This is a genomic window from Dinoroseobacter sp. S375 (assembly GCF_049800775.1).
Classification (GTDB): domain Bacteria; phylum Pseudomonadota; class Alphaproteobacteria; order Rhodobacterales; family Rhodobacteraceae; genus Dinoroseobacter.
In genome coordinates this window covers 1-55106 of sequence record NZ_JBNAFR010000019.1, presented here as the reverse complement: position 1 = coordinate 55106, position 55106 = coordinate 1, and the positions used below count along the sequence as shown (strand labels likewise).

Annotated in this window: 49 protein-coding genes; 22 read left to right on the top strand and 27 right to left on the bottom strand. The window is 62.9% G+C overall.

Translation table 11 applies throughout. The features are described 5' to 3' along the window. Positions 1-39: 39 nt before the first annotated feature. The 3 genes from ACP150_RS22140 to ACP150_RS22130 all read right to left on the bottom strand — a co-directional run bounded on the left by ACP150_RS22140 (position 40) and on the right by ACP150_RS22130 (position 3208). A protein-coding gene (locus ACP150_RS22140; protein WP_424964469.1) for an IS3 family transposase occupies positions 40-1193 on the bottom strand; the annotation gives its coding sequence in 2 pieces (ribosomal slippage) (positions 40-932 and positions 932-1193; 1155 coding nt in all). 498 nt (positions 1194-1691) lie between these two features. Next, positions 1692-2762, bottom strand: a complete 1071-nt coding sequence (locus ACP150_RS22135) for an alpha/beta hydrolase family esterase (protein ID WP_424968905.1) — start codon at positions 2760-2762, stop codon at positions 1692-1694. Positions 2763-2791: 29 nt separating this feature from the next. Then, the gene (locus tag ACP150_RS22130; protein WP_424968904.1) at positions 2792-3208 is read right to left on the bottom strand and encodes a CopG family transcriptional regulator; all 417 of its coding nucleotides are present in this window, start codon (positions 3206-3208) and stop codon (positions 2792-2794) included. Between the two features lie 192 nt (positions 3209-3400). On the opposite strand from ACP150_RS22130, the gene ACP150_RS22125 reads away from it, so the two are divergent. Then, positions 3401-4927, top strand: coding sequence for a deoxyribodipyrimidine photo-lyase/cryptochrome family protein (locus ACP150_RS22125; RefSeq protein WP_424968903.1), 1527 nt, complete (start codon positions 3401-3403; stop codon positions 4925-4927). Then, on the top strand, positions 4920-6377 hold the full coding sequence (locus tag ACP150_RS22120; protein WP_424968902.1) for a deoxyribodipyrimidine photo-lyase: 1458 nt from the start codon (positions 4920-4922) through the stop codon (positions 6375-6377). Before ACP150_RS22125 ends, ACP150_RS22120 begins: the two co-directional genes overlap by 8 nt. Before the next feature lie 105 nt (positions 6378-6482). On the opposite strand, the gene ACP150_RS22115 is transcribed toward ACP150_RS22120, so the two are convergent. Further along, positions 6483-6839: a response regulator gene (locus tag ACP150_RS22115; RefSeq protein WP_424968901.1), complete on the bottom strand. Its 357-nt coding sequence runs from the start codon at positions 6837-6839 to the stop codon at positions 6483-6485. A 13-nt stretch (positions 6840-6852) separates the two neighbouring features. Continuing rightward, positions 6853-8178 (bottom strand): sensor histidine kinase, encoded by a 1326-nt coding sequence (locus ACP150_RS22110; RefSeq protein ID WP_424968900.1) that lies wholly within the window; start codon positions 8176-8178, stop codon positions 6853-6855. A 108-nt stretch (positions 8179-8286) separates the two neighbouring features. Between ACP150_RS22110 and ACP150_RS22105 the strand changes: the two genes are divergently transcribed. Further along, positions 8287-8625 carry a hypothetical protein gene (locus ACP150_RS22105; protein WP_424968899.1) on the top strand — a complete coding sequence of 113 codons (339 nt, stop codon included), beginning with the start codon at positions 8287-8289 and terminating at the stop codon, positions 8623-8625. Between the two features lie 220 nt (positions 8626-8845). Here the strand turns inward: ACP150_RS22105 and ACP150_RS22100 are convergent, their stop codons facing one another. Beyond that, positions 8846-10162 carry a sensor histidine kinase gene (locus tag ACP150_RS22100; RefSeq protein ID WP_424968898.1) on the bottom strand — a complete coding sequence of 439 codons (1317 nt, stop codon included), beginning with the start codon at positions 10160-10162 and terminating at the stop codon, positions 8846-8848. 328 nt (positions 10163-10490) lie between these two features. Continuing rightward, complete coding sequence (locus ACP150_RS22095) at positions 10491-11747, bottom strand: DUF2254 domain-containing protein (protein WP_424968897.1); 1257 nt, start codon at positions 11745-11747, stop codon at positions 10491-10493. Positions 11748-12686: 939 nt separating this feature from the next. Here ACP150_RS22095 and ACP150_RS22090 point away from each other — a divergent pair. The 3 genes from ACP150_RS22090 (at position 12687) to ACP150_RS22080 (ending at position 13894) form a co-directional block, all read left to right on the top strand. Next, positions 12687-13091: an STAS/SEC14 domain-containing protein gene (locus ACP150_RS22090; protein ID WP_424968896.1), complete on the top strand. Its 405-nt coding sequence runs from the start codon at positions 12687-12689 to the stop codon at positions 13089-13091. Between the two features lie 133 nt (positions 13092-13224). Further along, positions 13225-13434, top strand: coding sequence for a hypothetical protein (locus ACP150_RS22085; RefSeq protein ID WP_424968895.1), 210 nt, complete (start codon positions 13225-13227; stop codon positions 13432-13434). Next, entirely contained in the window at positions 13427-13894 is a 468-nt protein-coding gene (locus ACP150_RS22080) for a host attachment protein (protein WP_424968894.1), read from the top strand. Before ACP150_RS22085 ends, ACP150_RS22080 begins: the two co-directional genes overlap by 8 nt. Positions 13895-13937: 43 nt before the next feature. On the opposite strand, the gene ACP150_RS22075 is transcribed toward ACP150_RS22080, so the two are convergent. From ACP150_RS22075 to ACP150_RS22040, 8 genes are all read right to left on the bottom strand, one after another. After that, positions 13938-15365 carry an alpha,alpha-trehalose-phosphate synthase (UDP-forming) gene (locus ACP150_RS22075; protein WP_424968893.1) on the bottom strand — a complete coding sequence of 476 codons (1428 nt, stop codon included), beginning with the start codon at positions 15363-15365 and terminating at the stop codon, positions 13938-13940. Then, entirely contained in the window at positions 15350-16054 is a 705-nt protein-coding gene (otsB, locus tag ACP150_RS22070) for a trehalose-phosphatase (protein WP_424968892.1), read from the bottom strand. Before otsB ends, ACP150_RS22075 begins: the two co-directional genes overlap by 16 nt. A 214-nt stretch (positions 16055-16268) precedes the next feature. Then, the gene (locus ACP150_RS22065; RefSeq protein WP_424968891.1) at positions 16269-17105 is read right to left on the bottom strand and encodes an alpha/beta hydrolase; all 837 of its coding nucleotides are present in this window, start codon (positions 17103-17105) and stop codon (positions 16269-16271) included. Next, on the bottom strand, positions 17102-17884 hold the full coding sequence (locus ACP150_RS22060) for an SDR family NAD(P)-dependent oxidoreductase (protein ID WP_424968890.1): 783 nt from the start codon (positions 17882-17884) through the stop codon (positions 17102-17104). The genes ACP150_RS22065 and ACP150_RS22060 overlap by 4 nt, the downstream gene beginning before the upstream one ends. A 26-nt stretch (positions 17885-17910) precedes the next feature. Further along, a complete protein-coding gene (locus tag ACP150_RS22055; RefSeq protein WP_424968889.1) occupies positions 17911-19227 on the bottom strand; it encodes a dihydrolipoyl dehydrogenase family protein in 1317 nt (438 codons plus the stop codon). 108 nt (positions 19228-19335) lie between these two features. Further along, positions 19336-20913 (bottom strand): alpha-amylase family glycosyl hydrolase, encoded by a 1578-nt coding sequence (locus tag ACP150_RS22050; RefSeq protein WP_424968888.1) that lies wholly within the window; start codon positions 20911-20913, stop codon positions 19336-19338. Further along, the gene (locus ACP150_RS22045; protein ID WP_424968887.1) at positions 20888-21742 is read right to left on the bottom strand and encodes a glucose 1-dehydrogenase; all 855 of its coding nucleotides are present in this window, start codon (positions 21740-21742) and stop codon (positions 20888-20890) included. Before ACP150_RS22045 ends, ACP150_RS22050 begins: the two co-directional genes overlap by 26 nt. Positions 21743-21924: 182 nt before the next feature. Further along, positions 21925-23010: a PRC-barrel domain-containing protein gene (locus ACP150_RS22040; RefSeq protein WP_424968886.1), complete on the bottom strand. Its 1086-nt coding sequence runs from the start codon at positions 23008-23010 to the stop codon at positions 21925-21927. Positions 23011-23322: 312 nt separating this feature from the next. Between ACP150_RS22040 and ACP150_RS22035 the strand changes: the two genes are divergently transcribed. Then, the gene (locus ACP150_RS22035; protein ID WP_424968885.1) at positions 23323-23829 is read left to right on the top strand and encodes a DUF892 family protein; all 507 of its coding nucleotides are present in this window, start codon (positions 23323-23325) and stop codon (positions 23827-23829) included. Between the two features lie 50 nt (positions 23830-23879). Here ACP150_RS22035 and ACP150_RS22030 read toward each other — a convergent pair whose 3' ends face one another. Both ACP150_RS22030 and ACP150_RS22025 read right to left on the bottom strand, forming a co-directional pair. Next, the gene (locus ACP150_RS22030) at positions 23880-24488 is read right to left on the bottom strand and encodes a hypothetical protein (RefSeq protein ID WP_424968884.1); all 609 of its coding nucleotides are present in this window, start codon (positions 24486-24488) and stop codon (positions 23880-23882) included. Between the two features lie 69 nt (positions 24489-24557). Continuing rightward, positions 24558-25343 (bottom strand): Crp/Fnr family transcriptional regulator, encoded by a 786-nt coding sequence (locus tag ACP150_RS22025; protein ID WP_424968883.1) that lies wholly within the window; start codon positions 25341-25343, stop codon positions 24558-24560. 457 nt (positions 25344-25800) lie between these two features. Here ACP150_RS22025 and ACP150_RS22020 point away from each other — a divergent pair, with 457 nt between their 5' ends. From ACP150_RS22020 to ACP150_RS22005, 4 genes are read left to right on the top strand one after another with little or no spacing between them, the layout of a single operon-like run. Next, a complete protein-coding gene (locus ACP150_RS22020; RefSeq protein WP_424968882.1) occupies positions 25801-27852 on the top strand; it encodes an HAD family hydrolase in 2052 nt (683 codons plus the stop codon). A gap of 3 nt (positions 27853-27855) precedes the next feature. Further along, positions 27856-29073 carry a glycosyltransferase gene (locus ACP150_RS22015; RefSeq protein ID WP_424968881.1) on the top strand — a complete coding sequence of 406 codons (1218 nt, stop codon included), beginning with the start codon at positions 27856-27858 and terminating at the stop codon, positions 29071-29073. After that, a complete protein-coding gene (locus tag ACP150_RS22010) occupies positions 29070-30047 on the top strand; it encodes a glycosyltransferase family 2 protein (protein WP_424968880.1) in 978 nt (325 codons plus the stop codon). Before ACP150_RS22015 ends, ACP150_RS22010 begins: the two co-directional genes overlap by 4 nt. A 4-nt stretch (positions 30048-30051) precedes the next feature. Further along, positions 30052-31185, top strand: coding sequence for a glycosyltransferase family 4 protein (locus tag ACP150_RS22005; protein WP_424968879.1), 1134 nt, complete (start codon positions 30052-30054; stop codon positions 31183-31185). A 222-nt stretch (positions 31186-31407) separates the two neighbouring features. Here the strand turns inward: ACP150_RS22005 and ACP150_RS22000 are convergent, their stop codons facing one another. Both ACP150_RS22000 and ACP150_RS21995 read right to left on the bottom strand, forming a co-directional pair. After that, entirely contained in the window at positions 31408-32511 is a 1104-nt protein-coding gene (locus tag ACP150_RS22000; RefSeq protein WP_424968878.1) for a ParB N-terminal domain-containing protein, read from the bottom strand. Continuing rightward, positions 32504-33904 (bottom strand): AAA family ATPase, encoded by a 1401-nt coding sequence (locus ACP150_RS21995; RefSeq protein WP_424968877.1) that lies wholly within the window; start codon positions 33902-33904, stop codon positions 32504-32506. Before ACP150_RS21995 ends, ACP150_RS22000 begins: the two co-directional genes overlap by 8 nt. A gap of 508 nt (positions 33905-34412) precedes the next feature. Between ACP150_RS21995 and ACP150_RS21990 the strand changes: the two genes are divergently transcribed. The 4 genes from ACP150_RS21990 (at position 34413) to ACP150_RS21975 (ending at position 38185) form a co-directional block, all read left to right on the top strand. Further along, complete coding sequence (locus ACP150_RS21990) at positions 34413-35585, top strand: replication initiation protein (protein WP_424968876.1); 1173 nt, start codon at positions 34413-34415, stop codon at positions 35583-35585. Between the two features lie 164 nt (positions 35586-35749). Continuing rightward, a complete protein-coding gene (locus ACP150_RS21985; RefSeq protein WP_424968875.1) occupies positions 35750-36709 on the top strand; it encodes an SDR family oxidoreductase in 960 nt (319 codons plus the stop codon). Between the two features lie 25 nt (positions 36710-36734). Continuing rightward, positions 36735-37508, top strand: coding sequence for a sulfotransferase family protein (locus ACP150_RS21980; RefSeq protein ID WP_424968874.1), 774 nt, complete (start codon positions 36735-36737; stop codon positions 37506-37508). A 182-nt stretch (positions 37509-37690) separates the two neighbouring features. Next, complete coding sequence (locus ACP150_RS21975; protein WP_424968873.1) at positions 37691-38185, top strand: ferritin-like domain-containing protein; 495 nt, start codon at positions 37691-37693, stop codon at positions 38183-38185. Positions 38186-38382: 197 nt separating this feature from the next. On the opposite strand, the gene ACP150_RS21970 is transcribed toward ACP150_RS21975, so the two are convergent. Further along, complete coding sequence (locus tag ACP150_RS21970) at positions 38383-39387, bottom strand: phosphatase domain-containing protein (protein WP_424968872.1); 1005 nt, start codon at positions 39385-39387, stop codon at positions 38383-38385. 174 nt (positions 39388-39561) lie between these two features. On the opposite strand from ACP150_RS21970, the gene ACP150_RS21965 reads away from it, so the two are divergent. The 4 genes from ACP150_RS21965 (at position 39562) to ACP150_RS21950 (ending at position 42204) form a co-directional block, all read left to right on the top strand. Next, complete coding sequence (locus ACP150_RS21965) at positions 39562-39774, top strand: hypothetical protein (protein WP_424968871.1); 213 nt, start codon at positions 39562-39564, stop codon at positions 39772-39774. Then, on the top strand, positions 39761-40432 hold the full coding sequence (locus ACP150_RS21960; protein WP_424968870.1) for a DUF998 domain-containing protein: 672 nt from the start codon (positions 39761-39763) through the stop codon (positions 40430-40432). The genes ACP150_RS21965 and ACP150_RS21960 overlap by 14 nt, the downstream gene beginning before the upstream one ends. 70 nt (positions 40433-40502) lie before the next feature. Continuing rightward, entirely contained in the window at positions 40503-41321 is an 819-nt protein-coding gene (locus ACP150_RS21955) for a M48 family metalloprotease (protein ID WP_424968869.1), read from the top strand. Positions 41322-41670: 349 nt separating this feature from the next. Further along, on the top strand, positions 41671-42204 hold the full coding sequence (locus ACP150_RS21950) for a hypothetical protein (RefSeq protein ID WP_424968868.1): 534 nt from the start codon (positions 41671-41673) through the stop codon (positions 42202-42204). Between the two features lie 76 nt (positions 42205-42280). Here ACP150_RS21950 and ACP150_RS21945 read toward each other — a convergent pair whose 3' ends face one another. After that, positions 42281-42757: a very short patch repair endonuclease gene (locus ACP150_RS21945; protein ID WP_424968867.1), complete on the bottom strand. Its 477-nt coding sequence runs from the start codon at positions 42755-42757 to the stop codon at positions 42281-42283. Positions 42758-42825: 68 nt separating this feature from the next. Between ACP150_RS21945 and ACP150_RS21940 the strand changes: the two genes are divergently transcribed. Next, a complete protein-coding gene (locus tag ACP150_RS21940; RefSeq protein ID WP_424968866.1) occupies positions 42826-44325 on the top strand; it encodes a DNA cytosine methyltransferase in 1500 nt (499 codons plus the stop codon). Here ACP150_RS21940 and ACP150_RS21935 read toward each other — a convergent pair whose 3' ends face one another. The 5 genes from ACP150_RS21935 to ACP150_RS21915 all read right to left on the bottom strand — a co-directional run bounded on the left by ACP150_RS21935 (position 44326) and on the right by ACP150_RS21915 (position 52593). Further along, on the bottom strand, positions 44326-46428 hold the full coding sequence (locus ACP150_RS21935; protein WP_424968865.1) for an AIPR family protein: 2103 nt from the start codon (positions 46426-46428) through the stop codon (positions 44326-44328). Positions 46429-46431: 3 nt separating this feature from the next. Continuing rightward, complete coding sequence (locus tag ACP150_RS21930; RefSeq protein WP_424968864.1) at positions 46432-47415, bottom strand: PD-(D/E)XK motif protein; 984 nt, start codon at positions 47413-47415, stop codon at positions 46432-46434. After that, positions 47408-50170, bottom strand: coding sequence for a Z1 domain-containing protein (locus ACP150_RS21925; RefSeq protein ID WP_424968863.1), 2763 nt, complete (start codon positions 50168-50170; stop codon positions 47408-47410). Before ACP150_RS21925 ends, ACP150_RS21930 begins: the two co-directional genes overlap by 8 nt. Then, a complete protein-coding gene (locus ACP150_RS21920; protein ID WP_424968862.1) occupies positions 50167-51648 on the bottom strand; it encodes an ATP-binding protein in 1482 nt (493 codons plus the stop codon). Before ACP150_RS21920 ends, ACP150_RS21925 begins: the two co-directional genes overlap by 4 nt. Before the next feature lie 138 nt (positions 51649-51786). Continuing rightward, positions 51787-52593, bottom strand: coding sequence for a WYL domain-containing protein (locus ACP150_RS21915; RefSeq protein WP_424968906.1), 807 nt, complete (start codon positions 52591-52593; stop codon positions 51787-51789). Positions 52594-53269: 676 nt separating this feature from the next. Here ACP150_RS21915 and ACP150_RS21910 point away from each other — a divergent pair. Then, a complete protein-coding gene (locus ACP150_RS21910; RefSeq protein ID WP_424968861.1) occupies positions 53270-53608 on the top strand; it encodes a hypothetical protein in 339 nt (112 codons plus the stop codon). After that, positions 53605-53871: a hypothetical protein gene (locus ACP150_RS21905; RefSeq protein ID WP_424968860.1), complete on the top strand. Its 267-nt coding sequence runs from the start codon at positions 53605-53607 to the stop codon at positions 53869-53871. The genes ACP150_RS21910 and ACP150_RS21905 overlap by 4 nt, the downstream gene beginning before the upstream one ends. Before the next feature lies 1 nt (position 53872). Here ACP150_RS21905 and ACP150_RS21900 read toward each other — a convergent pair. After that, positions 53873-55026, bottom strand: a protein-coding gene (locus tag ACP150_RS21900) for an IS3 family transposase (RefSeq protein WP_424964469.1) whose coding sequence is annotated in 2 segments (ribosomal slippage) — positions 53873-54765 and positions 54765-55026 — 1155 coding nt in all. Because the reading frame shifts where the segments join, the coding sequence is not laid out codon by codon here. Positions 55027-55106: the final 80 nt, after the last annotated feature.

The window sequence follows — 55106 nt, the reverse complement described above, 5'->3', positions numbered from 1 at the left end:
TGAGCTACTCCCCAATGTTTGGACAGTTTCCGGCGTGATCTAAGCTACTCTCTGCTCCTGCTGATCGGGTTGGGTTTCGTCTTTTCTCAGCCAATAGACCATGGCTGGCGGTTGGCCGCCAAGGGCGGAATGGGGGCGCTTGCGGTTGTAGAACTCGATCCATTTTCCGACACCCGCCGTCGCCTCTGATCCGGTTTCCCAAGCGTGCAGGTAGACGCATTCGTATTTGAGGCTTCGCCAGAGCCGTTCCACGAAGATGTTGTCGAGGAAGCGTCCCTTGCCATCCATCGAGATGCGCACGCCGGATCGCCGCAGCCGGTCGGTCCAGGCAAACGACGTGAACTGGCTGCCCTGGTCGGTGTTCATGATCTCGGGCGGGCCGAAGCGGTGGATCGCCTCGTTCAGCGCCTCGACGCAGAAGTCTGCTTCCAGCGTGTTGGATATGCGCCAGGCCAGCACCTTGCGGGTGTACCAGTCCATGACCGCCACCAGATACAGGAACCCACGCCGCATCGGCAGATAGGTGATATCTGCGGCCCAGACCTGGTTGGGCCGGGTCACCCGCAAACCGCGCAACAGATAGGGATACGTCTTGTGCCCCTTCGCCGCCTTGCTGGTGTTGGGCTTCTGGTAGATCGGCATGAGCCCCATCAGCCGCATCAATCGGCGGATACGCTTCTCGTTGACCAGATGTCCCTCGTTGCGCAGGTGCCAAGTCATCTGCCGGACACCGAAGAACGGTGTTTCCAGGAACTGCTCGTCGATCTGACGCATCAGCATCAGGTTCATCGCCGTCTCGCCCTTGGGCGTGTAGTAGAATGATGACCGCGAGATCGACAGCAGCCTGCACTGTTTGCCAATCGACAGATCGGTATTGGCTGGTTCAACCATCTTCCGCCTCACTTGCCGGTCCACGGTTTGAGCTTTCGTGACAGAAAATCATTGGCCACAGCCAGCTCCCCGATCTTGGCGTGCAGGTCCTTGACCTGTTCTTCGTCCACTTCCGGCGTCTTTCGGCCACCACGCTCGAGCACGCCAGACGCGCCTTCAAGCAGCGCACGCTTCCAGCTGTGGATCATCGTCGGGTGAACGCCAAACTGGCTTGCCAACTCAGCAACCGTCCGCTCGCCCTTCAATGCCTCAAGCGCAACTTTGGCCTTGAACTCAGGCGAATGGTTCTTCCGTTTCGACATCTCTGATCTCCTCTTCGTCGAAGATCAGCAGACAGCAATTCGTAGCTTACGTCAGTGTCCGAATTTCGGGGGGTAGCTCACATAACTATGATGAGAAACATCAACCATTATTCGGATCATCAATAGTTCGGGAGTACGACAATAATCGACTAGTACGTGATAATTGGAATGGGGCTTCGGTCTGGGGCTGGCTGATGTGTTGTGAGAACTGCTGATTATTTCTCTTGTCCCCAGACTGTGAAGTAACTTTATTGCAACCGAAGCGTACGTTGGGTAAATATAATAAGAAGAAAGTTACATAATAAACCTTATCCGCAGTACGCTGGACTGCTGATTGCGGTGTGCTTACCGCGTGTTCGGGTCCGTTCGCCGGTCAGATGCGGCCGGGCCGTTTAATTCGCGCTCCCCTCTCCATGCGGTTCCTGCGGCGCGGAGAGGGGATTGTGGTCACCCGGTCCTGGGAACGGCGTTCACCGCAGCCCGGAGCGTAGGGTTGGGTCAGCCCTGCGCCTCCGAATGCTCGAAGAAGAACCGCACCATTTCGGCGCTGGCATCCGGTCCCTGACTGTCCACATAGGACCCGCCGGGGCGTCCGCCGGACCAGGCGTGGCTCTGCCCCGCCACGGTCCAGTGTTCGACCAGCGTGCGACCTGCCGTGTCATGGCATTGATCGCGGGTGTAGCAGCGGCCCTGAGCGGTGCCGGTCTCCGAACGGCCGAGGCTGTCCGGGGACAGGGCCTCCCGGGCGCGCCGGGCGATGGCCGCGCCATTGGACGGATTGACGGTTGTGTCGGCGGATCCATGAAAGACAATGGTCCGCGCGGGGGTCTGCGTCGGAACAGGGTCCGGCGCGTCGAGCGCTTGTCCCGACATCGCCGCGAATGCCGACGGGACATCCTTGGCCGCCCCGACCGGCAGGCCCGAATGCGCCCCCACGGCGGCAAAGACATCCGGATAGGCCTCACCCAGGATCACGGCCATAGCGGCGCCGGCGGAGAGGCCCGCCACGAAGCATGCCGACCGATCGACGTCATGGGCCGCGCAGATCTCTTGCGCGAGGCCCGCCAGGATCGCGGGTTCGCCGCGACCGCGTCGCTGGTCTCCGCGGCTGAACCAGTTCCAGCAGGATTGCGCGTTGTCGCCGCGCGATTGCGCCGGGTAGACCACAACGAACCCATGGCGATCTGCGAGCTCGTTCATGCCTGTGCCGATCGCAAAATCCTCGGGCGTCTGAGTGCAGCCATGGAGCATCATGATTACGCCGCGCGCATCATCGGATGCGGATGCGGGCACATAGAGCCTGTAGCGCCGGCTTCCCTCAGCGCAGCTATAGGTCTCATCGGCGAAGCTGGCCCCTTCGGGAAGGGTGACCGGGCGAGGGGCCGCGCCACTGAACCTGTTCAGCAAGGCGGACAGGTCGGGCATCTCGGGAGGGGATGTGGGGGGCGTCGCCCCTTGCGGCGCGACGAGCCCATGCTGTGCCAGGGTCCGCTGGACCAGGTCATTGGCGGCGGCAAGACGTGCGGGATCATGCGCCCGGCGCAGCGCGCCGACGTTCAGATGTTTCATGTTCTGTCCTTTGTTGAGGGTGCAGCGACCTATTTTATGCGGTCACCCAAGGCGGTCTTGATGTCCTTGCTCGCCTGAAGCGCGCCGAGCACGGTGATGGAGCCGATGGTTTGCAGAGCCAGATCCGGCGTCACGTCCGGGTCGATCCGGGCGAGCCCCACGACCTTGACATGCAGCATCTCTCCAGCGGCCTTCAGCGCTTCGAGATCGGCCACGGTGTAGTCCCGCAGCCCGAGCTCCATGGTGTGGCGTTCCAGTGATTTGCTGACAACCTCACCGTGGCTGTCCAGCTGATTGCGGATCGCCGTGCGAATGAAATCGCTGCGGTTGGAATAGAACCCCTCCTTGACCAGCAGATCGATGCGTCCGAGGTCGACGAAACCGAGATTCAGGGTGATCTTTTCGTTTTCTGGTTGCTTGTCCCGCAGCGGGGTCACGTTGCTCATGCGATTCTCCATCTACATGGATGTTATATGGATGGTATATGGGTGGATGCAAGGAAAATCGGGGCACGGGCGATCATGGCACCCGCCGGAACCCCCCGGCGTCGCGGGACGTTGACCCGCATATGCGCCCCCGCCGGAGGGATCGGGACCGCGGAGCGCAGCGAGGTCGGGTCCGTGAAGCGAGGTGATCCCATGACAAAAGCGGCAGACGACACGCATGCAAGTGATCCGATCCTGACTGTTCTGTGGGTCAAGCGGGACCTGCGGCTTGAGGACAACGCGGCCCTGTGCCTGGCGGCGGCGCAGGGGCCGGTCCTGCCCCTTTATGTGATCGAGCCGGATTACTGGGCGCTGGAGGATACAAGCTATCGGCAATGGGCATTCCTGCGGGGAGCGGTCGAGGATCTGCGCCAGCGCATTTCAGACCGGGGCGGTCAGCTCGCGGTTCACACGGGGACGGTCATCGACGCGCTGGAGCGGATCCGCGCGGCCCATGGCCGCTTTCGCCTCATGGCGCATATGGAGACCGGCAATGCCTGGACCTTCGCGCGCGATACGGCCGTGCGCGCGTGGTGCCGCGCCCGGAACATTCCCATTGAGGAAGTTCAGCAATACGGTGTCTGGCGCGGACGCGACCTGAGCCGGAACGCGTGGTCCAAGCGCTGGGATGCGATGATGTCGGAGCCGCTTCGAACCGTGCCCGACGCCATCCGCTGGGTCTCGTTTGGCGACAGCCGCGTGCCCGAGGCGGAAGAGATCGGCCTGTCCCATGACGGGATCCGGCAGCTTCAGACGCCGGGCCGCGCGGCCGCTCTGGACACGCTTGAGACCTTTCTGCACCAGCGCGGTGCGCCCTATCAAAAAGCCATGTCGAGCCCGGTCACCGGCGAGACCGCCTGTTCGCGGCTCTCGGTGCATCTGGTGGCGGGCAGCCTGTCGATGCGCGAGATCTATCAGGCGACTCTGGCCCGGCAGGCGGAGATCGCCGAACTGCCGAAAGAGGCGCGCGGGCTCTGGCCCGGGGCGCTGCGGTCCTTCATCGGGCGGCTGCATTGGCATTGCCATTTCATGCAGAAGCTTGAGGCGGAGCCGGAGATCGAGCATCTGCCCATGGCGCGGATCTATGAGGGGCTCAGGCCCGTGCCGAATGACGACAGCCTGCTCACCGCCTTTGCGACCGGGCAGACAGGGTATCCGTTCGTGGATGCCTGTATGCGGTATCTTGGGGCGACGGGCTGGATCAATTTTCGGATGCGCGCGATGCTGATGTCCTTCGCGTCCTACAACCTCTGGCTTCCGTGGCAGCAATCCGGGCAGGTATTGGCGCGGCTCTTCACGGATTACGAACCGGGCATCCATTGGCCCCAGAGCCAGATGCAATCCGGCGAAACGGGCATCAACGCCGTGCGGATCTATTCGCCCGTCAAGCAGGGGTACGATCAGGATCCGACCGGGACCTTTACCCGGGACTGGGTGCCAGAGCTGGCCGGGCTGGACGGTGCCGATCTGCAGGAGCCCTGGCGCCTGGACACGCCGCCCGAGGGCTATCCCGCGCCCATCGTCGAGTATCGAAGCACGACGCGCGCCGCAAAGGAGCGGATCTATGCGCTCCGCCGCACGGAGGAGGCCCGGGAAGAGGCCGCGAAGATCTTTGACAAGCATGGCAGCCGCAAACCCCGGCAGGTGCGGCGACAGGCGCGGCGGGGTGCCGATGCCTGACTGGTCCTCTGCCCTTGCAGCGCGGGTGCGTCCGCTCAATCCGGTCCCCGTGCGGGATGCGGGGGCCGCCGATTATGTGCTTTGCTGGTTGCAGCAGACCCTGCGTGCCCACGATAACCCGGCCATCGATGCCGCCATCGACCTGGGCAACCAGCTCGGCCTGCCGGTCCTCGTCTATCACGGGGTGCGCGAGGACTACCCTTACGCGTCCGACCGGCTGCATGCCTTTCTGCTGGGGGCCAGTCGCGACCTGCAACAAGGCTGCCGGGCCAGAGGATTGCGGGCAGTGTCCTTTATCGACCGCGCCACGCACCGGGAAAAGGGTCTGGTCTATCGCCTGGCGGAGCAGGCCGCTGCGGTGCTGACTGATGATCATCCGGTCTATGTGGCGCGTGCACAGGCGACCCGCTTCGCGGCACGGGCGCAAAGGGCGGTCTTTGCGATCGACACCGCCCGGCTGGTGCCAAGTCAGGCGATGCCGGACGGGCTGACGACGACCCCGTCCTTTCGCAAGGCGCATGGGGCGCTGCGCGCCGAGTTCGAAGCCCATGACAGCGACTTCGACAGCGCGCATGGGCCCTATTCCGGTCCGGTGTGTTTCGCGCCGGATGCATTGGCGGATGCCAGTGACGCCGAGATTGCCCGGATCATCGCGGCCTGCGGTATAGATCACAGCCTGCCCCCCTGCCCCGAGTTTCCGCCCACCGCCGCCGCGGCACAGGCTGCTCTCGACCAGTTCATCGCAGCATCGCTCAAGAACTACCCCTATCGCCGGAACAATCCGGCAGATGAAACGGGGGTTTCGCGGCTCTCGCCCTATTTGCATTTCGGGGTGATCGGACCGCGCAGGATCACCGCCGCTGTGCGGGCCGCCGATCTGCCCGCCAATGCGAAATGGAAGTATCTCGACGAGCTTCTGACCTGGCGCGAGTATTTCCACTATCTTGCCTATCGCAGCGACGCACCCGACAGCTTTGCGACCGTGCCCGAGCGTCCGAGGCGCTCGCTGCTGGACCACGCGAGCGACCCCCGGCCGACCCTTTACACGCTCAATTCGCTTCTGCATGGGCAGACCGATGACGAAACCTGGAACGCGGCGCAGAAGCAATGGCTGGAAACCGGCTACATGCACAACAATCTGCGCATGTATTGGGGCAAGCAGATCATCAGATGGACGAGGGATCCCGAGACCGCCTGGAAGACCGCGTGTTACCTGAATGATCGTCTGTCCCTCGATGGGCGCGATCCGGCCACCTATGGGAACATGCGCTGGGTGTTCGGCATGTCGAAACCCGCCTATCGCGAACAGCCGATCTATGGCTGGGTCCCGCCGAAATCGGACCGGGCCTTGCGCAAGCGCGATGGCGCGGCGGCGTGGCTCGCCGATTGGGCGCAGCGGGAAACCCTGCGCATCGACGTGCCCGAGGGCCTGCCGCACGAGTTGCTGTGACGGCAGCGCGGCGACCAAAGGTCCGCGAGCCTGTGCGTTCCTGAGATTTCGCCCGGGCTGCGTCGGGTCCTCAACCGTGCGATGCTCTCGCGATGCGGCGCTGGGTCAGGGGGCGACCTTTGGCAATTCCAGACTGCGCAGCAAGACGATAACCTCTGCGGGTTTCGTGCAGATTGGTGCGTCGGGAAACAATGCGATGATCCTGTCCCGCTGGCCGCGCCCTGTATGAAACACGAAATCTATCCCGCGTTTTTCCAGCTCTGTCGCGACGGGGAAGACATCGTAATCCGCCAGATCAACATCCAGAACAGCAGCGTCGATCCGCTGGGCTGCAAGGGCGTCAAAGCAAGCGGACAGTGACATGCACGGCCCCACAACCCGATAGCCCGCATCCTCGAGATCCATCTCGATCTGCATCGCAATCAGGGCTTCGTCTTCTGCAACAAGAATGGAAAGTGTCACAGCGATGCCTCTCTCAGTTGTCTGTGTCTATGCCTGTGTTCAGATCAAACCGGAGCTCCACGCGCAGCCCGTCACTCCAGTCCTTCTCCACGGTGCCGCCAAGCTGTTGCGCGCTCATCTCCATCATTCTGGAGCCGAACCCGGAGGACGGGGTGCTGCCATCCGGGTCCGTCTGCGCTGTCCCGCCTTTTGATTTTGCCGTCTCTTCCCATGTCAAACTCACGACGGAGGCATTTTGATCCATCGCGTCGTCCTCAATTGTCCAGCGGATCGCCAGCTCACCATCATGGTCCTTGCGCCATGCGCCATATTTCACCGCATTGGTTACCAACTCGTGCAGGATGAGCCCAAGAGGGGTCAGGTGGGTCTCGGGAATGACCAGATGGTCCCCGGATGTGGAATAGGCGTGCCCTTCGTCCACATAGGGCTCGAGGATGGTGTCCACGAGATCGGACAGGGCGATGGTGACGTTATCCGTACCGCTGGCCGTGAGGGCATGGGCGCGAGACAGGGACCCAATGCGCTCGCTGATCTTGCGGATTACGGTCGGCACATCCGTTTCGCCGCGACCGGTCATCCGGACAATCGCTGTGACAATCGCAAACAGGTTCTTCACCCGGTGGCTCAATTCCTGCGCCAGCAGGGCGTTCCGGTCGCGATGCTGCCCCACCTCCTGCAGGAGTTCTTCGGTCCGGTCGAGCTGGATCGCACGCGAGAAAAGATACCAGACCAAGCCCAGCAGCATCGCGATGAGGGTAACCGCGGCGACCAGAATCGACGCCGTGGTGTCCCGCGCCGCGCGCGCCCCGCTCAGCGCGCTCAGCAGGATCACCTGTTCCTCGGCCTCGAGATCGCGGACATGGGTGCGGATCTCTTCCATGAACTCCTTGCCCACATCGCTGTTGATCAGGTCGAGTGCTTCGGAGCGGCGCCCGGCATCTGTCAACCGGATCGTCTCGGCAAGCTCCGCGAATTTCAGATCCGCCAGCGATGACAGCTGCTCGAGCGCGATGCGCTGCGTCGGCGTTGCGATGCCCGACAAAAGGCCTGACAAGGCCTCGAAATTACTCCGATAGGTTTCCGGACCGGTCTCATAGGGGCTGAGATAGATCGGATTGCCCGTCAGGATGTACCCGCGCTGACCGGTTTCGGCATCCAGCACACCGGCTTCGATCTGCCGAAGATGGCCGAGGATACTCGTGGACAAGGTGGTCTGCGCACGCAGCTCGTTTTCGGTCTGGTAGGTGCGATAGAGGATCGCTCCGGACACGAAAAGCGCGGACATGACCGTGATGAGAGGCAGCAGAAGCCATTGGTTCAGATTACGTTGATGGTACACGATACGTCCTTGGCGCACTCTTGCTGGGTCGAAACTCTAGGTCCGGTGCCTTGTAAAGCCAAACCGATCCGGTAGGTTTCGTCGGGTTAACCTGGGGATGAAGCGACCATGCGGATCTTGCTGGCCGAAGATGAAGCGCTTGTCGCCCTGGATTTCCAGATGGAAGCCGAGGATCGGGGCATAGGCGATGTGGTGGCCGTGCCGTCGGTCGCGCAGGGGTTGGATGCGCTGGCGGACACCCGCTTCGACTGGGGCGTGCTGGACCTGAACCTCAAAGATGGACAGACATTCGGATTGGCAGACCAGTTGATCGCGCAGGGGGCGCGGATCTGCTTCATTTCAGGTGAGCGCATAGAGCCCACCAAACTGGAACACTACGGGGCCCGCGCCTTTGGCAAGCCCGTGCCGATGGCGGTTCTGTGGGACCACCTCCTGACCCAGTCCTGAGGATGGCCGGTCTGCTCGGGCCAGTGGGTCGTTTTGCGCGCGTAGCCCTGTCCAAGGGGCGCGCATGCGGGATGCTGGCCGCGTGACCGGGCGCTTTCGTGCGCGCCGGGATCCCCGCAAGCGCGCTTCGGACGGTGTCGCCCCGGTGCAGCCATGTTTCGCCATCCGGCCGGATCTGCTCCGGGAGCCGCGCCGACCGGTCAGGGCGCTTGCCCCGCTACTATGCATTCTGAACGGCTTCTAGCGGAAAGAACAGCTCATGCGTCGTGCCCGTGTGATCGCTCCTTGTGATCATCTTGCCTTCGAGCTGGCTGGTGAAGGCTTCCGTCAGCTTCTGACCGAGACCGGAATCCACCCGCGCCTCGGGGTCGATCCCGATCCCGTCATCCGAGATCGTCAGGTGGCTCTCATTACCTGACACGCGCAGGGTCACCCCGAGATGGCCACTGCCCTCGCCTTCAAAGGCATATTTCAGGCTGTTCGTGATCAGTTCGTTGACCACGAGACCGAGCGGCACCGCCGTGCGCGTCGACAGGGGCGTCTTGTCGATCTCGATCTTCAGCCGGGGCGGGTCGACCTTTCCCGACGACACCACCAGATCCTCGGCAAGGGCGCTCAGGTATTCCTCGGAATCCACATGATCCACCGCGCCGGTCCGTGACAGGGTCCGGTAAAGCCGCCCGACGGCATCCAGACGGGCGCGCATTCGGGCAAAGGCAGCCTGCGCCGCCTCGTCGCTCAGTTTGCGCGCCTCCATCGAGATGATGCCGGCAATCATCGCAAGGCTGTTCATCACGCGGTGGTTGAGCTCTTCGAGCAAACGGTTGGCCGTGTCCAGGGCTTGCGCCCGCTCTGCCTCCAGCTGCTTCCGTTCGGTGATGTCTTGCATCGCCAACAGGAGCATATGGGTATGGTTCCCCACTCGGTATACCTTGCGGGCGTTGAGAAGGATCGTGCGCTCGCCGATCTCGGGAAAGTCATGGCGTACTTCGAAATCCTCGACCGACGTGTTCTTGGGCACGACATTCGTCAGCAGGTCCAGAAGCTCGGGGATCGCCCATTGACCATTGCCGAGATCATCCAGCCGTCGGCCCAATGTCTCGCGTTCTCTCACGTGGAAGCTGCTGTAGAAGGCGCGGCTCGCCGAGATCACCGCCAGCCGCTCATCCAGAACGAGCAAGGGCTCGCGGAGCGTATCGACGATACCGGTCGACAGCAGCCGTTCGCGTTCGAGCTGGGTCGCCGTATCGCTCTCGACGGTGACGTCTTCTATGGCCAGCAGGATGCGCCGCGATCCGTTCCCCGGGCGCACCGTCTTGCGCGCGTTGAGCCGCATGACCCGTCGCCCGATATGTTCAAAGACATGGTCGACCTCGATATCCTCGACCGTATGGCCATGGTCGAGGATCCGACCCAGCGCATCAATCAGGGACGGTATGTTCCATTGTCCATTGCCAAGGCTGGCCAGCGCGCAGCCGATGGTCTCGTCCCGATCAACGTCGAAAGTCGCAAAGAATCGATCATTTGCATATTCCACGACAAGGTCTTCCGTCAGAACAAGAAGGTTCTCCCTCAATGTTGCAACGATTTCAGAGGGTTCAATTTGTTGTAGCACGTCGGTAACGATCGTCTGGGGTCCTTTGGAGGGGCCCCCATATCGCGGGCCTGGGCGGGTATCATTTTACATACCACGTCCCTGAATGGGAGCGGTTAACTTATGACATAGGATGCGACCAAAGCAGGATTTTTTGCAGGGCAGCGGGCCGCGCGCCCGGGCCACGGCATCGCCTGTGCGGGGATATACAGCAGACAGCACAGGATCGCAGCATCGCGACGGGTGACATCCGTGGGAACAGGCGCGCAGGCTAGGGCGCGGTGACGCCCGCATCGGAGCGCAGCAGCGCCAGATCCGGCTCCGACATCCCGGCCTCTTCTGCCCTCCGAAGGGTATCCTTCGCCATGACGCGGGCGGCCTGAGATAGCTCCGCCATGTCGGAGGTCGCCAGAACCGCGAGGCATTGCACCAGTTGCCGCAGCACCTCGAAATTCCCGATACAGTCCCGCGTCAGCTGTCCGAAGGCGGCCTCGACATACTCCGCCGGACCTGGAAAGCGCGCCATCACACGCGGCGCGGTGGGCGCATCGTCCTGCGCGGGTTCACGTGCGTATTGCCAGAGCAAGGTTTTCAGCACCATGAGTGCTTCGACCGCGGTTCCCGGGTCATTCAGGCCCGGGGACAGCGCCTTGGACGCGATCTCGGAGATCACCACGAGCCCAAATTCCGCATCCTGTTCATGGGTGCGCGTATGACCAAAGGTGAAGGCGTTCTGGAGCTTGTCCCGGGTCGCCGCGTCCAGCGTGCCAGCCACATGCCCGATCACCGCGCCGGTCAGCACATGTTGCCCGGGCCATGCTTCGAGATACAGGGTCGCGTGATCCCCCAGGCAGTTCTGCAGCATCGCCATGTCGATCAGCTGCAGATACCCGGAGCGCGGTGCGCAGATCGGGTGGGTTTCGATCGGCATGACGATGTCATCGCTCAGCTCCGACGCCCCGAAGCGCGGGTGACGGGCATGGGCGAGCAGGGCCTCTTCGGCGCGCGTCTGCGCGGTGCGCATGCTGTTTTCCAAACTGCCCAAGGTGGTCAGGTGGTTGATCCAGCGCAGCAGGGACAGGATCACCGCCACCACGACAACCGTGGTGATGCCCATGACCAGCAGCGCCGCGTCCTCTGGATAGAAGCCGAGCCGATACAGAACCAGCGAGCCCAACGAGTAGACGAAGGCACCGATGAAGACCGACAGAACCGACTGGGTTGTCGTATCCTCAAGCAGGATCCGGTGCATGCGCGGGGTGGCCGTGTTGGCGGCGGCGCGATGGGCCGAGACCATGATGCTCAACGAGAAGGTCGACACGGCCAGCATGCTGCTTGCCAGAATGGTGAGCACCGGCGTGACCGACGAGAAATCGATATCCGACGAGAACTCAAACCCGATGAACGTGTTGGCCAAAGGGCTGACCAAGGTCGCACCAACGGAGAGGAGCGCATAGAGAAAGACGCGCAACCCCATGCTTCGGTAGTAACGCAGGAACACGAGTTTCAGCAATTTCAGTCGGGTCACGAGCGTTCCATCACCAGCAGAGGGCACCCCGTATCTAACGCGGACCAGGCCGTTTCACCACTGCAAACCTCCAAACCGGTCGCGCTGCGCAGATGCCCGTGGCCCGTGTGCCCGAACCTCGCGCGCGATGGCCTCCCCGTCACTGGACCACGAATTCCCGGAAGACCTCGCCATGGGTTGGAGACGTCCCGTTAACCGCCCAACACCCTATTGTTCCACACGACAGAACGGCTTCGACACAACCGAAACGTATGGAGATCGGGAAAAGGCAAGCGCCTGGGCAAACGCGCCACCGTAGTGAATGGAGGAGGGAATAGACCAAGCGGTAGGCGCGGGTGGAGCGAAGCATTCTCAGAAGGATGCCGAGAGCCCAACGGCCCTACCCCGCCCCGGTCAGGGGTCTGAAAAGGCTCTGGCCAATACCGCTGACTCCAATCGCTTAATCCCTGGTCCGTGACAGTCCGGATTTCGCCTTGGAATGTAATATGAGGCTTTCGAACTGAGGGGTCACACCCTCGGTCTTGATCCTGCGCACGCCCTTTCAAGAGGGACTCAGATCCTGCCGGTTTCCTTTGAGATGTGGAAATCATGTCCGACCGGTTTCTTGTCGCGTTCGTCGACTGTACCGAGAATCGGTCTCTGCATCTGAAACCCGGACCCTCCAGATCGACTGGCGTCAAACGAAGGCGGCTCCGCATGTAATTCGCATGGCGAGAAATCTCGTCACGTTCCTTCCAAGGATCGCTCATTTCCATGCACCGGCAGCGCCATGGCCTTTCCGCCCGTCAAACCGGTCCCTGCGGCGCCGCAGGGAACGTCCGCTCCCCCGGGTCTCGCGGGCCACGAGCATCCCGGATCACCGCTTTGGCACGGGTCTTCGGGAACCTCCCTCCCTGCCGCCGGGTTGGTCTAGCAGAAACCAATTTGAGGAGAACCTCCATGGACCTGTTCCAACACGGCCCGATTCAGCAAATCTCGACCACCTCGCCGTCGGTCTACGCCTTCCGCATCACCGGCCATATGGATGACGACGCCGCCGAGGCGCTCGCCGAATTCATGAACGACGCCTTTGATCGCCATGACGAGAAGATCGACATGCTGCTCGATCTCTCCGGCTTCACCGGCAGCGACTGGGACAGCATGTTCGATGGCGACGTGATCGAATCCCGTTTCCGCGCGCTCACCGAGCTGCGCCGCTATGCGGTGATCGGTGCTCCGGCCAAGGCGCAGAAGATGATCGGCTTCATGGACAAGCTGATACCGGTCGAGGCCAAGGCGTTTTCGGCTGCCGAAGCCGATCAGGCCTGGGCCTTTGTGGGTGAAACGCCCATGGCGGCACAATAACGGCGCTGTCCCGCAGGGCGCGCCGGGGTGACCGGACCCGGGTCGGGCGCATCGACGCCCTGACCCGGAGCGGCCCCCGGCCCTCCCGCATCCGGACATCGCGACTGGCACGTTTTCAAAACAGGAGACCCCCATGGCAGAGCGCTATCGATCCAAGGACGGTCGTCAGGAGACCAAGGAGATCCTCGGCGCCCGAGGCACCATCGAACAGAGCGGCCGCGCTGGCGGCAGCCTGCAACGCGACATCGCCACGCGCGATACGCTCAAGCGCGCGACCGAGCGACCCGCCGGGACAACGCGGGTGACGAAATCCACCGAAAGGGAGACGACAGACAATGGCTGACCGACATTCCGGACTGCCCGCCAAGGCTTGGGTGCTGATCGCGGACGGCGAAAAGGCCCTGTTCCTCATCAATCGCGGAGATGATCAGGACATGAACCTGGACGTTCTGCGCAAGGAAGAGCAGGACAATCCCAAAGCCCAGGACTGGGCGGCGAACAAACCCGGCCGGTTCAATGATGGCCCCGGGGTGCAGCGCTCAGCCGTGGACGACACCGACTGGCATGAGCTTGAGAAAGAGCGGTTCGCAAAGGACCTGTCCGATCGCCTCTATTCCTATGCGCAGCGCGGCGCCTTCGATCATCTGGTGATCATCGCCAGCCGGGTGGTGCTGTCCACCCTGCGCAGCGCGCTGCACAAGGAGGTGACCGACCGTCTCATGCTGGATGTGCCAAAGGTTCTGACCAACCATCCGCTCGAAGACATCGAGGCGGCGATTTCCTCCGAGCTGGAAAACGCCTAGAGCACGCCGTCATGCGCGTCCGATCCGGGCGCGCATGACCTTCTCAGCCCGCTGCGGTTGCGAGCGGGGTGGACCCGGTTTCGGATTTGACCCGCTCTTCAAGCTCCTTGAGCTCGGGCTCACCGGCCCGGTCCAACGCCTCCAGATAACAGTGCGTCCAATGGTCGATATCCTTGTCGAAAACGGCCGCCCGCAGGGCTGCATGCCGCTTGACGCGTTCGCTGCGCGGCATGTTCAACGCCGTGTCCACGGCCTGTGCGAGGGCCTGAATGTCATGGGGGTTGACGATCACCGCCTCCGACAACTGCTCCGCCGCGCCGGCAAATTGCGACAGGATCAGAACACCGGGATCTTCCGGGTCCTGAGCGGCGATAAATTCCTTCGCCACGAGGTTCATCCCGTCGGCGAGAGGGGTTACCAAAGCGGCATCCGCCGCCCGGTACAGCGACGCGATCTGGTCTCGCGATAGGGCACGATGCAGATACTGGATTGGCGTCCAGCCGATTTGCGCATGCAATCCGTTCACATGGCCCGCGATATGTTCCATCTCGGCGCGGATTTCGCGATAGGCCTCGACGTCACCCCGCGACGGTGGCGCGATCTGCAACAGAGTTGTGCGGGGGGCGTCTGGGGCCGCACGGTCGAGATAGGCACCAAAAGCCTGCAACCGGTTCGGCAGGCCCTTGGAGTAATCCAGCCGGTCCACGCCGATCACCAGCTTTTCATTCTCGCGCAGCCGCATCATCGCCCGGCCATCCTCGTGCCCGGCCTGGGACGCGAAGCGGTCCGCATCGATCCCGATGGGAAAGCTCCGCAGCGCCACGAGCCGGCCCCGGAACAGCACATCGCCCGTCAGGAACTGCTCGCCATCTGTATGGCGGCGGTAAATGTCGAGTGCCGCCGCCACATCCCCCTGAGTTTGCAGCCCGACGAGGTCATAGTCGCTCAACCAGTCCAGCAGGTCCTCACCTTCGGGGAGCGCGCGCAGGTCGGTCTCGGTCGGAAACGGAATGTGGTGGAAATAGCCTAGCTTCGCGGTCACGCCCAAGGCGCGCAAACACCCGGCCAAAGGCAGGAAATGGTAATCATGGATCCAGACCCGGTCATCCGGCTGGATATGCGCGGCCAGCATTCTGGCCAGACGCTCGTTCACCGCGCGGTACGTCGCGTAGTATTGCCGCGACAGCTCCAGCAGGTCGATCCGCCGGTGGCACAGGGGCCACAGGACACTGTTGGCATAGCCCGCATAATAGTCACGATGCTCGTCATGGGTCAGGTCGAACACCTTGATCTCGTAGGGGTCTGCCTGCATCTGGCGCAGCTCGGTGCCCGGGCTGTCCACCAGCTCGCCCGACGTGCCGACCCAGATGCCGCCACGGGCCGACAGGCACTCGTGAAGCGCCACGACCAGCCCGCCAGAGGGCGCGCCCGTGGGCACGCGGTTCGACACGACGATCAGACGGCCAGACATGCGGCTTCCCCCTCGGCCCAACTGGACAACCACTGGTGAACAGCCGCGGGCGTGGGCAATCGATGCTGAGCCGCGGTCTCGCCCTCGCCGATCTTGATCGTGATACCGCCAGCGGCGTTGACGACGGCAATCGCCTCTTCATCGGTGCGGTCGTCCCCGGCAAAGACCGGCACGATCGCGTCGGGCAGCGCATGGATGATCCGGCGCGCCGCAGATCCCTTGCTGGGCCCGCGCGGGCGCAGTTCCAGCGCCATCTTGCTCTGATGCAGATCGAAGGTCTCCAAACCGTCGGCAACCTGCTGCATCTGCGCCGAGACATAGGACGCTTCCTGCGGCTCCTGACGGTAATGCAACACGGCCCCCATGGGCTTGTGCTCGCAGATCAGCCCGTCCCGGGCCTCCGCGATCTCGTCGCAGGCATCATGGGCCTCGGTCAGATCCTCCGCCTCCACGGCGTGGACGACCTCCGCCCCCGGCCGCGCTCGGTGCTCGGCACCGTGGGAGCCATAGACCGAGCCGGGGAAGTCCGGCAGAAACCGGTCCAGATCCTCGACGGCGCGTCCTGAAATTAAGGTGACCCCGTCGCTCTGCGTATCAAGCTGGGACAGAAGCCGTGGCAGCGTGTCGGGCACGCGAATGGCATCCGGGGTCGGGGCGAGATCCACCAGCGTGCCATCGAAATCGAGCATCACATGGGATCTGTATAACGGGGGAAGAGACAGCAGGGTCATCGTGGAACAAAGAAACCTTTCGGGCGTCGCGGCAGGCGCGCCGCTGATAGGCCAACCCGCTCCGCGGGGGACTTGTTCCCTTCTGCGGAGCAGAATCTCCACACGGCGGCCCACCCCCCTGACGACGCGCGCACGCCCGCGCCAGGCCCCGCAATGTCCCCAACCCGACGGTTCAGGCTGTGTCGGCACCGCCTTGGGCCCGAATATGCTCGGCGACCTCGGTCAGGGTTTCGCGCGCCTCGGCCATCGCGCGCGGCCAGAGCGTCCACATATGGAACAGATCCGGATACCACCGCGCCGTCACCGCAACCCCGCGCGCCCGGGCGGCCTGCTCCAGCAGAGCGGCGTCCCCGGCCAGAACCTCCGCGCGTGAGGCCGCGAGGTAGAGGGGCGGCAACCGGTCGAGCGGCCCCAGAAGCGGCGAGACTTCCGGGTCCTGCGCAGGGCGGTCGCCAAAGGCGATCTCCGCCAGTCGGGCATCTTCGGCATCCGCATTCATCAGGTCGCTCGGGGTGTTGGGTCGCCGGGTCGTACTGCGCCCGGTCCGGTCCGTATTGGGCGAGATCAGCGCGAGTGCGCGCGGACGCGCCTGCGTCTGGGTCGCCAGCACCAAGGCCAGATGCCCCCCGGCACTGTCACCGACCAGCGGCGTGGCCAGTCCCAGCTCCGCGAGAACCGCGAGAGCGTCTTCCTGCGGCGCGGGCCAAAGGTGTTCGGGCGCGCAGCGGTATTCCGGCACGATCACCGCGCCATCCACCGCCTCGGCCAGAAACGCGGCACAGGCGGCGTGGCTCTCGCCATCGCCGAACATGTACCCGCCCCCATGGAGCCAGACCACCGGCGCGCCGGCCCCGAAGACCCGACACGCCACACCGCCAATCCGCTCCTGCGCGCCTGCAGGGCCCGGCTCCGCCAACCGGCGAAAGGCCGCGCGCCGTTCGACCGGGCTGCCTTCGATCGGTGTGGCCTTGATATGGGCCTCGACCTGCGCGCGACGGGTCAGCGTCACAGGTCGAGCGATCCGACCGCCCCGCCGTCGATGCGCCAGTTGGAGCCCGTGACGAACGAAGCCCGCTCGCTGCACAGCAACGCGATCACCGGGGCCACTTCCTCGACCTTGCCGCGGCGACCCAGCACCAGATAGGGCCGCTCCTCCTCAAGGAAGCTCTCGATCGCCTCCTCCTTGGACACGCCCAATTCCTCGGCCCGCTTTTCCATCATGCCGTCGGTCATGGGGCTTTCGATGAAGGCCGGCGCAATCGCGTTGACGAGCAGACCGCTGGCGGAATGCTGCATGGCGACACTCTTGGCAAAGCTCAGCAGGGCCGATTTGGATGCGTTATAGACCGTCTCGTCGGGATAGGGCTGCGCCACGTTCTCGGAGGTGACAAACACCACCCGGCCCCACTGCCTTTCGATCATCTCGGGGCAGAGATGCCGGGCCATGCGCACCCCGGACAGAAAATCGATGTTCAGGGCATGGGACCACGCCTCTTCATCCATCTCCAGCGGATCGCCCTTGGCCCCGGTCACCCCGGCCGCATGAACCCAGATGTCGAACCCCGTGCCGACCACCTCGAAGAGCTCTGCAACCCCCTCGACCGAAGACAGATCCGCCACCTGATGGGCCGTGCCGAGATCCTCGGCCACCGCGCGCAGCGCGTCCTCATCCACATCCGTCAGGGTAACATCGACGCCCTCATCGAGGAGTATCCGCGCGGTCTCCCTGCCGAAGCCGCCAGAGCCGCCGGTGATCAGCGCGCGCTTTCCGTTGATTTTCAAGTCCATGGGATACTCCGTTTCACAATTCGAACTCAGGAACCGAAGAATTCTTCGGCAAAGGACGGGTGCACGGCGACCGTGCGATCCAGACTGGGCGCCGCCGCGCCTGCGGTGCGCAGAGCCGCCAGCAGCGCGATCATGTCCTCGGATTTCTCCGCCACGATCTGCGCGCCGGTGATCGCCTGCGTCTCGGGATCGATCCCGATGCGGTAAAGCTCTGGCTCCGGACCCTGGGCATCGGTCAGGATATGGTCGCTGAGCGGGCGGAACTGCGCCGCGCGCGATGCGTCCTCGGGCACCGTCCCGATATAGGAGGCCGGCGGATAGACGAAGGTCGTCGTCGCCACGCTGTCGAGATCGATCAACGTCCCCCCCTCGCCGAACAGCATTTCGGCCAAGGTGGTGCCATCGGCGGTTGCCACCGGTGTCAGAGGCAGCCGATCCGCCGCATCGCCAATGGCGTAGACCCCCTCAACCGAGGTCGCGAGCCGCGCGTCGACCTCGATCGCGCCGCTGTCTGCGCGCGCCAGATGCTCGGCAATCGGGCCGAGCCGGTCCACATTCGGCGTGCGGCCCGCGGCCGCGACGACCTTCTCGGCCAACCCGGCAGTCCCGCTGTCCAGCATGTATCGCAGGCCCGTCTCCGCCTGCTCCACCGCCGCCAGCGTATCCTCAAGCTGGAGCGTGACCCCCGCCTCGCGCAGGGTCATGGCAACATGATCCGCCAGCGCATCGGGGAACCCGTCGAGCAACCGCGCGCCGTCATGGACCAGCGTCACCTCCGCCCCGAGCGCCCGGAAGATCGCCGCAAATTCGCAGCCGATGTAGCCGCCACCCACGATGGTCAGGCAGGCGGGGACATGGCTCCAGGCGAGCGCGTCCTGACTGTCGCTCAGGGCCTCGGCACCGGGAATGTCCATCTCGGCGGGGCGCGTGCCCACGGCCAGCACCACATGCGGGGCCTTGTAGGTCGTGCCCGCAACCGTGACCGCCGTGCCGTCCACTTCCGCCGTGCCGCGGATCAAACGGATCCCCGCAGTGTCGAGACTGTCCTCGAAATTGTCGCGAAGGCCTTGGATATGCGCATCGCGCCGCGCCACCAGTGCCGGGAAGTCGAGCGCGCTTGGCGCGGCCACGGCCACGGCTGCGGCGGCACGGGCCGCCCGCATATGCTGGCCCGCAGACCACAGGATCTTTTTCGGCACGCATCCCCGGTTCACGCAGGTGCCGCCCAGCCGGTCTTCTTCGACCAGCGCGACGCGGGCGCCCAGATCCGCCGCCTTCTGCGCGAAGGCGAGGCCGCCGGATCCCCCGCCGATGACAATGGCGTCAAACGTGATGTCGGTCATGGATCTTGTCCTTTTCTCAAAGCGGCGGAGCGCCCCGCGCCGCAGCGTCTAGGGGCAACCACCGGCCTGTCGATTGGTTCCTCTCGCCGTCAGGGATGCCCGCGACGCTCACCCGTCCGGAGACGCGATCACGAAGCCCCAGCGCCCCAGCGCGCCACCTTCCAAGGCTTGGGTAAAGAGCGGATCTTCGGGCGCATCCGGGATCGGGCGCGACCCTTCGGCAAAGTTGAACACCGCATGGAGCGGGCCCGCATCGGTCTGCGCCCGGATCTCCAGCAGGTCGTCCTGCGCCGACAGCACCCGGTCCCGAGCCTGCGCCCAGCCGAACTTGCGCCGCGCACCGAGCAGGGCGCGGGTCTGCGCCAACATGCTGTCATCCTGCTGCTCCTGATGCGCAATCGAATGGGAGTCGTCCCACCGCATCGGACGCCACGGCGTGCCCGAGGTGAAGCCCGATGCCGGGCCTTGCGTCCATGGGATCGGCACGCGGGCCGCATCGCGCCCGGGATGGTCCGGCCAGAACCGCAGATCGAACGGATCAATGATCTCGTCCCGGTCCAGATCCGGCTGCGGCAGGCCCAGCTCCTCCCCCTGATAGAAGAAGGCCGGACCCGGCAGCGCCGCCAATAGCGCCATGTGGAACCGCGCGGACTCTGCCGAGCCATCGCCCAGACCAGACGCAACCCGGGGCTGGTCGTGGCACCCGAACCACCAAGGCAGCGCCCCGGGTTCAGCAATCTCATCCGCGGCCTTGGCAAAGACCTCTGGTGATCCGACCCCCTCGGGAATGGCGGTGGTATACAGCGCGTCCAGCCGGTCAGGGCCGGTGAAGGCCCGCACCAGCTCGAACGCCTTGTTGCCGGAGGTACACTCCCCCATCAGCCACATATCCGGCCCGGCCCAGTCGCGGACCTTCTCCATGAAGGCCGCGCAATCCCCGGGCAGCAGGTCATGGGTATGATCCTGCATGTGATAAGGGCTGTTGGGCGGCCCCTCGACACAGGCCCGGACCTCTTCACTGGCGCAGGGATTGTCCCTCAGTTCCGGGTCGTGGAAATAGGCCGTGACCGTGTCGAACCGAAACCCCGCCACGCCCCGATCCCGCCAGAACCTGAGGGTGTCGCGGTGGTCCTCCTGCACGGCCGGGCACCGCATGTCGAGCGCCGGTTGCCGGTAGAGATACTGGTGCAGGTAATACTGGCTGCGCCGCGGCTCCCACCGCCATGCGGGGCCCCCGAAAAACGACATCCAGTTGTTCGGCGGCGTGCCGTCCGGGCGGGCATCGCGCCAGACATAGCGCTCGGCAGCCGCGTCATCGCCCGCGAGCGCCGCCTGAAACCAGGGGTGCTGATCACTGGTATGGTTCAACACCATATCCATGATGATCTTGAGCCCCCGGCGGGCGGCCTCGGCGACCAATCGGTCGAAATCCGACAGGTCCCCATAGCGGGGGTCGATCCCCCGATGGTCCGAGACGTCATAGCCGCCATCGGCCCAAGGCGAGGGATAGACCGGCGCGAGCCAGATCGCATCCACGCCCAAGGACGCGATGTGATCCAGTCCGTCGATCACCCCCTGAAGGTCCCCCTCCCCCGTTCCGGTCGTGTCCCGGAACGAGCGTGGGTAAACCTCGTAGATGGTCGGGTTGCTGAGACAGCGATCAGGCGCCAACGACCATGCCACCATTCGGATGCAGGGTCTGGCCCGTGTAGTAATTGCCATCAGCCGATGCGAGGAACAGGTAGGCCGTCGCAACCTCCCAAGGCTGACCGGCGCGGCCCATGGGCGTCTCCGACCCGAAATCCTCGACCTGTTCGGCGGGCATGGTGCCCGGAATGAACGGCGTCCAGATCGGGCCCGGAGCCACCGCATTCACACGGATGCCCTTGTCGGCCAGATTGGCGGCCAGCGACCGGGTCAGCGCCAGCGATGCGCCGCGCGTGGTCGAGTAGCTGATCAGCGAGCCCATGCCCGCAAAGGCGTTGACCGACGAGGTGTTGATGATCGACGCACCGGATTCGAGATGCGGCAGCGCCGCCTGAGTGCAGAAGAAGTAGGACATCACATTGCTGTCCATCGTGCGGCGCAGGGTCTCTTCGCTGAGCTCGGTCAGATCCTCGTCCAGCCATTGCTGGGCGGCATTGTTGATCAGGATGTCTAGCTTGCCGAACTTGATCATGGTCGCGTTGACCGCTTCCTCCGCGTGGGCCTTCTTGCCGAGATCCCCCTCGATCAACAGCGCCTCGCTGCCCTCTTCCTCGACCAGACGCTTGGTCTCCTCGGCATCCTTGGTCTCGCTGAGATAGGCGATGGCGACCTTGGCACCTTCGCGCGCAAAAAGCACGGCGATGGCGCGCCCGATGCCGCTATCTCCGCCGGTGATCAGCGCCACCTTGTCATGGAGCTTGCCGCTCCCGGGATAGCGCGGTGCATAATCCGGCGCCGGCGTCATCTCGTGCTCATGGGCGGGCATCGCGTCCTGAGACTGGGCGGGGATGGAAACCTGTTCATTCATGGGAGTATCCTCTTTTGTAATTCAGCTAACGAACCCCCGGCAGGGCCAAGTGGTTCCGTGTCTCGCACGCGATCCCTGCGTGTCAGGGTCGGGACAGGGGGTCGGGCGACGTGATCCGCGCAGCCCCGCGCCCGCGAAAAGGCCGCGCGATTGCGCGGCCTCTCGATGCTTTCGTCGAAGGATCAGTCGAGACCGATCGCCTCGGCCAGACGCACACCCGGATCCAGAAGATCAACTTCGGCTTCGTTGAACTCGGGCATCCGCTCCAGCTGGGCCTGCGTGACCTGCGGCACGATCAGCTCGTCCCGACGCATGATCAGCTTCTGCACGGGCACGGCGACCTCGTTTTCACCCATACCGAGGAACCCACCGACGCCGATGATGGCGACCAGCTTGTCGCCGCGCTTGCCGATGAAGTCGACCTCGCCCACATCCTCACCGCTTTCGGTGGCGACGCTGCGACCGATCAGATCGTCCACTGTCATGTTGAACAGCGGCAGATCCCGCACGGCACTGCGATAGCGCTCGCGGTTCGGCTCGGACATGACGCCACGGCCATCCTCTCCGAACTCTTCCATGACGACGCGGGCCTGGGCCTGCTCGATCTCGATATCCGCACCTTCGCTGGGCACGATATTGACCTCGGGCTCTGCGGCGGCAGAGACCTGAATATCCGCATCATCGGACTGTTCCACACGGACATTCGCCTCGGCCTGCGAGACGTCCACCTGCGCTTCGCCGGCGCGTTGCACATTGACCTGAGGATCCGCGCGGGTGACGCGAATGTTGGGCTCGGCCTCTTCGACGGTGATCTTCGGCTCGGGACGCACGAAGCGGATGATCGGCTCGGGCTGATCGACGGCGATGGTCGGCTCGCCCGTGGCGACATCAACCTGCGGCTCAGGCAGCTGGACGGTCACGGTCGGCTCGGGAATGCGGACAGTGACCTGCGGCTGCGCCTGCTCGATGGTGATGATCGGCGCCTGCTGCTCCACGCTCACGGTGGGCTGCGGCACGGTCACGACGATCTCGGGCTGAGCCTGCTCGACGGTTACGATGGGCTGGCCCTGGGTGACCTCGACCGAGGGCTCCGGAATGGTGACGTCGACCGTGGCGTCCTCCTGCTCCACGACGACCTGGCCACCGGCCACGTTGGCAACCGCGCCGTCTTCGGTGGTCGGTGTGGTCTGCGCGTAAGCGAGCTGGCTGGCCGCCATGAGCGCAGCTGCGGACGCCCCCATCAGAAAGCCTGTCTTAATCGGATTCATGTCGTCATCTCCTGAAAAATGGAACCTTTTGGCACCAACACCCGCAGCGGCGACGAATGGCCGCGTGCTCTGGTCGATGTCTAGGCAACCGCAGCGGGCCGGGTCCGTTCCCGGCCAAATCGATCATCTGGCAAAACACTAAACTGGATCAGTTTTCTGGATCGCACGGGATTGGCACACCGGGACCGGGACCGTCGCACCGCGCAGACGGGCGTGCCCGGATGACCCATCGCGGAGGATAAAAGTCAGGAACAAGACCGGCACCAAAACGTTGAGGTGCGACGACAGGCAAGCACAATCACAGGTAGATCCATGTCAGCGAAAGCACTTGCCCTTCTCTATTCCGAAACGTTGCTGGATCTCTATTACGCGGTCAGCGGCACGCGCGGTGTCGCGACCGAGCTGCTGGATGCGGCGGCAACCCTGACCGTCAAGGATGTCTTGCGCGATGGCATTGCCGGCAGCGGCGACGCCACCGCCGCCTTGGCAGAGATCCTCGATCTGGCCGAGCCCATGCCGGAACCCGGCGTCTGCAACAGCGTCATGACGATCTGCGCCGATGCCCTGCACTACGGGCTCGATCCCCATTGGGGTCCGGGCAGCCCCCGCGACACCCGGATCCTGGCGCAGTACCACCGGCTGCTGAGCTATTCGATCTCGCTCTTTGTCCATGCCCGCACCTGCGCGGTCTCGCTGGGTCACGAGTCCGAGGCGCGTCTGCTCGAAGAGCATCTCGATACCTGGTGGGAGGCCCAGAGCCGTACCGCCCGATTGTCAGATCACACCACGCGGCGGATGGCCATGGCGCGCGGCGCCTGACGCTCCGCCCGGTGGAAGATTCGGCAGCGACACCCCAACTCGTTGGGGGACTAGCGAGGCGTCGCTGCCTCGTGCAGGACGATGCCATGCACGACCACGCCGAAAGCCGCAAAGATCTTGTGCGCGTCCGAAACGATACGGTCCGCCTCCGGACCCGTCGCCCGGTGCCGCTGCAGATGCAGGACGCAGGTCCGCCACAGGGTGAAATCCTCCGGGGCTGACATGAACGCACGTGCAAGCCGCACCTCTGGCACGGTGGACGCGCGCCATTTGCGTTCGAGAATATCCATTCGCACCCGCGCCCCCAGCACAACGTAATCGACCGCACTGCCATGCACGTCAGCGAGCTCGTCATTCAGGGTGTTCGCATGGAGCGGGACGCGCGCCCCCAGGGTGATCAGATCGCCCTTGGCCCGCTGCGCCAGATCCGGAATGATCTCGCGCGACAGGGTTCCGACCCGATGACGCGCCAAGATCCCCATCATGATGCGCTGCACCATGAGGAATTGCGACAACCCCGCGACGCCGCTCAGATCCGGAATGCGCTGCACCCGGTCGAGATCCTGCGACAGGGCAGAGGTCTCGCGCCTGAGCCGAAGCCGCAGGTTATCCGGCCTCGGCGCGCCTGTCCCTTGCTGGGACCTCTGTTTGGGCGTCATATCCACGCCCACCAGCTTACGCCCGGCCCGGCATCGCAAAAGCCGTAATTCCCGTTTTCCTAAAGTAGTTTAGGCAGGAAACCACGATTGGTCGATATTCGTCCAGTCATTGCGCAGTCCGGCGGTCTCGCTCACCGCGTCGGGGTCGTGGATTTGCACATGCTTGTCGCGCAATGTGAGAACGCCCCGATCATTCAACCGGCGCAGCAGGCGATTGATATAGATCGATGTCAGGCCCAGATGATCGCCCAGTTCCGACTGAGTCAAGGGCATGTAAAACCGCGCGGTCTCTTGGGTCTGGGCGGCGTCCAGACGGTTCTTCAGCGCCAGCAGGAACTGGATCAGCGCCGCCTCCGCGTTCAGGCTGGTGGCCGCGGCAAAGCGCTGGCGCAGGCCGAGATGCTCGAGACTGTTCAGCGCCATGATCAGCGCGCCGAGACGCGGCACCTGCGCATACATGTCCGCAATCGCCGCCCGCGGAAACGGGCAGATCATGCCATCGGTCCGCATGACCGTCGCATGGACGGCATGGGTCTGTGCGATCTCCGCCATGCCCATCACATCGCCCGGAAGGTAGATGTGCAGGATTGGTCGGCGCCCCCGGACCGGCGCGCCATAGACCAGCGCCCAGCCGTATTTCACCACGTGCAATTCCTCGGTGAGCTCGCCGATCTCGTAAATCGCCTGACGGCGTTTCAGGGGCCGCGAATCCCGCTCCATGCGCGCCACGAACCGCAACTCGGCCTCCGTCAGGTCGATATAGCGGCTCAGGCGCGAGGCCAGGCAGCTTTCGCTGTTCGATCCGTTACGCAGATACACCGCACAGCGCCCCCGTGGGTCGGAACCAGCCGTCATTTCCCGCCGCTGCCATCCCGGAGGATGCGCGCCCTAGGCTCTCGCCCTGCGGACGGGTGGTGGAAATGTGAATGGCCGGTATCATGGTCACAGAACGCGTCGATGCGCCCTCAAGTTCCTTGAATAAAAGGAAAGTCAGGGCCCTGAGGCTAGCGGACCCCCCGACAATTGTCCGGTGCCATTTTGCTGATCTAGTTTAATAGTTCCGCGATATTAAGGGTTTGCACGGAACCCTCCGCCCCCCCGATCACTTGCCTGACCATAAGGCGGCACGCGCAAAGCACAGCGTCACCGCCCGGAGTTGTGATGAGGAAAAGGGACAGCATGACACCAGTTTCGGCGTCGAGCCCCGGGGTAAGGACCCCCTCCGAGGACCCATGGCAACCCGTTGACCTACAGGGGGGCGCGCATTGATCGATCCGTCCAGCGCCTGCACCCCGCGCAAAGGAGCTTGCCCATGAACATCGTCCATATCGCCCTCGGGGGATGCCTGAAGGCACCACCGGTCCAGTTCGGCATCACCCGCGATACGGGCGGACACATCGCCTATGTGCTCGACGCCGCACAGGCCCAGGCAAGACGCCCCGAGGTGGACCGGGTCGACATCATCACCCGGGCCTTTACCGAACCCGATCTGGATCCGGTCCATGCCGCCGAAACCGAGCTTGTCGGCCCCAAGCTGACGATCCACCGCCTCGCCTCTGCCTCGACCGCCTATCTCGAAAACGCCGCACTGATTGCGGAACTCCCTGCGCTGCAATCCGCCTTTCTCGACCATCTGCGCGCCCGCCCCCTCCCCGACGTGATCCACGCCCATTTCGACGATGCCGCCGTCCTCGCGCGCGCGGCGTCCGAGGCGTTTGGGATCCCCTGGATCTATACCCCGCACTCCCTTGGGCTGGAAAAGCTCGATTGCGGCGAGGCGCGGATCTGCGACGCGCTGGTGGCACGCACCATCCGCGAGCGGCGCGCCATCGAAGAGACGAACGCCCTGATCGTGTCCTCCCGGGATGAGGCCGAACGGCAGATCACCAATTACGTCCCGGCGGCCGAGGGCAAGACCCTGTGCATTCCGCCCGGCCTGACCCTGACACCAGCCCCGAGCGAGGCGGCCGAGCCCCCTGCCCTGCTCGCCGACCAACTGGATCAGCCGGACAAACCCATGATCCTCGCAGTCGCGCGCCCGGTGCGAAAAAAGAACCTCGGAGCGCTGGTCGCCATGTATGGGCGCAGTCCCACGCTGCAACGGGCCGCCAATCTGGTCATTCTGGCCGGACAGCATGGCGAGGATGCCAGAATCGACCCGGAACAGGCGCTCGTACTCAGCGAGCTGCGCGCCGCCATCGCTCGCCACGGGCTACAGGGGAAGGTCGCCTTGCCCCCAAGCCACACGCGCCGGGATGTGGCCGCGCTCTATGCCCGGGCCGCACGGGACGGCGTGTTCGTCAATCCGGCGCTCCACGAGCCCTTCGGTCTGACCCTGCTGGAGGCCGCCGCCGCCGGGGTCCCGCTGGTGGCCGGGCGCAATGGCGGGCCGCTCGACATTCTGGGCCGCCTGCAGACAGGTCAGCTCGTCGATCCCGCCGATCCGGAGGCCATCGCCGCCGCCTGCCTGCGGGCATTGACGGACCCCGCGGAACGGGACAGCGCCCGCAAGACGCGCCATCGCGTCGCCGAAACCTATGACTGGGATCTCTGGGCCGCACGCAGTCTCGAAACCATCGCAAACCTTGCCGCACCTCCCCGGGTCCGCGCCCGCCGGGCGACCCCGCCGCGCCGGGTGCTCGCCTGCGATCTCGACGGCACGCTCACCGGCTGTGCCGAGGGCGCGCGGGCCTTTCGGACATGGCGCGAGCTGGCCGGGCCGGACCTGCTCTTCGTGCTGGCCACAGGCCGCAGCCTCGGGGCCGCACGCGACATTCTGCGCCAATGGGCCCTGCCGGAGCCCGATGTCTTCATCCCCTCGGTGGGCAGCGAAATCTGGCGGCGGGACGACACCGGCCAGCTGCGCCCCTGTCGCGATTTCGCCTGCCATATCGGGCCCGACTGGTTCGGAGACCTGATCGACGACGCCCTCGGGCCGCTGAACCTGCGACCGCAACCGGTCTGGGAGCAACGCCGGTTCAAGCGCGGCTTTTTCGGCACCACCGCCGAGGCGACGCGGATCCGTGACACCCTGTCCGATGCCGGTCTCGCCGCCGAGGTCATCGCGTCCCATGGTCGGTTCATCGACATTCTTCCCCGCCGTGCGGGCAAGGGCAACGCGATCCTCTTCGAAGCCGCCCGCCACGGCCTGCGCGCCGAGGACTGTATCGCCGCCGGGGACAGTGGCAACGATCTCCAGATGCTCGAGATGTGCGGCACCGCGATCCTGCCCGCCAATGCCCTGCCCGAGATTGCCCATCTCGACAGGCCCGGGCTGCAGCGGAGCCGCGCCGCCCATGCCGCCGGCGTTCTCGAGGGGCTGCAAGGCCACGACCTCGTCTCCCCCACCCTGGCCGCGGAGTAGACCATGCGCGATTTTCCCCTCGACGCCGCGCAGATGCCGGTGCCTGTGGCCCAACCCATCGGGTTCTTCGTCCATCACCAGGGCCGTGGACACGCCACGCGGACCTGTCGGATCATCGAAGCCCTGCCTGCGGAGAGACCCGTGACCGTGTTCTGCGCCGATGCCGGACTGATGTCCGATGTGGCCGGGCGCGCCCGGGTGATCGAGATCCCGTCGCTTTTCGAGCGCTCCGGACGCGAGGCCGCGGGCTGCGCCGAGCTGCCCGCACCGCGCACCGTCCATTGCGCGCCGGTGGGGTGGCCCGGGATCCGGGACGCCATGGGGGCGATGGCCGGATGGTTCGCCCGGGCAAACCCCGCCCTGTTCGTGGTCGACGTCTCTGCCGAGGTGGCGCAGCTCGCCCGGCTCTGCTCCGTGCCCCATGTGAAGATCCTGCAACACGGATTGCGCGCGGATCCCGGGCACAGGGCCGCCTATGACGGGGCCGCCGGCCTGTTGGCCCCCTTCCACAAGGCGCTGGCCCAACCGGATTGGCCTCACGACATGCTGCGCAAGATCCATTTCGCCCCGGGGCTCGGATGCGACGGGCCAGCGCCGGACCGGGCCGCCGCCCGCCGACGGCTGGGCTTGCCCGCGCGTGGCCGGATCGTGCTGGCCCTGTCTGGCGCTGGCGGTCACGGGCTGTCCGAGGCGCCGCTCTCTGTCGGGGCGCGCGCCACCCCCGATCACCAATGGATCACCATCGGCACCGTGACCCGGGACTGGCACGCGACCGTGCCGGGCAATCTGCACCATCTGGGATGGGTGCCGGACGCCGCAGACTACATCGCCGCCGCAGACCTCGTGATCTCCAGCGCCGGCAACACCGTCTGCGCTCAGGTTCTGGCCGCGCGCCGCCCGTGGCTCGTCGTGCCCGAATGGTGCTATTTCGACGAGCAGATCGAAAAGGCCCGGGCCCTCGCCCGCATCGGCGCGGCCCATACCCGCGCCCACCTGCCCGGCTCCGAGGACGGCTGGCGCAGCACGCTCGAGATCACCTGCCAGATCCACGATCCCGCGCGCCAGGCCTCCCTGGACCACCCGGAGGCCGCGATCGACACGGCGCACTGGCTCGAAAACCTCTGCGCCCGCCTCTGGGGCGGTGCCACCCGCGCGCCTGTCCCGACCCCTGCCACAGCACACAGCCCCTCTCCCGCCACAACCATGGATGCAGACCAATGACCACGCTCTCCGCGATCACCCTCGCCACCGGCCGCGAAACCCACCTGCGTCACACGCTCCTTGGGCTGGCGGCCCAGACGCGGCAACCGGATGAGGTGATCCTCGTCGCCATGCAGGAGGCCCCGTTCCACGACCTGCCCCGCCTGCCCTTCCCCCTGCGCCAGATCACCCTGCCCCGCCCGGAGCTGCCCCTGGCCGAAGCGCGCAACACCGCCGCCACCCTCGCCCGGGGGGATCAGCTGGTGTTTCTGGATGTCGACTGCATCCCCGACCCCGCCGCACTCGAAGACTACGCCTTCGCCCTGCGCTCCGATCCGGGCCTGCTCATGGGCGAGGTCGGCTACCTGCCCCGCGGCGCCACCGAGTCCGGGCTCGACTTCGCGCGCTTTGCCCGACTGGCCCAGCGTCACCCCGACCGTCAGGGCCCACCCCCGCGCGGCCTGCGCCGGTGCGAGGACTACCGCTGCTTCTGGTCGCTGAACTTCGCCGTCACCCGCGACACCTGGGCCCGTTCCGGAGGCTTCGACGAAGCCTTTACCGGCTATGGCGGCGAGGACACGGACTTCGCCCGCTCGGTCGCGGAACGCGGCATTCCGATCCACTGGATGAAAGGCGGGCGAACCTACCACCAGCACCACCGCCACTTCATGCCGCCCGTCCACCATCTGCCCTCGATCCTGCGCAACGCCGAGATTTTCGCAGCGAAATGGGGACACCGGACCATGGAACACTGGCTCTATGCCTTCAAACTCATGGGCCTGATCGAGAATACCCCCGACGGGCTCCGCATCCTACGGCCAGTCTCCGAGGCGGACCGGGCGCTCTGCGTGCAGGAGGACCATGAACCCTTCGTCACCACCCGGCGTGTGCTCGATCACCTGCAAGGGCTCACCGGATCCGACGGCCATACCCGCGCCCGCCGGGCCGAGGTGGACCGGGCGCAAGCCGCCATGATCCTGCCCGCGGCGGAGTGAGCCCATGCGCATCGCCGTCGTCAGCCATATCCGCCACCCGATCGCGCGTCCGTTCATGGGCGGGATGGAAGCCCATAGCTGGAGCCTCGTACAGGGCCTGCGCGCCCGGGGCCATGACGTCACGCTCCTGGCTGCAGGCGACAGCGATCCCGCCCTGCCCCTCTGCCCTATCGTGCCCAGCCATTACGACGCCGCGTATCCCTGGCACCAGTTCCACGGCACCGAGGCTCTGAACACCCATCTGGATACCGCCTTTGCCCGCGCGGTCGAGATCCTGCGCGACGGCACCTTCGATGTGATCCACAACAACACCCTGCACCGCTACCTGCCCCGGTTGGGCCGCGCCGCTGGTCTCCCCATGGTGACCAGCCTGCATATCCCGCCCTTTGATGCGCTGCGCCGGGGGGTCGAGGATGGCCGCTGCCCGTGGGCCCGCGTGACCGTTTGCAGCGAGGCCCATGGCGCACAATGGTGGGACCCGCCCTTCGGCCCGGATATCCGCGTGGTGCCCAACGGAATCGACCTCGACACATGGCCCTTCCGTGCCGAGGGCGACGGCACGGCGGTCTGGTCCGGGCGCATCACCCCGACCAAGGGCCTGCATCTGGCCATCGCCGCCGCGCGACAGGCCGGGCTGCGCCTGCGGATCTATGGCGTGATCGAGCATCGCGACTATTTCGAGGCCGAGGTGGCCCCCGCCCTGTCCGACCAGATCACCTATGAAGGTCATCTCGACAGCGCCAGCCTCGCACGCGCCCTGTCCCGCGCCTCGGTTCTGGCCTTCACCCCCTGTTGGGAGGAACCCTTCGGGCTCGTCGCGATCGAGGCCATGGCCTGCGGCGTGCCTGTCGCCGCCCTGCCGCGCGGCGGTGTGGCCGAGGTGGTCGGGCCCGGCGGGGTCCTCACCCGCGATAGCGACCCCGCACAACTGGCCCGCGCCCTGCGAGCCGCCATGAAGTTGGACCGCCGCGCCGTACAGCAGCATGCCGAGCGCCGCTATGGGCTGGACCGGATGATGTCCCACTACGAGACGCTGTATGGCGAGGTGATCGCCGCCCGGCCCTCAGTTGTGCCCGAGATCCGGTTTCACCCTATCGAGTTTCCAACCCCCGTGCCCAAACTCAAGGAAGCCGTTTAAGACCCCGCCTCTCAGGCCCGGGATGACGCGCGACCGCCTTCCTGCATTGCGGGGCGGCGCGTTTCGTCATCCCGAGGATCAGACTCGCGGGCTTGCTGGTTTGCTAGCAATGCTGTCAAATCTTGGTTTCGCGCGACGTTCGAAAACTAAGATATTGATTTTGTGTTGTTTTTCACGGAGTTTCGCGCGCGAAACCCGCCCCAAGCGCGGGTTTCGCAGCGATCAAGACCGTTCGTCGCTTTCCAGAAGGTTGCGGATCTGGACCATGATCGCTTCCATGGAATCGGCATTGATCGACCGCCCCTCCAAGCGCAGCAGATAGCCCTTCCCATCGGTTTCGCGGCGAATGGTGACCCCTGTAGAGGTCTGCAAGACATCCCGCCCATGCCATCCTGCCGCTGGGACCGACATCTTCGGGCGACCCATCCGCTTGACCTTGCGCGGCATCTCATCGGCCTCGGACACCACCAGCTCCAGAAGCTGCCACTCCTCATCGGGCGTGCTCGGCTTGCCCTCCTCCAGAACCACGCGGAACCGCTGCTCCGCCCCGCCCCGCAGTGCCGTCGCAAGCTGGAGCCCGCGCCGCTCGGTCAGCGCCTCCGGGAAGGCCAACATGTCGCCCAGCTCCTCAAAGACCAGAGCAAAACTCCGCACCTTGGAGCGTTTGGCCTTGCTCGCCGACGAGAACAGCTTTTCCACCGCCATCTCGACATTGGCAAACGCCCCCTGGTTCGCAGCGATGACCGCGATCCGCCCCCGCTCGTAATGGCTCAGCGACGCCCGGATCTCGTTCTCCTCGACCATGGCGGTATAGGCCGTATCGATGGCCTGACGCGGCCGGACCAAGGCCTTGATCCGGGCGTAGCGGTCCGACTTGTTGAGCTTGTCGAGATACCGATAGGCCATCAGCCGTCGATAGCCCGACAGCAATCCATAGCGCCGGCCCTCGCGGGGTTCCGTCAGTTCGAACACCTCGATCGGCAGACGCAGGCCGTGCTCGGCAATGGACAGCCGCAGTTCGAGCAAGTCTTCTTCCAGAAGAGTCATACGGTCCCGGACCATCGCCTCCGCATCGATCTCGTCCAGCGGGATCTCCTGAATCAGAAGCCCTTCCGCCTCGGCCAGCCGCATCCGCTCCGCATCTGTCTTGTCCTTGGCCGCCTCCGCGCGGGAGGAGGTATCCTGCGTCGGGGCCAGCGCCGCTGCGTCAGCCGCCACCTGCGCGATAGGAGCTGCAGGTCGAGCAGGTGTGTCGCGGCGAAACTCTGCATCGATCTTCGTCAGGTCTTCGGAGCTTGGAGTTTCCAACCGTCTGCGCTTAGCCATGATCCTGTGCCCCTTTCTCTGCCTTCGCCATTTGCAAATCCCGCCACCAGGTCCCGATCAGAATATCCTTCACCTCGGCCCATGTCCGGTCGAATGTCTCGCGACCCCGGATATAGGTATCCCGGTTGAAGTCGCGGTAATCGGCCTCGTAGATGCCATTCACCTGCTCCCCCGCCTGTCCGACCATGGCCGTGTAGTCCTGCCGATAGGTCGTCATGAAATCCCCGAAATAGGCTTGGATCACGTTGGCCAGATCGGTCTGCTGGTTCGCGTCGAACCGGGTGATCAGCGCCCGGACCGCATCCCACTCGAACCGCATCTCCGGCAATCCGTCCCGCCGCCGGGCCGCGTTCTCGCCATCCTCGATGCTCGCGAAGGTCGAGTACAGCATGTCAAAAAACCGGCCGGTGCTGTCGAACTCCAGAAAGGATGCCCCGAGCGGGACAAGCAGGATATCCGCCGCCGCCAGCGCGTTGATCGTCAGATATCCCAATGCGGGCGGGGTATCGAGCAGCACGATGTCGTAGTCGTCCAGCAGCCCTGCGCCTTCCAGCGCGTTGGTCAGCCCGTCCCAGAGCGGCCAGGAGCGCAGCTGCATCCGCCAGACCGGCACCTGAAACTCGGCCCAGTAGAGGTTCAGCTGCGCCCCGATCAGATCGATATTCGGCCAATGGGTGGGCTGGATCAGGTCGCGCGGCGAAACGTCCAGCGCCTCGGTCAATGTCTCGTCGAAGGGCAGGGCGGGTTGCCCTGCGGCCGCGCGCACGGTGTTCTCTGCCTGCAGAGCCTGAGCATAATCCTTGGCGATGAGCGGAAAGGCCGTCTGCCATTCATCCTCGACCGTTCCCCCCATGATGGAAGTCATGGACCCCTGGCTGTCGAGATCGATGACCAGCACCTTGTAACCATCCAGCGCCGCCGACATGGCCAGATGCGCCGCGGTCGAGGTTTTGCCCACGCCGCCCTTGAAATTGGCAACTGCGATCACCTTCGCCGGCAGGCCCTCGGGCCTCCAGGGCCGGTATTCCCGGGTCGAGACCCCCTCTGCATCGAAGTGATTGCGAAGGGCCAGAACCTCATCGAGGGTGAACCATTTGGAGCCACCTTCACCCGTGCCTTGGGGCAGGTCGGGATGCGCCTTGAGCACGCGTCGGAAATGCGCGGGCGCCACCGGGATCAGATAGCGACACACCTCCCATGTCGAGAAGCGGCGCAAGCGTTTCTTGCCGTCTGGCGCATAGCCCCGACGGGCAAGATCATCCCTGCCTTTCGCAGCGAATGTTGCCGCCTTGGCGAACCGGATGGTATCGATGGGATCCGAGAGCTTTGCGGCCGCCGCTTCGGGGTCCAGGTTGGTATAAGGGGGCAGGGGGGTCTTGCCTGATGGGGGCATGCGATCCTCTGAGATGTGCTCGATTATTTGTGATGTTTCAGAAAATATCGCACATGACTGGACAAAAGTGAAAGTGTGAAGCCACGCATCTGCGAAATAAGGCTCTAAAATCAACAACGCACGACCATGGTCGTTTTAAGATCTTTGAATACTTTAGAGTCTTTACCCCTGAAATATATAACAGTATCAATAATTTGGTTCTGTTTGGGTGTCCGGGTACGGGTCCACAGGTGCCTGTATGCAGGGGTTTTGGGACCCGAATACGGGATGACAGGTGCCGATTCGCAGGCATCCCATGCCTATACAGGCTCTTTGCAAGGGTTTTTGCCGTAATTCGGTGCGCTGGGACGCGATGGTCCCGTAAACAGGTGCCTGAGAGATTCAGACGTCCCGTAAACGGGAACCTATCGCACGGCTTCTTGGGAACCCGCGATGCCCTTGAGCATGGGTGCCTTTGCGGGGATACTGGGCGAAAACAATCCTCCGAATCGAGCAGTCAGGACATATCATGTCGGAGCGTCCTCAGAAGGATCACTTGACCGGCGCCCTTCGGCGCGGATCGGTCAAAAAGAGTGTGGCCGCGATCCATGTATCGGGCAAGCTGACGCTATTGCAGCGCAAGCTGTCAAATGTCTTGCTGCTGAACGCCTATGATACGCTGACCACCCGGACACAGCACGCCATAGACGCGAGAACGCTCTGTCACATGGTGGGCTACAATTCCAACGATGTGGATACGCTCAAGGCGTCGCTGCGCGGGCTGGCAGAGACAACGGCCGAGTGGAACATGCTGGATGACGCCGGGCGGGAGGAATGGGGGATCTCAAGCCTTCTGGCCTATGCCAAGCTGAAGGATGGTGTCTGCGAATACGGATATTCGTCGGCCTTGGCGGAAAAACTGCATGACCCGAAGGTCTTTGCGCTGATCAATCTCGATATTCAGCGCAGGTTCACGTCCGGACATGCGCTGGCTCTCTACGAGAACTGCTTTCGTTTCGTGCGGACAGGGTCCACCGGATGGTGGCCACTGGACCTGTTTCGCAGGCTTATGGGCGTGGATGGCAGTGCCTATTACGAGAGTTACAAACATCTGAACGCGAAGATCATCAAGCCAGCCGTGGCCGAGGTGAACCGGACCTCGGATATCATCCTGACGCCGGAAATCCAGAAACGAGGTCGGCGGGTCGCCGCGATCCGGTTTCTGATCTCGCGCAATCCGCAATTGTCGATCCTCAATATCGACGACGGGGCCGGATTGCGCACGGGGCCGGTCTATGGCCGGCTGCGCGGGCTGGGCGTCAGCGACCGGCTGGCGCGCCAGTGGTTGGAGGATCACGGCGAACAGGCCGTTGCAGAGAAGCTGGATTACCTGGGGTCCCGCGAGGGCGTGCGCAGCCCGGTGGGATACCTGTCGGCAGTGTTGGAGGCGCAGCAAACCCCTTTCGAAGAGCCGGTTTCTCCGCCGGTTGCCGGAGGTCGCGCCGATCAGCTCGGGCGCATCCGGACCCTGATCGCGGCGCGGTCTCCGACCCAGCGGGATGCGGATCGGCGGCTCTTTGCCTCGCAGTTGGACAGCCCCGAAGCCCGGGCCGATTTCGAGCGGCACGGGTGGATGTCGCCGCTGAATGCGCGGGGTATCATTGCCTTCTGGACGGAGCTGCACCCGGAAGCCTTTGTCTGATCGCCCAAGGCAGGTGTTCGGAACTCAAACCCGGTAGAGCCGTTGCCTCTGTGACAGAGATTTCCACAGAGGGTGAATAAGATGACGGTCAGCATCGAAACAGGACGGGCGTGCGCTGCGACCCTGCAAGGTCAATTCAAATTCCCACGCGCGGAGCGCATGTCATGAGCCGGGTCGCGGTGGTGGCGGGGGGCTCGGCTGGTGTCGGCCTCGCTGTGGTAGAGCGGCTTGTCCGTGAGGGATATGCGGTGGCGATCCTCGCGCGTGGGGCGGAGCGGCTGGACGAGTTGCAGGCTCGGTTCGGGGACAAGGTTCTGACGCAGGTCTGCAACGTGTCGGAGGCCGATGCGGTGATGGGCGCCGCGCAGACGGTCCGCGACACGCTCGGTCAGCCCGTGATCTGGGTCAACTCCGCGATGCTGACTGCGTTTTCCCCCTTTGCCAAGATGGCTGCTGAGGAGTTCGAGAAGATCACGGACACCACCTATCACGGTCAGGTCAATGGCACGCGCGCGGCTCTGACGGTGATGGACGCGGGCAATATCGTCAATATCGGGTCCGGCTTGTCCTATCGCGCGGTGCCAATGCAGTCGGCCTATTGCGGGGCCAAGCACGCGATCAACGGCTTCACCTCGGCGGTGCGCAGCGAGTTGATCCGGGAGAACCGGGGGATCTATCTCTCGCTGGTGCAGCTTCCGGCGATCAACACGCCCCAGTTCGAGTGGGCGCGGAACCGGTTCGACAAGGCGCCACAGCCCGCGCCCCCGATCTATCAGCCCGAAGTGGCCGCCGATGCGGTGATGAAGGCGATCAAGGGGAACTTGCGCGAGGTTCTTGTGGGCAAATCGGTTCTGCAACTGGTGATCGGGCAGATGATCCTGCCGGACTGGCTGGACAAGAAGCTGGCCGGGGATGGCGCGGACATGCAGAAGTCCGAGATGGATCAGGAGGGCTACCGGGCCGGCAATATCGACGAACCCGTGGCGCGTGCGCCTTCGGCGCGGGGGATTTTCGGGGATCGCGCGTCGGACAAGGCGCTGATCATGGACGCGGATCTCGTGCGCAAGATTGCGGTGTTTGGCGGGGCGGCGGTGCTGTTCGGCCTTGGCCTGATCGTGGGATGAGGATGTCGACCGCGGGCGCGCGGGCATGAGGCCGCGCTACGTCTTTGTCGGGGGGCTGCATCGCTCGGGCACGTCGCTCGTGGCGCGCAGCCTCGCCCGGCATCGGGATGTGAGCGGCATCACCCACGCGCCCGTGCCCGAGCAGGAAGGCGTCTACCTGCAGGGTGCGATACCGCATACGGCACGGCATGGGATACCCGGAGCGTTCGCGGAGGATCCCGCGCAGCATCTGACCGAGGAGAGCCGGTTCAACACGGCGGAGGTTGCGGCACGCCTGTCAGCGGAATGGGCCCCGTGGTTTGCCCCGAGCGCACCGTGGCGGATCGAGAAGTCGCCGGTCAACCTGCTGCGGTCGCGGCTCTATCAGCAGCTCTTTCCGGCGTCGCAATTCGTGTTCGTCATACGTCATCCGGTGGCGTGCTGCCGGGCCACGGCGAAATGGTCCTTGCGCAGCGAGGCGGAGTTGCTGGCGCATTGGGGCAGGGCGCATCGCCTGCTCTTGGATGATCTGCCCTATCTGCACAACGCGATCGTGCTGCGCTACGAGGATTTCTGCGCGGCGCCCGATCAGATGAGCGCACAGCTCGCCCGGTTCCTGGACCTTGCGCCGCGCGATTTCGCACGGACCGACGAAGAGGTGCTGGACCGGAACGCGGGCTATCTGAGCATGGGGGGCGCGCCGTTGCCGGATGTGGCGCGGGCCTTCGGGTATACGGAGACGGGGCAGGGACCCTTGCCGCCGGAGATGCAGCCGCGCCACATGCTCGCCCGCATCCGGACGGCGCTGTCTCCCGACTGATCAGGGTGGTTTTGCGCTCAAATCCCCTTGAGAAGAGCCGTTTTAGCGACTTGATGCCCATCGTCGTGACCCCTGTGAGCCTACGTTGAAGGGTTGAGGATTTCCGGTCACGTCATTGGGGAACTGATCCGGGGCCGGGGGGTTGATCCGGCACCAATCATATCAATTCAGGAGGGTTCCCAATGGGACTGAATTCGCTCAAGGACGTCTATATCGACCAGCTGCAGGACATCTACAGCGCCTGCAAGCAATCGGTGACGGCAACCAACGAACTGGCGGGGGCCGCGTCGGATGAGGGTCTCAAGGCAGCGCTCGAAGATGGCGTGTCGGGCATTCACCGGGGCATGGACTCGCTCGAAGAAATCATCCGCGCCCATGGTGCCGATCCCCACGGCGAGCATTGCAAGGGCATGGAAGGCCTCGTGAAGGAAGCGCGCGCCCATGGCATTGAAGAGGACTTCGGCGACAAGGACGCGCAGGACGCCATGATCATCACCCAGTACCAGCGGATGGCCCATTACGCGATTGCGGGCTATGGCTGCTGCAAGGCGTTCGCCGAGCGTCTGGAGCTCAAGGACGACGCGCACAAGCTGGACCAGTGCCTCGACGCGTCCTATGACGGCGACCGCCGCTTCACAGAGCTGGCCGAAGGCAAGATCAACCGCAAGGCGGCCTGATCCGTCCCGACCGTTCGTGTTACGGTCGGACCTTTCCCCCGTACTTCGGAAAGAAGCGTGCCGCGATGCGGTGCGCTTTTTTCATGGCATCACATGGCATCGCCGGGTCGGACTGTCGGTCCGGGGCGGCGAGGAGAGTGTCGGGAGGCGTGAAGGCCCTGCGCGGGCTACGTCTGCGACCGGGCAGGGCAGGGGGCTCAGCCCGGCTCGGAGGTCACCAAGGCTGCGAGATCATCGGCGAAGGCCATGAAGTCGCGACCGGCGAAGACCGGGACGCCGGTCTTTTTCAGCGCGGCGAGATCGACCTTGTCAGCTGCATCGACGCCGGGGCCGGGCGTGCGCAGAAGCACGGCCCGGATGCGGTTCGGGTGCCGTTGGATCACGTCATGGTAGATGCGCGCATCTTCCTGCCCCGTGTCGCCGCACAAGATCGCGGGCAGGGACGGGTTCGCCGCGAGAAGCGTGTCGATGCTGTCGCCCTTGTGGGAGCCATGACCGCTGGTCACGAACTTGTCCTGATCCAGACCGAGATCGCGCAGAAACATCGGGCCCCGGGGCAGGGCAGAGCGGCGGAAGAGCTCGGAGAGGAAGCCATAGAGGTTCCATGGCGACGAGCTGACATAGAAGAACGGCAACCCCCGGCTCTCGGCCAGGCCGCCATAGAGAGCGACGGCATCCTCGTGCATCTGACGCGAGCCGAGACTGCCGGAGAACGTCGTCCACAGGTTGCGGGTCAGGGACCATGCCCCGGTCTGGAGCACCGTATCGTCGATATCGCTGATAACCATGGCCGGTGCTGCCGCGTCGGTGACCAGAAAGGGACATTCCGTTTCCGTCCCATCGGGCAGGGTGACAGTGCAGCTGTGAAATCCTGGCGTATGGGTGCGCGGGAGGCGGAGCTCGAAATAGCCCTCCTCGTTGGACCGGGTTTGTACCCCGCCACAGGTAAGCGGCACATCGGCCACTTCGCGGGTGACAAACAGCTTCAGCATATGCGCGATATTGGCGACCCGGCTGGTTCCGGCGGTATTCGACAGCGCCGAGGGCTGGGCCAGCACACGCCCGCGCAGCACGATTTCCGTCTGCGTCGTGTAGCCGAGATAGGTGTCGAGGGACGCCGCCGTCCGGGCGCGAGACGGCCTGATGCGGGCGAAGGCGGATTCCAGTTTCAGGGCAGTGCTGTGAAGGATCGATTTGACCATGTTCGGGCTCCTGATCTGGGCGGTGGCGCGCGGGATACGCGGCAAGAAACGCCCCGGGGGGACACAGGGCCAACACCTGATCCTGAGCTCGGTTCCCCAAACGGTCGGGAACCAGGGCGGGGTTGAACCGTTGCCTAAAGGACTGAACCACGCAATCCGAGGGAGGGCACACCCATGTCCAAGACAGAATACAATCCGCATCTCGAGGGGCTCGAGGGCTCTGACATGCACCACAACCTGAAGAACCGCCCGGGCGAAAAAGGCGACGCGGATCACGCGGTGTCGGACGCGGAACCGAGCGACGAGCTGGTTCAGGCTGTTCAGGAAGCAGATGGCGACGGCCCGGTGGCCGAGGCTCTGCGCAAGGCGACCGATGTCGAAGACTGAGAACATCACCTATATCCGACCGCTCGTCTCGTTCGATGCCACCCCGCGGCGTCAGACCGAGACGGTGCGATCCGAGCTGCTCGCGATTTGCGGGGCGCTCGGGCTGGTCGGGGCGTTTTTTCCGGTCATCACGACCCTGATCGCCACGCTGCTGACCGACCACGACATGGTTGCAGACACAATCAGCGATATGGGGCGCGGCCCGCTGAAATGGATCATGGATACCGGGTTCTACGTGAATGCGGTGGGTCTGGCAGGCCTCGCGGTTGGGGCGGCCCACGCGCATCTCGGCAAAGAGCGCTGGTCGATGGGCATTTTCTGCCTGCTCGCTCTGGCGCTGGTGACCGCGTTGCTTGGGCTGTGGGACAAGTTCGGGGGCCCGGGCGACATGTCGGCCCATACCCGACTGACCTATCTGCTCGGTCCGCTTTATCTGGCTGGTCCCCTGCTCATGGCAGAGGGGGTGCGGCGGATCAGCGAGAACATGGTCCGGATGTTCGTTCTCTCGTCGGTTTTGTGGATCGTTCTGGCGGTCGCCTTCAAGCTGGCGCCGGACAGTTTTGACGGGATTCTCGAAAAGGGGGCCGTCCTCGCGACCATGCTCTGGACCGTCCCGCTGTCATGGTTGTTTTTCATGCATACGCGGGTCTCCGCGTAGGCGCAGCCCTAGGGAAGTGAAAGGAAACGAGATGCAGGCTTTTGCAAGAACCGCGGTATTGCTGTCGGCGATGACGGCGCTCTTCATGGGGGTCGGATACCTTGTCGGGGGCGGCGCGGGCGCTCTGGTGGCGCTGGCGATTGCCGCGCTCACGAACCTCTGGGCATGGTGGCGGTCTGACGCGGCGGTCCTGCGGATTCATGATGCGCGCCCGATCGGGGCCAATGACCGGTTCGGCCTGCATGAGATGACGGAGCGGCTGGCGCGATCCGCCGGGCTGCCGATGCCCGCGCTTTATCTCGTGGACACACCGCAGCCCAACGCCTTTGCCACCGGGCGCAACCCGGAAAACGCGGCGGTCGCGGTCACCACGGGCCTGCTGCAGCATCTGCGGCCCGACGAGATTGCCGGCGTTATCGCCCATGAGCTGGCCCATATCCAGAACCGCGACACGCTCGTGATGACGATCACTGCCACGCTGGCCGGGGCGATCTCGATGATCGCGAATTTCGCGCTGTTCATGGGCGGTCGCAGAGACAGCGCGCTTGGGCTGGTCGGCGTTCTGGCCATGACCTTTCTGGCCCCGTTGGCGGCAGGGATCGTGCAGGCTTCAATCAGTCGGACCCGGGAGTTCGAGGCCGACCGAGACGGCGCGGCGATTGCCGGGCATCCCGAGGGACTCGCCTCGGCGCTCTACAAGATTTCGCGGCTCGCCGGGCGGGTGGATAACAACCGGGCCGAGCGACACCCGACGACGGCGCATATGTTCATCGTCAATCCGCTGCACAAGCATCAGTTCGACCGGCTGTTCGCCACGCACCCCCCGGCGCAAGAGCGGATCGAGCGCCTGTTGGCGGGTCACGGGGGGCTCCGGCAGGCGGCTGAATGACACGGCGCCCGCTGTCACACCTGCGCCGATCGTGTCTCCGTAGGAAAATCAGGTGATCCGCCTGCGGGATGGGCGGGCTGGGACCTGAACGTGGCGCTCTGGAGCGACGGCGCCTTGGCTGCGATTTCCGCCGCGCACCGGTTGGCGGGCGTAGGTTGAGGACGAGCGCTGCTGTTCGTCTACGACGGGTCTGGCTGGGTCGGGACCACGCAAAAGGCGCTGCAGAACATGCCGCTTCTCGGGGTCGGCACGACGGCCGATGCGTCCAACCCGTTCTCGACCAAGCTGAACGCCGCGCTCTGGGTCGCCTAGGCCGAGAGCCAGGGCGGCGGGCGATCTGTTTGACACCATGAACAAGGAGGCCGCGGGCGACGATGTCGGCCTGACTCTCCCGATTGGCTTCGTGACCAAGGCGCTAGTCGGGCTGTTCGGCTCGGACAAGCTCCGGCTTGCGGTCGTGGCCGATGGGAGCACCTTCTTCAACGGGTTCAGCGTCGACAACGCGAACGGCATCGTCGACCAGCCGCGGCTCCTCCGCTTCAAGGCGTATACCAACTACGACAACTATGTCAGCGTCGGCGCCTGGACGAAGATCACCATCAACAATACGGACTACAACGACCACGGCGCTTTCGACGCCGCGAACAACCACTTAGTGGCGCCCCTGAACGGCACCTGCCTTTTCGGCGCGACGTTGTTTTACAAGATCAACGCCAACACCACGGCGCGAGTGCGCGGGCGGTTCGTCGTGAACGGCACGACCGAACTCCGCGGCTCCCTCGGCGAACTCTCGGCCACCAACGTCTCGCTCGTCACCGCAATATGGCTGCAAACCATAGTGCCCCTCTCCGCGGGCGATACCGTAGAACCGCAGGGGTATTAACGTGTCGCGGACGGCTACTTCGCGGCCGACCACTCGTCCTTCTGGGGCGCGAAGATCAGCTGAGCGTGCGTCCATGCTATCGGGCCTGTCGGGGCGAATGTGCCTCTTTGGCGCCGATTTCGATCTGGTCTGCATCGGATCGTAGCCATGCCGATAGGCTGTCTGCGGAAGCGGTAATCTCATCCGGTTTCCTGAGCGCGCACTCCCACGCCGTTGCAACGCGCCAGCCCTCTTCCAGAAGCTTCTCGCGAACAGCTTTGTCCCGAGTGACATTTGCGTCAAACTTGGCCTGCCAGAACTCTTGGCGGGTCGATGGTGTAGTGGTGTAGGGGCACCCCTCGTGACGATGCCAGAAACAGCCATGCACGAATATGACGGCGCGATACCTCGACAGAACGAGGTCAGGTCGACCGTCGATCGCCTTCGAATGGAGTCGAAATCGGAAACCGCGCGCGTGCAGCGCCCGCCGGAGCGCTAGCTCGGGCTTTGTGTCTTTTCCCCTGATCCCTGCCATCATGCGGGACCGGGTTTGCTGATCCACGATATCTGTCACATGCGTCCTGGAGTTCGTCCCTCAACCTAGTATACACCGGCTGAACGAAGTTCGTCAGGGAGTCTGACTTGCCTTCCACTTTTGGCATTGTTGATCTGTTCGCCGGCCCGGGCGGACTTGGCGAAGGTTTCGCTGCCGCAGGTCGCGAAGGTGACGGCGACATGGAGATCCGCTTGTCCGTCGAACGGCAGCCCATCGAAGTCCGGACTCTCAGATTGCGGGCTTTCCTGCGCCGCTTTGAAAACGGGTTTCCCAAGGCCTACCACGATGCGCTGAATTCCGGCTCTCCGATGCCGGATTGGTCTGATCTCCATTCTGTCGAGTGGAAAGCAGCAGAGGCCGAAGCGCGGCAGCTCGAACTGGGTGCGGAGGGAAGCTTCGAACTGATTTCGGACACGCTTGACCGGACGCGTGAGGAATTCAACGGGAATACGATCCTTATTGGTGGGCCACCCTGTCAAGCCTACTCACTCGCCGGACGGTCCCGTAACCGAGGCAAGCACGATTACATACCGGAAAAGGACGAACGGCATTATCTCTACCGAGAATATGTTCGCATCCTCGATCGCCTGCGCCCGGCCGCCTTCGTGATGGAAAACGTTAAGGGCATGATTTCCAGCCGTGTTAACGGCGGCGGCATATTCCAGCGCGTCCTCGAGGATCTCGCCGGCGCCGGCGATGGCTATCATCTTCTCCCTCTTGCACCGCCTCCCGAAGGCAACTCATTCCTGGGCAGGGATTTTCTTGTTCGACCCGAAGATCACGGCATCCCCCAACAGCGCCATCGTGTCTTCATTGTCGGTCTTCGGAGTGATATCACAGCGCCTGCGGAACGCGGCTCGTTGCTGAAGCGTGCGGAGACCACAGTCTCGGTACTTAACGCGATTGGTGACTTGCCGAGCCTCAGAAGCGGCCTGAGCCGGGGGGATGGCGCAGAGGCGTGGCGGGACGCGGTTCTGTGTCAGGCCGACGCAATCCTCAAATCGCGTAAGGTGCTCCAGCCGGTTCGCGAACTCCTAGGCAGCTTGCGGACCGACGGGCTCGCGCGCGATGAACTGCGGCGCGATCACAGGCGAACAGGCAATGGACCCTTCGTGGATACTGAACTGGCTGATTGGTTGGTCGATGATAAACTTGACCGTGTCCTGCATCACGAGACCAGGGGACATATTCCGGAAGATTTGGGACGCTACCTCTTTGCGGCCTTATATGCCAAGGTGATGAAGGTGTCTCCGAAGCTCTCTGATTTCCCAGAATTCCTTCAGCCTGAACATCGGAACCGTGCGTCAGGCGATTTCGCAGATCGGTTTCGTGTCCAACTTGGTCATCGCCCCTCCAAGACCGTGACCAGCCATATCTCCAAGGATGGTCACTATTTCATTCACCCTGATCCGCGCCAAGTTCGTTCCTTGACGGTGCGCGAGGCGGCGAGACTTCAGACCTTTCCAGATAACTACTTTTTCTGCGGTCCACGCACGGCCCAGTATCATCAGGTTGGCAATGCAGTCCCACCGTTTCTGGCGCTTCAGATTGCACGCGTGATTCGGGGACTTCTGATGGGCAACTGATCACTCTCCGGCCGCAGCAACACGGGCCTCAAAACCGTCCGATTCGAGTCTTTCGAGAACTTCGATGGCGATCAAGCATTGTTTTTCGGATGGAAGCCGATCGGGAATCCGAGTGCAGGTCTCCAGTATTCCAGCCTCCTTAGGCGTCACGAGCCGGCGATCCTTGCCCCATTCGAGCGCATCTTTCCAGAATGCCGCGCCGAGGTTCACCACGGTTGATTGAGCCTCGATTCCAGATGTGACCGTCTTTTTCTTTCTCTCCTCGTCAGCCACAGCGGTGGCCTCGGCAGGTGTGTGCAGATAGTCCTGCAAGTCGGATGGGTAATCCAGTTCCCGATGTTGCAGCTGCGCCCAGCAGGCCTGCTTCTTCGCCCATTCACTCATGTTCCGGACGCCTTCAGGCGGGTGGGTTATGACATCATGGGCTTCCGCCGCGGTAAGGAGGAGGGCTGCCTCCACCGGTTCTGGTACGGATTGCTGCCGCCAGATCCGGTCTAGGTCGACAAGTCTCTCCCGGCAATCCATATCGTAGGCCAGCTTGGCCATTGAATACGTGACGATATTTGCCCTGTAACCACCTTCATACCAAGGCTGTTGTGGCACCGCTTTCTCCAGGCGACGGAAGATGATCGCTTTTGCGATCATTCGCTTGAACCAAGTCTCGTGGAACCGTGCGTCGGATTTCTTCCACTCCTTGGCAACCTCTCTCTGGAAGGACACGAAGTTTTTCTGCGCCCCTTGGCTGACCACATGTGGAAGCCCCGCCCACGAGTTCTCGAACTTGGCTAGGTCCGTCTTGGTAAAATACTGTGAGCGGGGATATTCGAGATCGAATTTTTTACGCTCAGACTCGGTACGACGCCCGCGTTCATCCGGATATTGCCCGCGCGCCCGTTCGTAGAACCACTTGGTCTCCTGGTAGGCGCTTTCGCCTTTGGGGGCGAGAATGCGCCGGGAGAACTCTTGCAATCGCATCTGAAAAGGGTGGTTCGACGCCAGGTCTGCATCGTTCACCTTGTTCTGGCTGTTTGCGTAGAGCGATATATTTGGGATCACCTCTTCGGCCGTCTCTGGCGGGACAACATTGAGCTTCATCTGGACATAGACTTCATCCAGACGCGCTTTGGGGCGTTTCGGGCGCTGCCTTCGAGACGCGTGAATGGACGCAGTGGTCTGTCCACCATTCACGATTTGAAGATTGTCGGCGGAGACGAGAACTGGCCCGTTCTCGGTCTGCCTGATTTCTACATTATTTGCGGTGGCCGTTATGCCGTTATTGTAAGCGAAGAACATTTCGGGCTGGTCTTCGAGCGTATCCCGAATGCCGCGGTTCACCTTTCCACGGGCCTGGAGGAAGCTGCGCACATTAGCTTCTAAGAGCCGGGTTCCCCATTTCTCATAGATCTCGCCCAGTTGGCTGCCGCGGATGACGGCAATATAGCTTTCAAGAGCCGCATCGCCCATCGATGCTCTCAGGACCGGGATCGCACCACCAAAATCCTTCTCGAAATTGATAAGAAGGTCTTCCCGGGTTTGCCCCGACCGAACATATTTCTCGATCCTTGCAAGATCCCACACCGTATAGGTTACGGGCTTTTCACCGATCGAACCCGCGGGCAGGCCATCGGCCTTCGCGCGCTTTTCTGCATTGGTTATGACGATCAGTTTGATCTTCGAGATGCTCGGCCAGGTAGTCGAGATAAGATCGGAGAGCATGAAGCCGGAGCTCGTCTCCTCAAGTTGCTCTCGAAACTCTTCGTCTCGGGCATGCCGTAGGAAGCCGACGAGCCTGTTGAAGCGGGACTTCAGATCGTCCGCCCTGAATACCCGAACCTCTTCACTCGTGGAAAAATCACAGAGGATCAGGCTAAGTATTCCCTGTGCTTCACGCGGGTCGCCGCCATATCCGTGGATCTGTAACGCCGTTCCTCGCCGACCGGTCCCTTCAAAATAGGCGTAGTCCGCACCATCCAGTTCTCCGGCTTCGGTCAGGATGTCACCCATTTTCTCGAAGAAAGCCTCGGTCGTATAGGACCCACCTACATCCGCTTCGCCTTGGATGTCGGCGATAAGCTCGCGGTGAAATTCATCCAGTTCAGACACCTATCAGCCTCCCTGTGTGTCGATCGAAGACTGCGTTTTCTGTAATTCAGTGATGAAGGTTTCGTCCTCGATGATAAAAGCTGCGCATGCGTCTAGAGCCACGACATACCTGACATTCAGGACGCCAGTCGCAACTGGTGAGGATATGCGAGGAAACCCGTCTTCCACCCGGAATGCCAACCGTTTGCCGACAGTCCAACGCCGATCGCTGTAGTCGTGGTCCCAGTCAAAGCCTGTAGCCGCGAGCAAGCGCTCCCATGCGCCATAGGCCGACATGGTTGCGTATCGGTAGATGTCTTCGACCACTTGCACATGATCCGTCAGTGACATGCCCTCGGGCTTCACCGCCGCGTCGACATCGTGGACTAGCAGGAAGAGCTCCGCCCCGGACACGTCGGCCAGCTGATCCTCCGATGAAATCTGCACTTGCGGTCGTGCCGCGCCTCGGCGCGCCTTGACCTCGACGCACAATCCGTGGAGTTCGAAATCCTTCGCCCCTTCGTCGGGCCCGCGCCACGCCTCGATCGCCGCGTCTGCACCAATCTGGGCGCATAACAGCTGAAGAAACTGTAGTTCGCCTATAAGGCCCCTTTGTTCTTCGAGGCTCAAACGCTCTGATGACCCGCCTCTCAAGAGATGATGCCAACGAAGTGTCCGTCGCACCGCGCGGTCAAGGGCTTCGTCGGCAGTCTTGCCCTGCTCGCCAGCCGAGACGATGTCGAGGCAAAGGTTGGCGAACAAGTCCCTCTGCTCCGGATCGCGGAGTGCCACGATCAGAGCGTCCCGTGCTCCAAGTTTCCGATAGCCGATATCGAGGCTCCGGATCTTTGGTAGTGGTAAAACCCGCTCTGTCTTTTCTGGAAGAACGAGGGCCAGCGCAACACTGTCGTTCTCTACAGCGGCCCAGAAGAAGTCATGGCGACCTCGCTTGTCGACCCGACGCGCCTCGTCAAAAGTCAGCCCACTCCATGGGTTCGTTTCAGACATCTTCCATCTCCGCGTCCTCGTCGAGGTCTTCATCTCCAAAGAGTTCACGAAGCATCGTGGTATTCATGACATACTCGACTTTTTCATCCGGGCGTGACGAGACCGGGAAGCTGATTCCGAATGCGACAACAGGCTCATTCGGAAGCAGTTCAACGTGTTTCTCGGGCGTTTCGACCTTTTCGGGTAGCCGTACTGAAATCAGGAAGAGTACAAGAAGTGGTTTCCTGCGCACCCTTCTGTAAATGTGATCAGGAAAGTTTACGTTCCGGCTGCCCTTGAGATTGTGCGCAGAAATGAATTCTGCCTCAGCGCGTGCGGCGTCCTCTGCAGCGACGCCGATTTTTTCGACCCCACGAGATGCGACCCGCGCACGGCGCCCACTGATCGACAAAATGCCGTCCTCGAGACGCTCGACCCCAATGCTGCGCTTGGCCGGACCAATGGGCCAACGGAGTACATCGCTGGTTTCTTGTTTCTCGCTCACGCTGGCAATGAAGACGTCCCACTTGGCGAGTTCATCATGGGCGCGTTGGGCAATGTAGTCGCGGAGTGGTGAAATGTTGGTTCCTACGCTTTCGCGAGCGTTCCGGAACCGGATCAGGAATTCGTCGATGTGAGCGACGCCGACATCTTTTAAAAGATAACCACCCTGGCACTTGGTCTTGCTTGGGTCATACCCCTCTTCGCGCAAGGCGATAAGAAAGTTCCGCGCGGCACTTCGGTTACTCTCCAGAACCTCGCCATCATTTTGTAGCTTGTGCGTCTCGACATAGCCGTTCGACAGACCGATCTTTAAATGTTTCTCGCCGGATCCCAGCTTGTTTCGAGCGGTGACCAGCAGCGACGAGGGGTGACTGCGCACCGCAAGCCCGAACTGCAGTGGCGTTGCCCGGTCCCGCTGCATGCGCCGGAGTTCCTCATGCAGTTCCTCGGTCGCTTCGGCGATGTGGGCGTACCAGCCGATCGCCTGAGGCGGCATCCATATACGACAGAGCTTCTCGTATCCGCCGCGATAGCCGAACCAGCGACCCATCTGCATAAGCGTGTCATACATCATGGAGTTTCGCAGAAAGTAGGAGACGGTGAGCCCCTCGAGGGTAAGGCCGCGCGACAGTGAGAAGCCACCGACGGCTATCACTGTCAATCCGCGGTCGCCTGCTGCGGAATAATCGAGGTCGTTGACTCTGCTGTTGACCTCCACGACCTTGGCACCACCGACCGACTGGAGAAGTCTACTCTGGATCTCGCTCCAGTCCGGCCATTCGTCCCGGAACTCGTCGGCCCATGTCTTCCGCAATGCCGCGATCTCCGGGTCAAGAAGGCCGCGCTCCCCGAGAGAGGCATTGATGCGCACTGAGTCCCGGATCGTGTCCAAAACTTCCTGAAGCCGGTTGCGAATGAGGCCCTGCATGCGGGTGAAGCGGCTGGCATTCACGAGCATCGATGCGTGCTGATCTGCCTGGCCGCGCAGGTCGCGGATCGTACGCGCGACAAGGAATGTGCGGAGGGCTTCAATCATGCTCTCGGGTATGGCTACGAGCTCATCATCCTTCCCGTGCTTGATCGGCAGTACATCCCCGTTGTCAGTGATGTTGCGCAGATAATACGGCTCCTCGTCATTCGGCATGCCATCTAGAAATACCTTACGTGGTCCAAAGTAATTGTTGGGGGCATCGAGACCGGTAATGAAGTCGCGCGGAAAGAGGTCCTCCTCCTCCATGGTCTCATCTTGTTCGGGATCGATGAAGATGTTTGCGAAAGGAGTTGCAGTGTAGCCGACATAGCAACTGCGTCGGAATAGACCTAGAAGTTCTCGGATTTGGCCATTGATCCTCGACACCTCACTCTTGCCGTATTTGACGTTGATCGAAGCGTTGTCAGCCTCGTCATCGATCAGCAACATCGGCTGATCGACCATTTCGGATGAGTGGTTGGCGCTATGCTCGCGCAGCCACTCAGTGAGGTTGCGCAGAGTGTGCGTGTTCTTTTTGATGACCAGCACGACCGGAACCGCATAGGAGGCGATCTGGCTCGTGTTGGAGGTCGCAGTGGACTTGTTGAAATCCCTGATCGTGTTGGTGAGGCTGACTGGCGTGAACCTGTCATCGAACTCGGCAACGCCAATCAACTTGGGCTTTTCGCGGGTTCCCACTTGGGCGAGCCGGCCAGTGTCGCGCCCGATGAAGCCCTCATCAATCCGACCTTGGGTTTGGTTGCGCAGGTTATTGTGGATACCCGCGATCACGATGATCAAGCGGTATCCGGCGTCGGCCGCCTTGCAGACAAGACCAGTATAGTTGGCAGTCTTGCCGCTCTGGACGTGTCCGACAACCATACCCTTTCGGTCCCAAGATCGACTGTCTCGTGGGTTTCCCAAGCGACCGAGTATAGTATCCGTCACCTGGTCCGTCCCATAGATGACATCCTGCGGCAGCTTGTTCTTGAAAAGCAATTTCTTGTAGCGGGACCAGTAATACCAGGGGTCGGATCCACTTTCGATCTCGGCCCTTGCATTCTCGAGCCAAGGTTCGAAATCGTCGGCCGCCACCACAAGAGATCCCAACCCCATACTGACACCGATCCGTTCCTCGATCTCGCGGGCGAGCATCTCGGCATCGTCATCGGTGACGTGCGGGAAGATCGGAGCTTGTCTCACAGAGGCGATCAGTTCGCGGATACCCTCTGGTGTCCGTCTCGCGCTGTCGGCAAGCCCGTGCGACACCATGTTGTCGAGCATGTCGAGCTGGGTGCTCATTCGTGTCCCTCCTGCTCGAGAAGTCTGGCGAGTACGGGTTCAACCCGGTCCCACTCCTTGCGAAACATTTCGGTAGTCTTCAGCATCGAGCGCACACCCGCCTCGGAGATCCCCTGTTCGAGCAGATGCGGGACCATCGACTCCAAGGCTTGCTCCAGTGCATCAAGCTCGGCTTCCGCAGCCTTCACCGTCTCGGCCTGTCCAAACAGGTCGGCATGCAACGAGCCCACAGGCAGGCCCGCACCGACAAGCGCGATGCAATTTCTGAAATCATGACGGAGGTTTTCAGGAAGACGCTCCTCGAACTCAAGCAGCGCCGGGTGGTCGGAATTCGGCTGATAGACGATCGCCCCATCCTTGATTAGCCGTCGCCACATGGGCGCACGAGTTTCATCGGTCAGTTTCTGGCCGCGCTTGCGATATGTCCGCTTGGACGTTTGGACAAAGCGCTCGACGATCTTCTTTAGCCGCTCTTTGACGGCGGGTGGGAGCTGCGCGGAGGCCTTCTTTACGTCAATTTTCCAGTCGGCATCCATCGTGTTTGGGATATCAACACGGATCCTGCAGAGCTTTGTGAGCTCGGTCTGCCGCGCCAAGCCGAGCCAACTGCCGCTTATGATAAGTCTATCGCTACGATAGATGTAAAATCCTTGCGATCTGAGATGACCCTCGGGTCCGCCAAGTTCCTCCCATTCCTCCCGCTTCATCGCCTTGTGGTGGGGAATGGTAAAGCTCTGGAAGTGAACTACACCATGCGCAAGCCGGAGTTCTTCAGGCTGATCAGGTTGCGTCTTTGGATGCTTTGATGCGAAAGGATCAATCGGTTCCAGAACGCGACCATTGATTGAAATCAAAAGCCTGCCTTTGCCGGTACGCTCCATGAATCGGTGAAAGACAATTCTCAGGTGCCTCTCTGCTGCCGCCAGCGCGCTATTGGTGTACTGCGCTTGCTTTTGGATATCATTCCGATACCCGCCATCGACCCGATCAAGCTTCTCCCAAAGAACAAGGGTCCCGCTTTCGCGCAATAGATCTGCTTGAGGGATGCCCTCGTGCTGGTCAATCAGCGAGATTTCCCAGCGGTCTTTTGCGGCAACTTCATCAAGATCCCATCGGGCTCCAGAGATCTTACCGTTCTTTCGCGACAATACCGTCAGTCGGCGACACTGGGAAAAGCTGGCGCTTTTCAAGCCCAAGCCAAATCGTCCAAGATCGAATGCTGTTCTCGTTTCACGCGGATTCCTGCTACCGGGCCTGAGCGCCTCAATCAATTCGGCCTGATCCATTCCGCAGCCATTGTCCAAGATGGCAATTGAAGCGTCTTCACCAATAGTGTCTGCATGAATGCGAACAGACGATGCGCCTGCTGTTATTGAATTATCAATGACATCAGCAAGTGCAGTGGGAAGAGTATACCCTATGTCCCTGAGGCTCTCGATCAGCGCCGAAGCGCGTGGTGTAGCATCAGCAGTCGCCAAGTTATCATCCTTCAAATCAACTATTCCCTACTGATCAAACTCAGCGATATGGGCAGCGGCGTCGATCGCCGCAAAGCAGTTGGAACGCGGAATCGTGAAATATCCCATCGGGGGTCTTTTGAACAATAGTAGGACTGATCATAACCAGGAGCACAATTCACCTTTTCGATTGAGGAGTACAATCTGCTGATCCTGCGGTCGCCGCGCGCTGGGATCAGTATCCAGTCCAAGCCGCCTGAGCGCGTAGTAGAGGAGCGCGCGCCGCACCCTGATCTTCGCCTTGCCCCCACACATGCCGTAGTCCAGAGCGATAGCCTTCGGCTGCGTTTCCGAGAGTTCGGGTTGAGGGGCGACCTCCAGCGTGACCTCGGAATGCAAGTCGCTGTCGTCGTCGGCGGATGCGTCGCTCTGCCGTGAGCCTCGAATCTTGAGCATTCGGGACAGCTGGAAGTCCTTGAAGCACTCGTCGGTCAGACAGAACGCTCGCCCGTGCCAAGGGAACCCGTCAAATTCGACGGCGTGGGGCGCGATCCACCGCCAGCGCGGCTTCGCGCTGGACAGTGACTGGTACTTCACCTCGATCGCATCGGACCGACGGACGGCGCAAACGACCGAGCGGAGCGTCACCAGGCTGACGCAACGTACAGGCATCGGGGAGGATGCGTACGATGGGAGCTTGGCAATCCAGGATTCCTCTCGGTCGAGGATACCGTCGGCGAGCGAGCGCAGCTGAGCGAGGCAACGGCTCGCATTGGGCTTGAGGAATTGCGCCGTGAAGTCCGAGCCGCGAACACAGGACCGCGCGCTCTTGTCGTAGACCATGTTGTCAGGCGCGAAGCCGATGTAGCGATTCAGGTCGGCGGACGCCTGGTTCACCGAGACGCCGAACTGCTCCGTCAGATCGCTGCGGCTCACATATCTCTCCCAGAACAGGGGGAACTCTATGAACTCGAGGCGCTGCTCGACGCCCCAACGAAGCTCCGGTCTGTAGTTCTACATCACGCTTCCCGGCTCGGGCAGTGCGCATGATGACTATGCGCGCCCATTTTCTGGGCCTAAGCCGAGGCTAGCCGAGCCTGGGATGTGGCGCAATCGAATTGCGTCGTAAATCAGGGCCTTGGGGCGGTGCACCAGGTCCGGAAGACGAGGCTGGGGTCGGTAGGCCTGAACGCCCTGATCGGACGTCGCGTTCATTGCGTCGCGCTCCAAGACCTCGATATCGGCGCTCCGATAGACGACGCGCCCGGCGAGAGCGTGAGAAAGCAATCGTATCGGGCGCTATTCCCAGAGAAACGTGGAAGGTGGTCGGCATTTGGATCTGCCCGCTGAGCGGAGTTTCTGCGTATCCCTGTCTCTCCGCCACTCCCTCTTTCGCCACGATACGTCGTCTCGCTCTCGTAGGGCGTTATTGCCCTTGGTTCTCCAACCAACGAGCACGCGGCTTCGCTTTCGTTGACTTTGCCCCAATATTACCTCAGTCGTTTTTCTAGATGGTACGCGCTGTGTTGTGGAAGTGTCTGCGCTGAGCGGGAAGCTGTTAGAGACTCTCGATCCTGGGCGGCATAGGGATGGGGCGTACCTGATCGTGGATCCCTCAGGCGCGCGGCGTTGGATTGTTCGGGTGACGGTGAAAGCCAAGAAGAGTTGCGAAGGCGCGCCCTTGCGGACGGATTTCGTGTTGTGCGGTGCGGATGTGGTGACGCTCAACCAGGCGCGGGAGCGGGCCTTGGCCTATGGGCGCATGGGACGCGGGGATCTCACCGTGCGCGGGGTCCGCAGTTCTTTCCGCGACTTGGCCGGGGAGGTCTGTGGCGCGCCGCCGGACGTTGCAGTGGCCGCGCTGGCACATCAGATCGGCTCCAGGGCCGAGCGGAGCTACGCAAGGTCCGACCTGCTGGAGCGACGTCGGGACCCGATGACGCGCTGCGCCGCGTTTCTGACATCGGAGCAGAGCGGGTGAGCGGGGTCCTGGAGACCGTCGGTCTGGACGAGTTCGAGATCGAGACGAACAACAGGATCCAGTTCCGCGTCGCGCTGAGCGAGCGCACGCATGAGGACCGCATGAAGGCGATTACGGCACTTCGATACGATCTCACAAGTATCAAACTAGAGAGTTTGATGGAATTGGATTTCTACCAAGAAACCGCAAACCCCGGAGATTACCCATTCTTGAAATGGGCCCTGGTGAGCTACTCCCCAATGTTTGGACAGTTTCCGGCGTGATCTAAGCTACTCTCTGCTCCTGCTGATCGGGTTGGGTTTCGTCTTTTCTCAGCCAATAGACCATGGCTGGCGGTTGGCCGCCAAGGGCGGAATGGGGGCGCTTGCGGTTGTAGAACTCGATCCATTTTCCGACACCCGCCGTCGCCTCTGATCCGGTTTCCCAAGCGTGCAGGTAGACGCATTCGTATTTGAGGCTTCGCCAGAGCCGTTCCACGAAGATGTTGTCGAGGAAGCGTCCCTTGCCATCCATCGAGATGCGCACGCCGGATCGCCGCAGCCGGTCGGTCCAGGCAAACGACGTGAACTGGCTGCCCTGGTCGGTGTTCATGATCTCGGGCGGGCCGAAGCGGTGGATCGCCTCGTTCAGCGCCTCGACGCAGAAGTCTGCTTCCAGCGTGTTGGATATGCGCCAGGCCAGCACCTTGCGGGTGTACCAGTCCATGACCGCCACCAGATACAGGAACCCACGCCGCATCGGCAGATAGGTGATATCTGCGGCCCAGACCTGGTTGGGCCGGGTCACCCGCAAACCGCGCAACAGATAGGGATACGTCTTGTGCCCCTTCGCCGCCTTGCTGGTGTTGGGCTTCTGGTAGATCGGCATGAGCCCCATCAGCCGCATCAATCGGCGGATACGCTTCTCGTTGACCAGATGTCCCTCGTTGCGCAGGTGCCAAGTCATCTGCCGGACACCGAAGAACGGTGTTTCCAGGAACTGCTCGTCGATCTGACGCATCAGCATCAGGTTCATCGCCGTCTCGCCCTTGGGCGTGTAGTAGAATGATGACCGCGAGATCGACAGCAGCCTGCACTGTTTGCCAATCGACAGATCGGTATTGGCTGGTTCAACCATCTTCCGCCTCACTTGCCGGTCCACGGTTTGAGCTTTCGTGACAGAAAATCATTGGCCACAGCCAGCTCCCCGATCTTGGCGTGCAGGTCCTTGACCTGTTCTTCGTCCACTTCCGGCGTCTTTCGGCCACCACGCTCGAGCACGCCAGACGCGCCTTCAAGCAGCGCACGCTTCCAGCTGTGGATCATCGTCGGGTGAACGCCAAACTGGCTTGCCAACTCAGCAACCGTCCGCTCGCCCTTCAATGCCTCAAGCGCAACTTTGGCCTTGAACTCAGGCGAATGGTTCTTCCGTTTCGACATCTCTGATCTCCTCTTCGTCGAAGATCAGCAGACAGCAATTCGTAGCTTACGTCAGTGTCCGAATTTCGGGGGGTAGCTCA

Excerpts from the sequence above, each read along its gene's own strand:
- ACP150_RS22040 (WP_424968886.1), bottom strand. The coding sequence starts at position 23,010 with ATGAATCCGATTAAGACAGGCTTTCTGATGGGGGCGTCCGCAGCTGCG.
- ACP150_RS21995 (WP_424968877.1), bottom strand. The coding sequence starts at position 33,904 with ATGCCCCCATCAGGCAAGACCCCCCTGCCCCCTTATACCAACCTGGAC.
- ACP150_RS22015 (WP_424968881.1), top strand. The coding sequence starts at position 27,856 with ATGCGCGATTTTCCCCTCGACGCCGCGCAGATGCCGGTGCCTGTGGCC.
- ACP150_RS22075 (WP_424968893.1), bottom strand. The coding sequence starts at position 15,365 with ATGTCTGGCCGTCTGATCGTCGTGTCGAACCGCGTGCCCACGGGCGCG.
- ACP150_RS21975 (WP_424968873.1), top strand. The coding sequence starts at position 37,691 with ATGGGACTGAATTCGCTCAAGGACGTCTATATCGACCAGCTGCAGGAC.
- ACP150_RS22025 (WP_424968883.1), bottom strand. The coding sequence starts at position 25,343 with ATGACGGCTGGTTCCGACCCACGGGGGCGCTGTGCGGTGTATCTGCGT.
- ACP150_RS22125 (WP_424968903.1), top strand. The coding sequence starts at position 3,401 with ATGACAAAAGCGGCAGACGACACGCATGCAAGTGATCCGATCCTGACT.
- otsB (WP_424968892.1), bottom strand. The coding sequence starts at position 16,054 with ATGCTCGATTTCGATGGCACGCTGGTGGATCTCGCCCCGACCCCGGAT.
- ACP150_RS22080 (WP_424968894.1), top strand. The coding sequence starts at position 13,427 with ATGGCTGACCGACATTCCGGACTGCCCGCCAAGGCTTGGGTGCTGATC.
- ACP150_RS22035 (WP_424968885.1), top strand. The coding sequence starts at position 23,323 with ATGTCAGCGAAAGCACTTGCCCTTCTCTATTCCGAAACGTTGCTGGAT.
- ACP150_RS21955 (WP_424968869.1), top strand. The coding sequence starts at position 40,503 with ATGACGGCGCTCTTCATGGGGGTCGGATACCTTGTCGGGGGCGGCGCG.
- ACP150_RS22135 (WP_424968905.1), bottom strand. The coding sequence starts at position 2,762 with ATGAAACATCTGAACGTCGGCGCGCTGCGCCGGGCGCATGATCCCGCA.
- ACP150_RS22130 (WP_424968904.1), bottom strand. The coding sequence starts at position 3,208 with ATGAGCAACGTGACCCCGCTGCGGGACAAGCAACCAGAAAACGAAAAG.
- ACP150_RS22090 (WP_424968896.1), top strand. The coding sequence starts at position 12,687 with ATGGACCTGTTCCAACACGGCCCGATTCAGCAAATCTCGACCACCTCG.
- ACP150_RS22030 (WP_424968884.1), bottom strand. The coding sequence starts at position 24,488 with ATGACGCCCAAACAGAGGTCCCAGCAAGGGACAGGCGCGCCGAGGCCG.
- ACP150_RS21930 (WP_424968864.1), bottom strand. The coding sequence starts at position 47,415 with ATGTCTGAAACGAACCCATGGAGTGGGCTGACTTTTGACGAGGCGCGT.
- ACP150_RS22120 (WP_424968902.1), top strand. The coding sequence starts at position 4,920 with ATGCCTGACTGGTCCTCTGCCCTTGCAGCGCGGGTGCGTCCGCTCAAT.
- ACP150_RS22060 (WP_424968890.1), bottom strand. The coding sequence starts at position 17,884 with ATGGACTTGAAAATCAACGGAAAGCGCGCGCTGATCACCGGCGGCTCT.
- ACP150_RS22050 (WP_424968888.1), bottom strand. The coding sequence starts at position 20,913 with ATGGTGGCATGGTCGTTGGCGCCTGATCGCTGTCTCAGCAACCCGACC.
- ACP150_RS21960 (WP_424968870.1), top strand. The coding sequence starts at position 39,761 with ATGTCGAAGACTGAGAACATCACCTATATCCGACCGCTCGTCTCGTTC.
- ACP150_RS21980 (WP_424968874.1), top strand. The coding sequence starts at position 36,735 with ATGAGGCCGCGCTACGTCTTTGTCGGGGGGCTGCATCGCTCGGGCACG.
- ACP150_RS21965 (WP_424968871.1), top strand. The coding sequence starts at position 39,562 with ATGTCCAAGACAGAATACAATCCGCATCTCGAGGGGCTCGAGGGCTCT.
- ACP150_RS22105 (WP_424968899.1), top strand. The coding sequence starts at position 8,287 with ATGCGGATCTTGCTGGCCGAAGATGAAGCGCTTGTCGCCCTGGATTTC.
- ACP150_RS22000 (WP_424968878.1), bottom strand. The coding sequence starts at position 32,511 with ATGGCTAAGCGCAGACGGTTGGAAACTCCAAGCTCCGAAGACCTGACG.
- ACP150_RS21970 (WP_424968872.1), bottom strand. The coding sequence starts at position 39,387 with ATGGTCAAATCGATCCTTCACAGCACTGCCCTGAAACTGGAATCCGCC.
- ACP150_RS21925 (WP_424968863.1), bottom strand. The coding sequence starts at position 50,170 with ATGAGCACCCAGCTCGACATGCTCGACAACATGGTGTCGCACGGGCTT.
- ACP150_RS22005 (WP_424968879.1), top strand. The coding sequence starts at position 30,052 with ATGCGCATCGCCGTCGTCAGCCATATCCGCCACCCGATCGCGCGTCCG.
- ACP150_RS22020 (WP_424968882.1), top strand. The coding sequence starts at position 25,801 with ATGAACATCGTCCATATCGCCCTCGGGGGATGCCTGAAGGCACCACCG.
- ACP150_RS22045 (WP_424968887.1), bottom strand. The coding sequence starts at position 21,742 with ATGAATGAACAGGTTTCCATCCCCGCCCAGTCTCAGGACGCGATGCCC.
- ACP150_RS21985 (WP_424968875.1), top strand. The coding sequence starts at position 35,750 with ATGAGCCGGGTCGCGGTGGTGGCGGGGGGCTCGGCTGGTGTCGGCCTC.
- ACP150_RS21950 (WP_424968868.1), top strand. The coding sequence starts at position 41,671 with ATGAACAAGGAGGCCGCGGGCGACGATGTCGGCCTGACTCTCCCGATT.
- ACP150_RS21990 (WP_424968876.1), top strand. The coding sequence starts at position 34,413 with ATGTCGGAGCGTCCTCAGAAGGATCACTTGACCGGCGCCCTTCGGCGC.
- ACP150_RS22055 (WP_424968889.1), bottom strand. The coding sequence starts at position 19,227 with ATGACCGACATCACGTTTGACGCCATTGTCATCGGCGGGGGATCCGGC.
- ACP150_RS22010 (WP_424968880.1), top strand. The coding sequence starts at position 29,070 with ATGACCACGCTCTCCGCGATCACCCTCGCCACCGGCCGCGAAACCCAC.
- ACP150_RS22085 (WP_424968895.1), top strand. The coding sequence starts at position 13,225 with ATGGCAGAGCGCTATCGATCCAAGGACGGTCGTCAGGAGACCAAGGAG.